A 57,671-nucleotide genomic window follows, 5' to 3' on the forward strand; every position below is an offset into this window, starting at 1 on the left:
AAGCGGGTGTAGTTTAGTGGTAAAACTACAGCCTTCCAAGCTGTTGTCGCGAGTTCGATTCTCGTCACCCGCTTTGAACATTTGTTCATTACCAAGTTTTTAACTTGGGCGCGTAGCTCAGGTGGTTAGAGCGCACGCCTGATAAGCGTGAGGTCGGTGGTTCGAGTCCACTCGTGCCCATTTTGGAGAATTACTCAAGAGGCTGAAGAGGACGGTTTGCTAAATCGTTAGGTCGGGTAACTGGCGCGGGGGTTCGAATCCCCCATTCTCCGTAGAGAATCAAGTTAGCTTTCTAGCTAACTTTTTTGTTACTTTGATACATCAATAGAAATAAAAATGTAACAAAGGCGTAACATAAAATCTTTCATTTTCTGTTATACTAGTTAGTGTCTTATATGAAGGAGTCTTTTATTTTATGAAGAAAAAATTATTAACGACTATTTTACTTAGTACAGTTGCTTTATCACAAGTAGGTACAGTTATTTCCGTAGGAGCTGATTCTACTGATGATAAAATCGCTGCACAAGATAGTAAGATTGCTGATTTGAGTTCAAAAGAACAAAGCGCACAAGCAGAAGTTGATCAAATTCAATCTCAAGTTTCTGAAATCAAAAAACAACAAGAAACTCTTAAAGCTGAAAATGATCGTTTGAACGAAGAGTCTGCTAAACTTTCAGCAGAGATTGAAGAGCTTTCAAAAAATATTGTTGCTCGTCAAGAATCATTGGCGAACCAAGCACGTAGTGCTCAAACAACAGGAACTGCTACAAGTTACATTAACGCCATTGTAAGTTCTGGTTCTTTGACTGAAGCTATTTCTCGTGTTTCTGCAATGAATGAAATTGCTAGTGCCAACAACAAAATGCTTGAAGAGCAAAAACGCGATAAAGAAGCAATTGACGCTAAGCAAAAAGAAAACAATGAAGCAATCAACACTGTTATTGCCAACCAACAAAAATTAGATGATGATGCGCAAGCGTTGACAACTAAAGAAGCTGAGTTGAAGGTTGCACAATTGAATTTGGCAGCTGAAAAATCAACTGCAGAAAACGAAAAGAATGCTTTGCTTGCGGAAAAAGCAGCAGCTGAGAAAGCGGCAGCTGAAGCAGCAGCAGCTGAAGCAGCTTACCGTGCACAACAAGAAGAACAACGTAAGGCTGTAGAAGCATCTGCTAATACTAACTTGCAAGCACAAGTGCAAGCTGCTACTCAAACACCAGCAGCTGAAGCAGCACAACCTCAAGCAACAGTTTCAACTCCTGCTGTAGCACCAGCAGTTCAAACTCAAACAGTTGCTACACCTGCTGCAACTAGTCGTCCAACATACAGCTCGTCTGCAAGTTCATACCCTGTAGGTGAATGTACTTGGGGTGCGAAAGTATTGGCACCTTGGGCTGGTGATTACTGGGGTAATGGAGCACAGTGGGCTGCAAGTGCCGCAGCAGCTGGATTCCGTACTGGTAGCCAACCACAAGTTGGAGCTATTGCATGTTGGAATGACGGTGGATATGGACACGTGGCAGTGGTTACAGCTGTTCAATCTACTACAAGTATCCAAGTATCTGAATCTAACTACTTAGGTATCCGTAGCATTGGGAACTACCGTGGATGGTTTAACCCAGTGAATGCACAAGGATCACTTACTTATATCTATCCAAACTAAGAATTCAAAACACCCACTAAAAGTGGGTGTTTTTTACTATAGTTACTATTTTAATTTTTGATGGATTATGGATTGAAAAATCATGTAAAAAGCGTTACAATGGGTAAAGAGAAGATTTGTACAATTTGTACATTGTGGTTAAATTTATGTGGAGGAAATCATGTCGTTTTCGGATTTAATGCTGTTTGCTTTATCTTCTAACCAAGATTTGGCTGAACGTGTCTCTAAGGAGATGGGATTGCCACTTGGTAAGTCGACCGTACGTCAATTTTCAGATGGGGAAATCCAGGTTAATATTGAGGAGTCTATTCGTGGTAAAGAGGTGTATATTCTTCAATCTACGAGCTCTCCTGTCAATGATAATTTAATGGAAATTTTGATCATGGTAGATGCTTTAAAACGTGCCAGTGCTCAAACCATTAACGTAGTGATGCCTTATTATGGTTATGCTCGTCAAGACCGTAAAGCTCGTGCTCGTGAGCCAATTACATCCAAATTGGTTGCCAATATGTTAGAGATTGCTGGTGTGGATCGTCTCTTAACCATTGATTTGCATGCTGCTCAGATTCAAGGGTTCTTTGATATTCCAGTGGATCATTTGATGGGGGCTCCATTGATTGCAGACTACTTTGAACGTCGTGGCATGGTTGGCTCTGACTATGTGGTAGTCAGTCCGGACCACGGTGGTGTGACTCGTGCTCGTAAGCTAGCTGAATTTTTGAAAACTCCAATTGCCATCATTGATAAACGTCGGAGTGTCGATAAAATGAACACCAGTGAAGTCATGAACATCATTGGGAACGTCGAAGGGAAAACTTGTATCCTGATCGATGATATGATTGATACTGCGGGAACAATTTGCCACGCTGCAGATGCACTTGCTGAAGCAGGAGCTGTAGAAGTTTATGCAAGTTGTACGCACCCTGTATTGTCAGGTCCAGCCATGGACAATATTCAGAAATCAGCAATTAAGAAGTTGGTGGTGTTGGATACCATTTACCTACCTGAAGAGCGCTTAATCGATAAAATTGAACAAATCTCCATCGCAAAACTATTGGCAGAAGCGATTATCCGCATCCATGAAAAACGTCCTCTGTCTCCACTATTTGAAATTGGAAATGCGAAAAAATCTTAAAAATGTAAAAAAGAGGTTGTAGAGAGCCTCTTTTTTAAGAAAGGAAAGATATGTTTTTCAACTGGTTAAAAAAAGAAAGTAAGATAAAAAATCAGAGGGAGGAGTTGCTGAAAGAAGCACAAAAAAATGAGGATAGAATGGATCCTTGTCTACCAAAAAAGACCTTGCCAAAAAGTGGTGCAATCAAATAAAAGAAGTAAAACACTCACAAAATAAAAGATTTCTACTTTAAAAGTCAAATCTTCTCTTACCTAAAAAAATATAAAATTAATTTAAAAAATAGGTCAGATTTTATTGACAAATAAAATATATCGTAGTAAACTAGTAATAGTTACGAAGTAACGAATTATTTTTTAAAATGAAAAAAGGAGATAAAACAATGAAAAAAGTTTTATTATCATCAGTAGCAGCTCTTGCACTTTTTGCAGCAGCAGCACCAGCATTTGCAAATGACAACCCTTCAGTAAATGGTGGAGCTAACCTTCCAGGTGCTTACGATTCACGTGAAGCTTACGAAAACCAATCTGAATTTGAAAGTGCTCGTACAGTTGAAGAATACCTTAACGGTCACATGGGAGAAATCCAAGCTGAAGCAGCGGCTGATCCAGAAGTAGTAGCAGCTAAAGCAGCTTTGGATGCAGTTGAAGGTGGAGACCACAAGTATGGTGAAATTAAAGCAGCATACGATGCAGCATATAACAAAGCATTCTTAAACGTACGTAACGTATATGTACAAAAATTCCAAACTATTCAAAACACAGCTAAGAAAGCTGAAGGCAAGTACTATATCTTGAATGAAACTCCAGAGCAAAAAAATGCTCGTTACTTGAAAGAACATGGAATCAATCCAGAACAAGCTAAAGCTGAACAAGAAAAAGCTAAAGAAGAAGCAGCTAAATCAGAAGAAGCAGCTAAAGCAGCAGCAGCTGGTAAAGCTGGATCTAAACAAGCTGACAAAGCTCTTCCAAAAACAAGCGCAGTTAAATAATTTTTATTAATTAGCTCTTAAATTAAATATCACTGAGCCTTCGGGCTCGGTGTTATTTTTTAGAGTAAACGGTATGTAGGGGATTTTATTTTTATGAATCGTACAGATAAACATTCTAGTTCTAAAAGAAAGGGCATTTCGCTTATTCTTGCTTTGCTTGCTCTTATAGCCCTTGTAGGTGGTTTTGTCCTCTTTAATCCATTTGGGAAACAGACCTCATCTGTTAAAAAGGACACGAGCTCATCATCTAGTGCAAGTAGCAAAGAGGTCAAGTATGAGCCAAGTCAAGAAGAAAAAGAGTATTTAGCCAACCGCTTTGCTCAATTAACTTCTGTCAATCCAGAAGCGATTGCCTATGTTTATGCTCCAGGAACTGAGTTAGATGAGCCTGTTGTTCAAACAGGGGACAATGCTACTTATTTGGATAAGACGTTTGAGGGTGGAAACCAACCTTTAATGGGAACTGTTTTCATGGATACTGATAATAAAAAAGACTTTAGTGATCGTTTGACCTGGTTATTCGGTCATGCTCGCGGGAGCCAGGTTGAAGATCATCGGATGTTTAACGATGTTAACTTCTATGATAACCAGGAGTACTTTAATCAGCATCCTTACGTAGTTATTGAAACACCTGAGCGTAAGTATTATTATGAAGCAATGGGCTTGGTCATTGTTCCTGAAACCACTGCTTTCTATCGTACAAGTTTCACAGATGATGAAGATTTCACTACCCAGTTGAAAAATATCTATGAGTCAGCTCGTACCAAGAATCCAAATATCAAAATCAATGCTTCTGATAAGTACCTAGTCTTGTCTACTTGTCGTGAAGAAGATGATACTATTCGTTCCAATCTCTACCTTCGTCAAATTCCGGATTCGGAAATGAAGGATTTCTTGGCGAAACATGGTGATCAGTTGAATTATGTTGCAACACGTGGTCAAGAATAGAAAAGATTTGGTAAAATTTATTCAATGAGAGGATTTAGCATGTGCTAAGTCCTTTTTTGATGAGAAAGGCCATTATTGTATCATTTTAGTTGGGACTAGCCCCTTTTTTGCGATGCTTTTCCATTTATAGTATAATGGTGATAGAACTTTTTTTGGAGGTGGCTATGGATTTAACAAAACGGTTTAATCAAAATTTGAATCGAATCGAGATTTCTTTGATTCGTCAGTTTGACCAAGCCATTTCTTCTATTCCAGGTGTTTTACGCTTAACCTTGGGTGAGCCAGATTTTACGACACCGTATCATGTAAAGGAAGCGGCAAAAGCAGCTATTGATGCCAACCAGAGTCATTATACGGGGATGAGTGGCTTGCTAGCTTTGCGAGAAGCTGCTAGTCAGTTTGTAGCTGAAAAATATAACCTACAGTATCGACCAGAGGATGAAATTTTGGTTACGATTGGGGCAACGGAGGCCCTTTCTGCGACCTTGACCGCTATATTGGAACCGGGAGATGTGGTGCTCTTACCAGCACCTGCTTATCCTGGTTACGAACCTATTATTAAACTGATGGGGGCTAGTGTCGTCGAAATCGATACGACAGACAATCGCTTTATCCTCAGTCCTGAGGCTTTAGAAAAGGCCATAGAAGAGCAAGGAAATCGCGTCAAGGCGGTTATTCTCAACTACCCAGCTAATCCGACTGGTGTCACCTACTCTAAGGAGCAGATGCAGGATTTGGCTAGAGTCTTGAAGAAATATGAAGTCTTTGTCGTTTGTGATGAAGTTTATTCAGAGCTAACCTATACAGGACAGCCTCACGTTTCTTTGGGATCCTATCTACGGGACCAAGCTATTATTATCAATGGTTTATCAAAGTCTCATGCTATGACAGGCTGGAGACTCGGTTTTATCTTTGCGCCGGCTTCCTTGACAGCTCAATTAATCAAGAGTCATCAGTACTTGGTGACTGCAGCGGGGACCATGAACCAGTATGCAGCCATTGAAGCCTTAACAGTTGGTAAAGACGACGCAGAGCCGATGAAACGAGAATACATAGAGCGTCGAGATTATATCATCAAAGAAATGTCTGCCATGGGCTTTGATATTATCCGCCCGGATGGGGCCTTCTATATTTTTGCTAAGATCCCACAAGGATATAACCAAGACTCTTTCGATTTTTTGAAGCTCCTAGCCCAAGAAAAAGCTGTTGCCTTTATCCCAGGAATGGCTTTTGGTCCATACGGCGAAGGATATGTGCGCTTGTCTTATGCAGCAAGTATGGAAGTAATCCAAGAAGCGATGAGTCGGTTGAAGGAGTTTATGAAAGAACATGCTGGAGAGCATTGAGAGTCGTGGCATCGTCCTCTACCATCGGGATTACCGAGAGGACGATAAGCTGGTTAAAATCTTTACAGAGCAGGCTGGCAAGCTCATGTTTTTCGTGAAACATGCCAATCGTTCTCGCTTGAATTCTATGATCCAACCGTTGACTTTAGCGGATATGTATCTGAAAATCAATGATGACGGACTCAGCTATATCGAAGATATTCATGAGGTTCAAAGTTTCCAAGGGATTAATCAAGATCTTTTTCGTCTTTCCTACGCAACCTATATACTGGCCTTGGCAGATGCTAGTATACAGGATCGTCAACCTGATCCAGCTTTATTTGCTTTTTTAGAGCAGACCTTGCAATTGATGGATCGGGGCTTGGATTATGAAATCTTGACCAATATTTTTGAAATGCAGATTTTATCCCGATTTGGTGTTGCCTTAAACGTCCATGAGTGTTGTGTCTGTCATCGAGTGGGGTTGCCTTTTGATTTTTCATTCCGCTTGGGTGGTGTCCTTTGCCCAGATCATTATGATCGTGACGAAAGACGAGCGCACTGGGATCCAAATGCCCTCTATTTGCTGGATCGTTTTCAAGCTGTGAAATTTAGTGAGTTAGAGACGATTTCCATCCATGATGAGATGAAGAAAGAGTTGAGAAAGTGTCTAGACCAACTCTATGATGAATATGTAGGCATTCATTTAAAAGCTAAGAAATTTATTGATTCCCTAGGAAGCTGGGGAGAGATCTTAAAAGATCAGTCTGGAGGTAGGAAATGAAAAAAATTGCAGTTGATGCAATGGGTGGAGATCATGCTCCACAGGCCCTGGTAGAAGGGGTCAATCAAGCCATACAAGAATTTAAGGATATTGAAGTCATTTTGTATGGGGATGAGGCTAAAATTAAGCAATATCTGACAGCAACTGAACGGGTATCCATCGTCCATACGGATGAGAAAATCAACTCAGATGATGAGCCAACTCGTGCCATTCGTCGGAAAAAGCAAGCTAGCATGGTCTTGGCAGCGCATGCAGTTAAGAATGGGGAAGCGGATGCGATGCTTTCTGCAGGAAATACAGGAGCTCTTCTTGCCTCTGGTTACTTCATCGTCGGTCGGATCAAGGTCATCGATCGTCCAGGTTTGATGTCGACTCTTCCTACCCTTGATGGGAAGGGCTATGATATGTTGGATCTGGGGGCAAATGCTGAAAATACGCCAACTCACTTGCACCAATATGCGATTATGGGCGCCTATTATGCAGAGAATGTCCGTGGCATTAAGCGACCTCGTATCGGTCTCTTAAATAACGGAACAGAGGAAAGCAAAGGGGATCCCCTACGCAAGGAGACCTATCAATTATTAGCAGCAGATCCTTCTCTTAATTTTGTAGGAAATGTGGAAGCGCGTGATTTGATGGATGGAGTTGCTGACGTCATTGTCACAGATGGATTTACAGGAAATGCTGTCCTTAAGACTATGGAAGGAACTGCTCTGGGCCTTTTTAAACAGTTGAAAACGGTCCTTAGTGGTGGTGGCTTGAAAGCTAAGATTGGAGCCTTTCTCTTGAAGAATGATCTACGAGGTTTGAAAAAGACCTTGGATTATTCAGATGTTGGAGGTGCGGTCTTGTTTGGTTTACAAGCCCCTGTCGTGAAAACCCATGGTTCTAGTGATGCCAAGGCAGTCTATAGCACGATTCGCCAGATCCGGACCATGTTAGAAACAGATGTTATCCGTAAATCTGTGGTTGAATTATCAGAATTGGAGGAAGAGAAATGAGTCGTCATCAAGAAATTTTTAAACTAGTTGAAGGGTTGATTAAAGATCATAAGGGATCTGAGTATGAGGTTACTTTGGATTTGGACTTACGAAAGGACTTGGAAGTAGATTCCGTTGATCTCATGGAATACATTATTTATTTGGAAGAAGCCTACCAAATTGATATCCCAGATAAAGACATTGATGCCATGGCAACTGTTGGAGATATGGTAGACTACGTTTTGAAGAAAACAAGCAAATAAAGTTCGGTTTTTACGAACGAATAAGCATCTAAAAATAAGAGGTTGAATCTTTTTGATTCAATCTCTTATTATTTTTGTATTACAAGCGAACAAGATACGGATTTAACTTGAAAAAACAACATCTCTGTGATACACTGAAAGGGATAAAAGATGAAAGGCGAACAAGAAGATGTCCGATCAATTAATTTATACGGGGAAAGCAAAAGATATTTATAGTACAGAAGACGAACATGTGATTAAGTCCGTTTATAAGGACCAGGCCACCATGCTGAATGGAGCTCGCAAAGAGACCATTGAGGGGAAAGGTGTGCTGAATAATCAGATTTCGTCTCTTATTTTTGAAAAATTGAATGCTGCGGGTGTAGCAACTCACTTTATCGAGCGTATTTCTGATACCGAACAATTGAACAAGAAGGTTACCATCATTCCTTTGGAGGTTGTACTTCGTAATGTGACTGCGGGTTCTTTTTCTAAACGCTTTGGTGTTGAAGAAGGTTTAGACTTGAAAACTCCAATCGTTGAATTTTACTACAAGAACGATGAGTTGGATGACCCGTTTATCAATGATGAACACGTCAAGTTTTTGGATATTGCCAATGATGAGCAAATTGCTTATATCAAGGAAGAAACGCGTCGAATCAATGAATTGCTAAAAGATTGGTTTGCACAAATTGGTCTTCGCTTGATTGACTTCAAATTGGAATTTGGTTTTGATAAGGATGGCAAGATTATCTTGGCAGATGAATTCTCACCAGACAACTGCCGCCTTTGGGATGCGGAAGGGCACCATATGGACAAGGATGTTTTCCGTAGAGATTTGGGCAGTTTAACGGATGTTTACAAGGTCGTTTTAGAAAAATTGCAGGGCTTGAAGTAACTTGTTTGAAAGGGAAAACCTTCGTCTTTCAAGTAAAAGGACTCAGGCTGAAAAGGTCTACTAGACCTTTTCACTCCGTAGGGACTTGGGCAGCCTGACAGATGTGTACAAAGTTGTGTTGGAGAAATTACAGGGCTTGATGTAACCTGTTTGAAAGGAAAAACCTTCGTCTTCGATAACTTATTTGAATAGAAATAAAGGAACTAAAATGGATAAACGTATTTTCGTTGAGAAAAAAGCTGATTTTCGTGTGAAATCGGACTCTTTAGTAAAAGAATTACAGCATAATCTTCAGTTGAAAACCTTGAAGGATCTTCGGATTGTTCAGGTTTACGATGTCTTTAATTTGGCAGAGGATTTGTTTGCGCGTGCGGAAAAACACATCTTTTCTGAGCAGGTGACCGATACTGTTTTGGATGAAGCTGCGGTTCAGGCTGATCTTGAGAAGCATGCTTTCTTTGCCATTGAAAGCTTGCCTGGTCAATTTGACCAACGGGCGGCATCTTCACAAGAAGCTTTGCTTTTGCTTGGTAGTTCAAATGATGTAACAGTGAATACAGCACAACTCTACTTGGTTAACAAGGATATTGATGCGAATGAGTTGGAAGCTGTCAAAAACTACCTCTTGAACCCAGTGGATTCTCGTTTCAAAGATATCACTGTTGGCATCGCGAAACAGGATTTCTCTGAGTCTGACAAGACCATTCCAAGCTTGGCTTTCTTTGAAAGCTATACGGCAGAAGATTTTGCACAGTATAAGGCTGAGCAAGGATTGGCAATGGAAGTGGATGACCTTCTCTTCATTCAAGATTACTTCAAATCTATTGGACGTGTACCAACTGAGACTGAACTTAAGGTTTTGGATACTTACTGGTCTGATCACTGCCGTCACACGACTTTCGAAACTGAGTTGAAAAATATCGACTTCTCGGCTTCTAAATTTGAAAAACAATTGCAAGCGACTTATGACAAGTATGTTGCCATGCGTGATGAGTTGGGACGTACAGAAAAACCTCAAACCTTGATGGATATGGCGACTATTTTTGGCCGTTATGAGCGTGCTAATGGTCGGTTGGATGACATGGAAGTGTCTGATGAAATCAATGCCTGCTCAGTTGAAATTGAAGTGGATGTCAATGGTGTCAAAGAACCATGGCTTCTCATGTTCAAGAATGAAACTCACAACCACCCAACGGAAATTGAACCATTTGGTGGAGCGGCTACTTGTATCGGTGGTGCCATTCGTGACCCATTGTCAGGGCGTTCATACGTTTACCAAGCCATGCGTATCTCAGGTGCTGGTGATATTACAGCGCCAATTTCAGAGACTCGCGCTGGTAAATTGCCACAACAAGTGATTTCTAAAACAGCGGCCCACGGTTATTCTTCATACGGGAACCAAATTGGTCTTGCAACAACTTATGTTCGTGAATACTTCCATCCAGGTTTCGTTGCCAAGCGTATGGAGCTAGGTGCTGTTGTCGGTGCAGCTCCTAAGGAAAATGTTGTTCGTGAAAAACCTGAAGCAGGTGATGTGATTATCCTCCTCGGTGGGAAGACTGGACGTGACGGTGTCGGTGGTGCGACAGGTTCTTCTAAAGTTCAAACGGTTGAATCGGTTGAAACAGCTGGTGCTGAGGTTCAAAAAGGGAATGCCATCGAAGAACGGAAGATTCAACGTCTTTTCCGTAATGGGGATGTAACCCGTCTGATCAAGAAATCAAATGACTTTGGTGCTGGTGGTGTCTGTGTGGCTATCGGTGAATTGGCAGATGGTCTTGAAATTGATCTGGATAAAGTACCATTGAAATACCAAGGTTTGAATGGTACAGAAATTGCTATTTCTGAATCTCAAGAACGGATGGCTGTGGTCGTTCGTCCAGAAAATGTAGATGCCTTCGTTGAAGCTTGTAATAAAGAAAATATTGACGCTGTTGTTGTTGCGACAGTGACGGAGAAACCAAATCTTGTCATGCACTGGAATGGTGAAACCATCGTTGATTTGGAACGTCGTTTCCTTGATACAAACGGGGTACGGGTAGTTGTCGATGCCAAGGTGGTTGACAAGGATGTCAAGCTTCCAGAAGAACGCCAAACATCTGCTGAAACCCTTGAAGAAGATACACTTACAGTCTTGGCTGACCTCAATCATGCCAGTCAAAAAGGTTTACAAACCATCTTTGATAGCTCAGTTGGTCGTTCAACAGTCAATCACCCATTGGGTGGTCGCTACCAAGTCACACCAACGGAAGCTTCTGTTCAGAAATTGCCAGTTCAACATGGCGTGACAACGACTGCCTCTGTTATGGCCCAAGGATTTAACCCATACATCGCAGAATGGTCTCCATATCATGGTGCTGCCTATGCAGTGATTGAAGCAACCGCTCGTTTGGTTGCTGCTGGTGCCAACTGGTCTAAGGCTCGTTTCTCTTATCAAGAATACTTCGAGCGGATGGATAAACAAGCAGAGCGTTTTGGTCAACCAGTAGCTGCTCTTCTTGGATCCATCGAAGCTCAGATTCAACTTGGTTTACCATCTATCGGTGGTAAAGACTCGATGTCTGGTACCTTTGAAGAATTAACCGTACCACCAACCTTGGTTGCTTTTGGGGTCACAACTGCAGATAGCCGCAAAGTCCTTTCTCCAGAATTTAAAGCTGCTGGTGAAAATATTTACTACATTCCTGGTCAAGCTTTGGCACAAGAAATTGACTTCGAACTTATCAAATCTAACTTTGCTCAATTTGAAGCCATCCAAGCTGACCACAAAGTGACAGCCGCATCAGCTGTTAAATATGGTGGTGTGGTTGAAGCTCTTGCACTTGCAACATTTGGTAACCATATCGGAGCAAATGTCGAATTAGCTGACCTTGACACTAGCTTGACAGCCCAATTGGGTGGATTCGTCTTCACATCGCCTGAAGAAATTGCAGGTGTTGCCAAGATCGGACAAACAGTAGCAGACTTTACACTAGTTGTCAACGGTGTAACGCTTGATGGACACAAACTTGACAGTGCCTTCCAAGGTAAATTGGAAGAGGTTTACCCAACAGAATTTGCACAAGCAACTGAGTTAGAAGAAGTACCTGCAGTGGCATCAGATGCTGTTATCAAGGCTAAAGAAACAGTTGAGACACCAGTGGTTTACATCCCAGTATTCCCAGGTACCAACTCAGAATATGACTCCGCTAAGGCCTTTGAAAAAGAAGGTGCCAAAGTTAACCTGGTACCATTTGTCACGCTGAATGAAGAGGCAATTGTCAAGTCTGTTGACACTATGGTTGACAATATCGAAAAAGCTAACATTATCTTCTTTGCAGGTGGTTTCTCAGCAGCGGATGAACCAGATGGGTCTGCTAAATTTATCGTTAACATCTTGCTCAATGAAAAAGTACGTGCAGCTATCGATCATTTCATCGAAAGAGGTGGTTTGATTATCGGTATCTGTAATGGATTCCAAGCTCTTGTCAAATCAGGTCTTCTTCCATACGGTAACTTTGAAGATGCAAGTAGCACGAGTCCAACCCTCTTCTACAATGATGCCAACCAACACGTGGCTAAGATGGTAGAAACACGGATTGCCAATACCAACTCACCATGGCTTGCTGGAGTGCAAGTTGGGGACATCCATGCCATCCCAGTATCACACGGTGAAGGGAAGTTTGTCGTGACAGCTGAGGAATTCGCGGAGCTTCGTGACAATGGTCAAATCTTTAGCCAATATGTTGACTTCGAAGGCAACCCAAGCATGGATTCTAAATACAATCCTAACGGATCTGTCCATGCGATCGAAGGAATTACAAGTAAGAACGGTCAAATTATTGGGAAGATGGGTCACTCAGAACGTTTCGAAGCTGGTCTCTTCCAAAATATTCCAGGAAATAAAGATCAACATCTCTTTGCATCAGCAGTTCAATACTTTACTGGAAAATAAAAGGTATACAACATGACATACGAAGTAAAATCTCTTAATGAAGAGTGTGGAGTCTTTGGGATTTGGGGACATCCAGACGCAGCAAAACTCACCTATTTTGGCCTTCACAGTCTCCAACACCGGGGACAAGAAGGGGCAGGAATCCTGGCCAATGACCAAGGAACTTTGAGACGTCATCGGGATACAGGTCTGCTTTCAGAAGTCTTTCGGAATCCTTTAAATTTGGAAAAATTGACAGGATCTTCTGCTATTGGACATGTTCGCTATGCGACAGCGGGGGAAGCGTCTGTGGATAACATCCAACCCTTCCTCTTCCGCTTTCAAGATACGCAGTTTGGTCTGGCCCATAATGGGAATTTGACCAATGCCCAATCGCTTAAATCGGAATTAGAAAAAAATGGAGCCATCTTTAGCTCGACCTCTGACTCAGAAATTCTGGCCCACTTGATCCGTCGGAGCCACAACCCTTCCTTTATGGGGAAAATCAAGGAAGCACTCAATACGGTCAAAGGTGGATTTGCTTATCTGATGTTGTTTGAAGATAAGCTGATCGCAGCTCTAGACCCAAATGGATTCCGTCCTCTTTCCATCGGGAAAATGGCCAATGGTGCCTTGGTTGTTTCTTCGGAAACCTGTGCCTTTGAGGTGATTGGGGCAGAATGGATCCGAGATGTGCATCCTGGTGAGCTCGTGATCTTTGATGAAAATGGCATTACCTATGATCGCTATACGGATGATACTCAACTAGCAATTTGTTCTATGGAGTATATCTATTTTGCTCGTCCTGATTCCAATATCCAAGGGGTCAACGTCCATACAGCTCGCAAGCGGATGGGAGCTCAGTTGGCTAGAGAATTTAAGAACCAGGCAGATATTGTGGTGGGGGTGCCCAACTCTTCTCTCAGTGCGGCCATGGGCTTTGCGGAAGAATCCGGTCTGCCAAATGAAATGGGCTTGATCAAGAATCAGTATGTCCAACGGACCTTTATCCAACCGACTCAGGAATTGCGGGAACAAGGAGTGCGAATGAAGCTCTCTGCCGTATCTGGGGTCGTGAAAGGCAAACGGGTTGTCATGATTGATGATTCCATCGTGCGTGGGACAACCTCTCGTCGGATTGTGAAACTGTTGAAAGAAGCAGGGGCTACCGAAGTCCATGTAGCAATTGCCAGTCCAGCTCTGGCTTATCCATGTTTCTATGGAATTGATATTCAGAGCCGTGAAGAGCTGATCGCAGCCAACCACACAGTAGAGGAAACTTGTGAGATTATTGGTGCGGATAGCTTGACCTACTTGTCCATTGATGGCTTGATTGATTCTATTGGCATTGATACCGATGCACCAAACGGTGGTCTTTGTGTGGCTTACTTTGATGGGAAATACCCAACCCCTTTGTATGACTATGAAGAACGCTATTTGGAAAGCTTGAATGAGCAGACATCCTTTTATTAAGAATGTTTACAAGTGAATCTGATCAATCATCAGTAGGATCTAGGAAAAGAAAAAGTAATAAACAAATGACAAACAAAAATGCTTACGCGCCACGTCTCACTACTGACTAAAAGCTAAAGCATTTATCAGTAGACGCTTTGTCCTATGGGACCAAAGCTAGAGACCTGACTAGTATTTTTAGATAAAATAATTGTTTATCTAAAAATACGTCGCACTCTTTCTCAAAAAAAGAAAAGGATTAAAAAATGACAAATAAGAATGCATACGCTCAATCGGGTGTGGACGTTGAAGCGGGTTATGAAGTTGTTGAACGGATCAAAAAACACGTGGCACGTACGGAACGTGCGGGTGTTATGGGAGCTCTTGGTGGTTTCGGTGGTATGTTTGATCTTTCAAAAACAGGTGTCAAAGAGCCAGTTTTGATTTCAGGGACGGACGGTGTCGGAACCAAGCTCATGCTGGCTATCAAGTATGACAAACACGATACCATTGGCCAAGACTGTGTGGCTATGTGTGTCAATGATATCATCGCTGCAGGTGCGGAGCCCCTCTACTTCTTGGACTACGTCGCAACTGGTAAAAATGAACCAGCTAAATTGGAACAGGTCGTTGCAGGAGTAGCCGAAGGGTGTGTACAAGCTGGTGCAGCCCTCATCGGTGGAGAAACGGCTGAAATGCCTGGTATGTATGGTGAAGACGACTATGACTTGGCTGGTTTTGCTGTTGGTGTTGCAGAAAAATCTCAGATCATCGACGGTTCAAAAGTAGCAGCAGGTGATGTGATTCTTGGACTTGCCTCAAGCGGTATCCACTCAAATGGTTACTCACTCGTTCGTCGTGTCTTTGCGGATTACACAGGTGAAGAAGTATTGCCTGAGTTAGAAGGCAAGAAACTTAAAGACGTTCTTTTGGAACCAACTCGTATCTACGTCAAGGCTGTTTTGCCACTCATCAAAGAAGAATTGGTCAACGGGATTGCCCACATCACAGGTGGTGGTTTCATCGAAAATGTACCACGGATGTTCGCGGATGACTTGGCTGCTGAAATTGACGAAAGCAAAGTTCCAGTTCTTCCGATTTTCAAAGCCCTTGAAAAATATGGCCAAATCAAACACGAAGAAATGTTTGAAATCTTCAACATGGGAATTGGTCTCATGCTTGCGGTCAAACCAGAAAATGTGGAACGTGTCAAAGAACTTCTTGATGAACCTGTTTATGAAATCGGTCGAATTGTGAAGAAAGATGGCGCAAGTGTGGTGATTAAATAATGGCTAAAAGGATTGCTGTTTTTGCTTCCGGGAATGGTTCAAACTTTCAGGTGATTGCGGAACAATTTCCAGTAGAATTTGTTTTTTCAGATCACCGGGATGCCTATGTCATAGAACGTGCCGAAAAGCTAGGGGTATTATCCTACGCTTTCGAACTCAAAGAGTTTGAGAACAAGGCAGACTATGAAGGAGCCATTGTCGAACTTTTGGATGAACATCAGATTGACTTGGTTTGTCTGGCAGGCTATATGAAAATCGTCGGTCCAACCTTGCTAGCAGCTTATGAAGGCCGTATCATTAATATTCACCCAGCCTATCTTCCTGAATTTCCAGGTGCTCATGGTATTGAGGATGCTTGGAATGCAGGCGTTGACCAGTCTGGCGTGACTATTCACTGGGTGGATTCTGGTGTGGACACTGGTAAGGTCATCAAACAAGTCCGTGTGCCACGCCTTGAAGGGGATACCCTTGATACTTTCGAGACGCGCATCCACGAAACAGAGTACAAGCTCTATCCAGAAGTCTTGGAACATTTGGGAGTTGCACGAAAATAAGGAAGCCCTAGAGCTGAAAAAACATTTTTGACTCTAGCAGATGAAGAACTTTTTTAAAAAAGGAAAAGAAAAAAATGACTAAACGCGCACTAATTAGTGTTTCAGACAAAGCGGGCATTGTTGAATTTGCCCAAGAACTCAAGAAACTTGGTTGGGACATTATCTCAACAGGTGGGACTAAAGTTGCCCTTGATAATGCTGGGGTAGACACCATTGCCATCGATGATGTGACTGGTTTCCCAGAAATGATGGACGGTCGTGTGAAGACCCTCCACCCAAATATCCACGGAGGTCTTCTCGCTCGTCGTGATCTTGATAGTCACCTAGAGGCTGCTAAGGATAATCAGATTGAGCTCATCGACCTTGTTGTGGTAAATCTTTACCCATTTAAGGAAACCATCCTTAAACCAGATGTGACTTACGCTGACGCGGTGGAGAACATTGATATCGGTGGACCATCCATGCTTCGTTCAGCAGCGAAAAACCACGCTAGCGTAACGGTTGTGGTAGACCCTGCTGACTACGCTGTTGTGCTTAATGAATTGGCAGCCAACGGCGAAACCTCTTACGAAACTCGCCAACGTTTGGCAGCGAAAGTATTCCGCCACACAGCAGCCTATGATGCTTTGATCGCAGAATACTTCACAGCTCAAGTGGGTGAAAGCAAACCTGAAAAACTCACTTTGACGTATGATCTCAAACAACCAATGCGTTACGGTGAGAACCCTCAACAAGATGCCGATTTCTATCAAAAAGCCTTGCCAACGGATTATTCCATTGCATCAGCGAAACAGCTCAACGGTAAGGAATTGTCCTTTAACAATATCCGTGACGCGGATGCTGCGATTCGGATCATCCGTGACTTCAAAGACCGTCCAACAGTTGTGGCTCTCAAACACATGAACCCATGTGGGATCGGTCAAGCTGATGACATCGAAACTGCTTGGGATTACGCTTATGAGTCTGACCCAGTATCCATCTTCGGTGGAATCGTCGTTCTCAACCGTGAAGTGGACGCTGCGACAGCTGAGAAGATGCACGGTGTCTTCCTTGAAATCATCATTGCACCAAGCTACACAGACGAAGCGCTTGAAATATTGACAACCAAGAAGAAAAACTTGCGCATCCTAGCTTTGCCATTTGATGCTCAAGATGCCAGTGAAGCAGAAGCAGAATACACTGGTGTTGTTGGTGGTCTCCTCGCTCAAGACCAAGACGTGGTCAAAGAAAGTCCAGCTGACTGGCAAGTGGTGACCAAACGTCAACCAACGGAGACAGAAGCGACAGCTCTTGAGTTTGCTTGGAAAGCCATCAAGTACGTCAAATCAAATGGTATCATCGTGACCAACGACCACATGACACTTGGTGTTGGGCCAGGTCAAACCAATCGTGTGGCATCTGTCCGCATCGCTATTGACCAAGCTAAAGACCGCCTTGACGGCGCTGTCCTTGCTTCTGATGCCTTCTTCCCATTTGCGGATAACGTGGAAGAAATCGCTAAGGCAGGAATTAAGGCTATCATCCAACCGGGTGGATCAGTCCGTGACCAAGAGTCAATCGAAGCGGCTGACAAATATGGCTTAACCATGATCTTTACAGGTGTTCGTCACTTCAGACATTAATCTAAAAAGGCACTCATCGATGATTGAGCGCCTTTTGTTCTGGTTAGGAATTCCTTAATTTGGATAGATATAGCTGACTGTTCCCCAGACAACATTCGTGGGGTCAAACCAGCCACGGAAATTGTTGATGGTCCGATTTCCATTGTAATTAGCTTCCTTCACTTGGATCTTTTGATCATGTTCGACCTCCGTCACGACTGCAACGTGGCCATAGCCTCCATTATCCCAACAGGCGATAGCACCGACCTCTGGGGTATTTCCTGTCCGGAAGCCCGCAGCGCGTGCACTAGCTGACCACATGCCACCGTTTCCCCACCAGTTTTGTGACCAAGGAGCCAGCTCTTTGGCTGCCCAGGTACATTCACCGACGGGATAGTAATTATCCGATTGGGTGACCATTGGAGCAGGTTTGGCCCGCTCGACCTGAAATTCAGTGGCAAGTAAACCTTTTAAGTGCCCCTTGTCTTTTTGGTAGACGTGGAGATGAAAGGTTCCTTTCCCTGTATGTTTCTCGGCATTGAAGGATAATTGGTAGCGACCGGGTGCCGTTCTTTTTGCGGGATACCAGATCAAGTCGTCTTGGCCATCTTGTTCAGACCAGATGGGAAAGAAGACCTCCTCCACATCTTCAAAAAGCTGGAGTTGGATCTCAAATAGCTGTGTAGTGCTAGGTCGGACTGTAATCTTGGGTTGGGAAGATGCCAGGTCTTTTTTTTCAACGATTGTCTGTAGAGGAAACAGTCCTTCAATATTTCCGTTAGAATGGATACCGTAGACATGGATATGATAAAGTCCTGCTTGATCCAAATGATTGGTCAGAGGTACTTGCAAATCAAACCCATTTTCTCCTCGTTGGACAGGATACCAAATGAGGTCGTCTTGTCCGTTTTGCTCGGACCAAATGGGGACGCTAACGCTTTGGAAGCGGTCTGGAATGGTCCCGAGGTGGACAACTAATTGTCCCTTTTCCTTGTAGATATAATTGACGTTTTGGTCTGCTCTTGCAACTTGTGAAGCTCCTGCCCAGAAAAGACAAGCTGCCAAGAGTAGTTTCTTTATTCTCTGCATAAAACTCCTTTTTTAAAAAATATTAGAGGTCTCAATTATAATATTCGTAAAAAGGAGCAGAAATTTAAAAAATAATGAAAAAAGTTTGTTTTCTAATGAAAATCATCGGATATTCCTTGAAACATTAGAATAAAACGAACGATTATGATATAATTTAATAAAATAATTCGCAAAAGAGGTTCGAGATGAAACTTTTGGTTGTTGGATCTGGCGGTCGTGAGCATGCGATTGCCAAGAAGTTGTTGGAGTCTACAGACGTTGAGCAGGTTTTTGTGGCTCCTGGTAATGACGGGATGCGATTAGACGGTCTGGATTTGATCAATATCGGAATTTCCGAACATTCTAAGCTGATTGACTTCGCAAAAGTCAATGAGATTGCTTGGACCTTTATCGGTCCAGATGATGCCCTTGCGGCTGGAATCGTGGATGACTTCAATGCGGCAGGACTCAAAGCCTTTGGTCCGACCAAGGCTGCAGCTGAGTTAGAGTGGTCCAAGGATTTTGCCAAGGAAATCATGGTCAAATACGACGTTCCGACAGCAGCCTATGGAACCTTTTCAGATTTCGAGGAAGCCAAGGCCTACATCGAAGAAAAAGGCGCTCCAATCGTCGTCAAGGCAGACGGGCTTGCTCTTGGGAAAGGTGTTGTCGTTGCGGAGACAGTTGAGCAAGCAGTTGAAGCCGCTCACGAGATGCTGTTGGACAATAAATTCGGTGATTCAGGTGCGCGTGTGGTCATCGAGGAATTCCTTGACGGGGAAGAATTCTCTCTCTTTGCCTTTGTCAATGGGGACAAGTTCTACATCATGCCAACGGCTCAGGACCACAAACGTGCCTATGATGGCGACAAGGGCCCTAACACTGGTGGGATGGGTGCCTATGCGCCAGTTCCTCACTTGCCACAGAGCGTGGTTGACACAGCGGTTGACACCATTGTCAAGCCAGTTCTTGAAGGTATGATCAAAGAAGGTCGTCCTTACACTGGAGTCCTTTATGCGGGACTTATCTTGACAGCTGACGGACCTAAAGTCATCGAGTTCAACGCTCGTTTTGGAGATCCTGAAACGCAAATCATCTTGCCTCGTTTGACATCTGACTTTGCACAAAATATCACTGACATTTTGGATGGCAAAGAGCCAACTATCACTTGGACGGACAAGGGTGTGACACTAGGCGTGGTTGTAGCTTCAAACGGCTACCCACTCGCTTATGAGAAGGGTGTCAAGCTTCCAGCCAAGACAGAAGGCGACATCATCACTTACTATGCTGGTGCTAAATTCGCTGAAAACGACCAAGACCTCCTCTCAAACGGAGGACGTGTTTACATGTTGGTCACCACAGCTGATACTGTCAAAGAAGCCCAAGACACCATCTACAAGGAACTCGATAAACAAAACACAGAAGGCCTGTTCTACCGTACGGATATCGGTAGCAAGGCTATAAAGTAAAAGTATAAAAATAACGCGACGAAGTCGCCAAATACGATAATGGTCGCCGTAGTGAAAAGACCAGAACAGTTTCTGTTCTGGTCGGGGGAAACTTTGAGACCTTAGGCTCAAAGTTTAGGAATGAAACCGAAGGTTTGCTTCCGTCCCCACCACCTAAGACCATTATCAAAAAAGAAAAGGATATTATTAACTATGAAACCAGTAATTTCCATCATCATGGGCTCAAAATCCGACTGGGCAACCATGCAAAAAGCTGCTGAAGTCCTTGACAACTTCGGCATCGCTTACGAAAAGAAAGTTGTTTCCGCACACCGTACACCGGACCTCATGTTCAAACATGCCGAAGAAGCACGTAGCCGTGGCATCAAGGTCATCATCGCGGGTGCTGGTGGCGCTGCTCACTTGCCAGGGATGGTTGCTGCTAAAACAACCCTTCCAGTTATCGGGGTACCTGTCAAGTCTCGTGCCCTTAGCGGTGTGGATTCTCTTTATTCTATCGTTCAAATGCCAGGTGGAGTGCCAGTCGCAACCATGGCAATCGGTGAAGCCGGTGCGACTAACGCTGCCCTCTTTGCCCTTCGTCTCCTTTCAGTAGAGGATCAGGCTATTGCGACAGCTTTGGCGGATTTTGCTGAAGAACAAGGAAAAATTGCAGAGGAGTCTACAAATGAGCTCAACTAAAACCATTGGTATCATCGGTGGTGGTCAACTCGGTCAGATGATGGCGATCTCAGCTATCTACATGGGACACAAGGTTATCGCCTTGGACCCAGCAGCTGATTGCCCAGCCTCTCGCGTGGCAGAAATCATCGTAGCTCCTTACGACGATGTGGAAGCCCTTCGTCAGTTGGCAGACCGCTGTGATGTTCTCACTTATGAATTTGAAAATGTCGATGCTGATGGTTTGGATGCTGTTATCAAAGAAGGCCAGCTTCCACAAGGAACAGATCTGCTTCGCATCTCTCAAAATCGAATCTTTGAGAAGGACTTCCTCTCCAACAAGGCCCAAGTGACGGTAGCTCCTTACAAGGTTGTGACCTCAAGACAAGATTTGACAGATATCGATCTGTCGAAAAACTATGTCCTAAAGACGGCGACTGGTGGCTACGATGGCCATGGTCAGAAGGTCATTCGTTCAGAAGCAGATTTGGAAGAGGCCTATGCTTTAGCTGATTCAGCAGACTGCGTTTTAGAAGAGTTCGTCAACTTTGACCTTGAAATTTCGGTCATCGTGTCAGGTAACGGCAAGGACGTGACAGTCTTTCCCGTTCAGGAAAATATCCACCGCAACAACATTCTTTCAAAAACCATTGTGCCCGCTCGCATTTCTGAAAGTCTAGCTGAAAAAGCCAAGGCCATGGCAGTGCGAATTGCAGAACAACTCAACCTTTCTGGAACTCTTTGCGTGGAAATGTTTGCGACAGCTGATGACATTATCGTCAACGAAATCGCGCCTCGCCCACATAATTCAGGTCACTACTCAATTGAAGCCTGTGACTTTTCACAGTTTGACACGCATATCTTGGGCGTTCTCGGAGCACCACTTCCTGCTATTCACCTCCATGCACCAGCTGTTATGCTCAATGTTCTCGGCCAACACGTCGAGGCTGCTGAAACATATGTGACAGAAAATCCAAGCGCTCACCTCCACTTATATGGTAAACTAGAAGCAAAGCACAACCGCAAAATGGGACATGTGACTTTGTTTAGTGATGAACCAGATAATGTGGTTGAGTTTGGGAGAGGGATTGATTTTTAAAATGACAGAAGAATTTGATGATGTATTCGAAGATGATATTACTACTCTAACATTTACTTATGCGGACGATGTAGAGATTCCAGAAATTCCTGATGCAGAAGGGATTCATGTTGTAGAGATAACAAATAATCAATTAGTTATAAAGCATATCCGCGATGATGATGAGGTCTATGATTATATAAAGAGTTTTGGATTAACAAGTCGCCCTATAAAACTTTCGATTGAATTTTGTGTTTACGAAGATTCTGAGGAAGAATAGTATTTAAATTGAATGGGGAGAATATAGGATTCAACTCATCGTCAACTCATTTGTTAAACAAGAGAAGCCAGATAACTACTGAAGGAAAGGAATTGATTTTTTAAGTGAAAATAGCGATTCTAGGACTTGGAGTCATCGGGACTACTTATGCCTACGCCTTTCAAAAAGCAGGCCATCAAGTGGAACACGTACTGAGAAATAGTAAGAAAAACACAGCTCCGAAGGAGTTGTCGGTTGATCTACTAGATGGTCGCTATCATTCCAAAGGTGAAAACAAACACGACACCTATGAGGTTCATGTGGCGGAAGCTGATTCGGAATATGATTTTATTTTTCTAAGTGTACGTCATGGTTTTGTCAAAGAAGCCGTGGAAACCTTGCGAAAAAATAATATCAAAGGCACCCTCGTTTTCTTCTGCAATTTCTGGAATACACGAAAAGATGTCCAAGAGTGGGCAGGGGACTACGACTATATTTTAGGTTTTCCGACAGCTGGAGGTCACATGCAGGAGGACCATTTGGATGGTGTCTTGTTCGACCATTTAATGCTAGAAGGTGAGCAAAAAGCACACATTTCTAACTATGGTGATCTGACGACTTTGCTGACTTCTGCAGATTTGAAGTGGGAAGTGCCTCATGATATGGTCGAGTGGATTTGGATTCACATGGCGATTAATGCGGGTGTTACTTCGACAGCTGCACGTTCAGGGAATCTGGAAAATCCAGAAGAATTGGCTTTGAACTTGATGAATAGTTCTTCGGAATTATCATTAGCCATTAAGGCCATTCGGGAAGCTTTGAAAGTCGTAGAAGCGCGTGGGGTGAATTTGAAGCTTTACAAAGCCGAACTCTTACCTTATAAAATTCCCGCTTGGATTGCCGGAAAAGCCATGAAAGTCATGTTTGCTAAAAATGAGCTGACCCGAAAAATCATGACCTTGCACAATGACAAACAGGATATCTTCTATTGTTGTCAAAGTGTTTATCAAACTGGTCAGGAATTAGGTGTCAAGATGCCTATTCTGGAAGCAAATATGAAGGGCATTTCGATTTAGGAGGTTTTATGATTCAACTCATTGTCAACGCCTTTGTTGAAAAAGAGAAGACAGGGGCAGTCGTCGAAGTCTTGTATGCTAGTAGTGATCACGAAAAAGTGAAAGCTAAGTATGAAGAGCTAATTGCACAATATCCTGAAAACTATTTAGCCATCTATGATGTCCCACTGGATACGGATTTGAATACACTAGATCACTATCCATCTGTGTGGATCGGGAAAGAAGAATTTAAATAAAACGACTGTTGGTTGCTAACTGATGTGAAACATCAAAAGAAAGGAAAATTAAACATGATTGATAGATATAGCCGCCCTGAAATGGCGAACATTTGGACTGAAGAAAATAAATACCGTGCTTGGCTTGAGGTGGAAATCTTGGCTGACGAAGCATGGGCTGAGTTGGGGGAAATTCCTAAGGAAGATGTGGCTTTGATTCGTGAAAAAGCGGACTTTGACATCGACCGTATTTTGGAAATCGAGCAGGAGACGCGTCACGATGTGGTGGCTTTCACACGTGCGGTTTCTGAAACGCTTGGTGAAGAACGTAAGTGGGTTCACTATGGTTTGACTTCTACTGACGTGGTCGATACGGCCTATGGTTACCTCTACAAACAAGCCAACGACATTATCCGCAAGGATCTTGAAAACTTCCTCAACATCATTGCTGACAAAGCGAAAGAACACAAGTTCACCATCATGATGGGTCGTACCCACGGTGTGCACGCTGAGCCGACAACTTTTGGTCTTAAATTAGCAACTTGGTACAGCGAAATGAAACGGAACATCGAGCGTTTCGAGCATGCGGCTGCTGGTGTGGAAGCTGGTAAGATTTCTGGTGCGGTTGGTAACTTTGCCAATATCCCACCATTCGTTGAAAAATACGTCTGCGACAAATTAGGTATCCGTGCTCAAGAAATCTCTACACAAGTGCTTCCTCGTGACCTTCATGCTGAGTACTTTGCAGTTCTTGCTAGCATCGCAACTTCGATTGAGCGGATGGCAACTGAAATCCGTGGTCTTCAAAAATCAGAACAACGTGAAGTGGAAGAGTTCTTTGCCAAAGGTCAAAAAGGATCTTCAGCAATGCCTCACAAACGCAACCCTATCGGTTCTGAAAACATGACAGGTCTTGCGCGTGTGATCCGTGGTCACATGGTCACAGCTTATGAAAACGTAGCCCTTTGGCACGAACGGGATATCTCTCACTCATCAGCTGAGCGTATCATTGCACCAGATACAACCATCTTGATTGACTACATGCTCAACCGTTTCGGAAACATCGTTAAGAACTTGACAGTCTTCCCTGAAAACATGGTTCGCAACATGAACTCTACATTTGGTCTTATCTTCAGCCAACGTGCTATGCTTACTTTGATTGAAAAAGGGATGACACGTGAGCAAGCGTACGACCTTGTTCAACCAAAGACTGCCCAATCATGGGATAACCAAGTCGACTTCAAACCACTTCTTGAAGCAGATCCAGAAGTGACTTCACGCCTCACTCAAGAAGAAATCGATGAAATCTTCAACCCAACTTATTACACCAAACGGGTGGATGAAATCTTCGAACGCATCGGTTTGGGTGACTAAGCCCCTTATAGACTTGATCAAAAAAAGACAAACATCTGAAGATGTTTGTCTTTTTCTTTGCCGATATCAGGTGCTCTAGGCCCTGAATTTATCATAATAAATTTTGACTGATTAAACTATTTATAGGAAGTCTATCACTAATTATAGATTATTCGTTTTACATGTTTTAGGAACTATTATTTCATGCTATAATTTGTATCATAAAAGTCTGAGGCCAGACCCCAGACTTTGAATGATCAATGATCACGATCACAAGAGATAAATTTGATTTTATAGTAGTCGCCACGTTTATAGGTTTCGCTATATTCGAGAATTTGACCGGTCGCTTCCAATTTTGTCGTCTTCACTTGACGGACAGTTGGGAAGTTTTCATCGATATTCAACACAGAAGCGATTTTGCTTGGTGTTGGAAATACAATATCATTGATTTCTTCAAAGTGTTCATCATTCATATGGATATGATAATCTTCTTTAAAGCGATCATAAATCGAACTGTAGTAATCTAAGCTCGGATAATTTGGGTTAATATATTGCTCTGGGACATAAGTCTGGTGGTAGATATAGGTATCTTCACCGATATGACGGGTCCGATCAATCTTATAATAGAATTGAGTCGGAGCGAGCCCTAGTTTATCCAAGATGTTCAGTGCGTTGCCACGCTTGATAGAGAGAACTTTTACAGTCGCTTTTTGGATAGGGAAGGTTTCAACGTCTGAAAACTCAACCAGTTTGTGTTTTCTAGCGCGCGAAACAAAGGTTCCTTTTCCTTGTTGGCGGACGATGTATCCATCGCTAGCCAAATCGTTCAAAGCACGAACAACAGTAATCGAGCTAACATTATAAATCTTAATCAGCTCGGCTTCTGTGTAAAATTTATCTCCATTTTCGAATTTGCCTGAGATAATTTGTTGCTTCAAATCATCTTTGATGTGTTGGTATTTTGGGATTGCCATGTACTTCACCTCTTCTTTCGGATATCCCTTGTTAATATTATTTTAACATATTTTTTTAAAAGTTGTTGACATTTTTTTATTAATATATTATATTAATAAATGAAAAGGGTTTCTTAGAAGGAGGTTCTCAGTATGGGGGCATTTGAAATCCGTGAAGATTTTTATTTAAATGATCAACCTTTTAAGATTTTATCTGGTGCAATTCATTATTTTCGGATCGATCGTGAGGATTGGTATCATTCCTTATATAACCTAAAAGCTCTAGGTTTTAATACTGTTGAAACCTATGTTCCATGGAATGCTCATGAGCCACAAAGAGGCCACTTTCACTTTGAAGGGAATTTGGATCTGGAGCACTTTATCCAAGTAGCTCAAGAGTTGGATCTGTATGTGATCCTCCGTCCATCGCCGTTTATTTGTTCGGAGTGGGAATTTGGGGGCTTGCCAGCCTGGTTAATCGAAGAAGACCTTCGCATTCGCTCATCGAATCCGGCCTTTCTCAAGGAAGTGGCTCGCTATTACGACGAACTCCTGCCACGTGTAGCCAAGTACCAATTGGATCGTGGGGGCAATATCCTCATGATGCAGGTCGAGAACGAATACGGCTCTTACGGCGAAGACAAAGCCTATCTTCGGGCGATCAGAGATCTAATGATTGAGCGGGATATTACTTGTCCACTCTTTACTTCTGATGGACCTTGGAGGGCGACTCTTCGAGCAGGGACTTTGATTGAGGATGGACTCTTTGTAACCGGTAATTTTGGTTCGCGAGCCAATTACAACTTCTCTCAGATGAAAGAGTTCTTTGCGGAGCATGACAAAAAGTGGCCACTCATGTGTATGGAATTTTGGGATGGCTGGTTCAATCGTTGGAAAGAACCCATCATCAAGCGAGATCCAGAAGAGTTGGCAGAAGCAGTCCATGAGGTCTTACAGGAAGGCTCAATCAATCTCTACATGTTTCATGGTGGGACCAACTTCGGATTTATGAACGGTTGCTCAGCACGAGGGACCGTGGATCTCCCACAGGTGACATCCTACGACTATGACGCTCTCTTAGATGAGCAGGGTAACCCGACTCCTAAGTACGATGCAGTCAAGCAGATGATGGCGACCTACTATCCAGAGTATCCACAGATGGATCCTCTTGTGAAGTCGAGTTTATCTGAACGAACATTGGAGTTGACCAAAAAGACTAGTTTGTTTGGCAATTTAAACAAGATTGCTCAGGTCACCGAAAGTCTTTACCCACAGACCATGGAAGAAATTGCTCATCCTTTAGGCTATCTGCTCTATGAGACAGAAGTTGAAATGGATGCGGAAGAAGAGCGCTTGCGTATCATCGATGCGCGTGATCGGGTACAGGTTTATGCCAATGATCAGCTGATTGCCACTCAATACCAAGAAGAAATCGGTCAAGATCTTTTTTTAAACGGAAAAAAGAAAACGATTACAAACTTAAAACTCTTGATCGAAAACATGGGAAGAGTCAATTATGGGCACAAACTCTTAGCGGACACCCAACGAAAAGGAATCCGAACTGGGGTTTGTATCGATCTTCATTTCAAGCTTCATTGGAAACAATATGCGCTTGATTTTAGCCAGCTGGACCGCTTGGATTTTTCGAAAGAATGGCAAGAAGGTCAACCAGCTTTTTATCAATTTGCTTTTCATCTAGATCAGGTTGAGGATACCTTCCTTGATATGACTGGATTTGGAAAAGGGATCGTTCTTGTAAATGGCCACCATATCGGTCGTTTCTGGGAAGTCGGTCCAACACTCTCCCTCTACATCCCTCATGGTTTTCTCAAAGATGGGGAAAATGAGATCCTCGTCTTTGAGACAGAGGGCACTTGGAAGGAGACCTTAAAACTTGTTTCACAACCTACATTCAAAGAAGTAAAGGGGGAAAACTTATGACTATTGTAGGATGCCGTATCGATGGACGTTTGATCCACGGGCAGGTAGCCAACCTTTGGACTACCAAACTTAATGTTTCACGTATCATGGTGATCGATGATGAAGTCGCTCAAAATGATATCGAAAAAAGTGGCTTGAAATTAGCGACACCACCTGGTGTTAAGCTTAGTATCTTGCCAGTGGCAAAGGCTGCAGAAAATATCTTGGCTGGAAAATATGACAGCCAACGTCTCTTCATCGTAGCCCGCAAGCCAGACCGCTTCCTTGGTTTGGTAGAAGCAGGTGTACCACTTGAAACCTTAAACGTAGGGAACATGTCTCAATCAGATGAGACTCGTCCGATTACTCGTTCGATCAACGTAGTGGATGCCGATGTGGAAGCTTTCCACAAGCTAGCTGAAAAAGGAGTTAAGTTAACTGCTCAAATGGTTCCAAATGATCCAGTTGAAGACTTCTTGAAGTTGCTCAAATAGTTTATAAATAAAAAAGAAAAATTTTAGGAGGAAATTGTCATGATACAATGGTGGCAAATTTTACTACTTACTTTGTACTCAGCTTATCAAATCTGTGATGAGTTGACGATCGTTTCATCAGCAGGATCACCAGTCTTTGCTGGTTTCATTACAGGACTTGTCATGGGAGATTTAAAGACAGGTCTATTTATCGGAGCTTCTCTTCAATTGACAGTGCTCGGTGTTGGTACTTTCGGTGGAGCTTCTCGTATTGACGCCACTTCTGGTGCCGTTCTTGCGACTGCCTTCTCAGTAGCACAAGGAATCAAACCAGAAATTGCGATTTCAACCATTGCCGTTCCGGTAGCAGGTCTCTTGACTTATGCAGATATCCTTGGTCGGATGAGTACAACTGCCTTTGCACACCGTATTGATGCGGCGATTGAACGCTTTGACTACAAAGGAATTGAACGCAACTACCTTCTCGGTGCTCTTCCTTGGGCTCTTTCTCGTGCCCTTCCAGTCTTCTTAGCTCTTAAGTTCGGTGGGGCTTATGTTCAATCTATTGTAGACTTTGTTGAACAATATAAATGGATTGCGAATGGTTTGACACTTGCAGGACGTATGCTTCCAGGTCTTGGATTTGCGATCTTGCTTCGTTACCTTCCTGTTCGTCGTAACCTTCACTACTTAGCACTTGGATTTGGCTTAACAGCAATGTTGACAGTGCTTTATAGCAACGTTCAAAGCCTTGGTGCTGCAGTGTCTAGCATTGTTGGTTCTGAAGTGTTCGCTAAACTTCCAAAAGAACAAGCTATTACTTTTGTTAACAACTTCAAGAGTGTATCTATGATTGGTATTGCCATTATCGGTATCTTCCTTGCAGTACAACACTTCAAAAACAGTCAACGTACAGTCGTAGCTGCTCCAGTAACTGAATCAGAAAGCGGGGAAATTGAAGATGACGAATTCTAATTACAAACTAACAAAAGAAGATTTTAAACAAATCAACAAACGTAGCCTCTTCACCTTCCAATTGGGTTGGAACTACGAACGGATGCAGGCTTCTGGTTACCTTTATATGCTTCTTCCACAATTGCGGAAAATGTATGGTGATGGCACTCCAGAATTGAAAGAAATGATGAAATTGCATACGCAATTCTTCAATACTTCACCATTCTTCCACACCATTATCACTGGTTTTGACCTTGCTTTGGAAGAAAAAGATGGTGTCAAATCAAAAGATGCGGTGAACGGGATCAAGACAGGTCTCATGGGACCATTCGCTCCTCTTGGGGACTCAATCTTTGGATCATTGGTACCAGCTATTATGGGTTCAATCGCAGCAACTTTGGCTGTTGCAGGAAACCCAGCCGGTATCTTATTGTGGATCGCTGTGGCAGTTGCTTATGACATTTTCCGTTGGAAACAGTTGGAATTTGCCTATAAAGAAGGGGTTAACCTCATCAACAACATGCAAAGTACCTTGACAGCTTTAATCGACGCAGCTTCTGTTCTTGGTATCTTCATGGTCGGTGCCTTGATCGCGTCTATGATCAATGTGGATGTCTCATGGATGCCACACATCGGGGATAAAGCTATTGATATCCAAGACATGCTTAATTTGATCTTCCCACGCTTGGTACCAGCTATCATCACAGGAGTGATCTACTGGTTGCTTGGACGTAAAGGTATGAACTCAACCAAGGCTATCTTGTTGATTATCGTCGCAGCTATTTCCTTCTCTGCCTTTGGACATTTCTTCTTTGGAATGGAATAATGGAGTAAGGTATGGCAAAACACCTAGTATTGGTCAGTCATGGTCGCTTCTGTGAAGAGCTCAAAGCCAGTACAGAAATGATTATGGGACCACAAGACAACATTCATGCCGTGGCCCTCTTGCCAGAGGAAGGTCCTGAGGAGTTTACAGCCAAGTTTGAAGCCTGTGTTGCAGACTTCGATGACTATATCGTCTTTGCGGATCTTTTGGGAGGCACTCCTTGTAATACGGTTAGTCGTCTGATTCTTGAAGGGCGCGCCATTGACCTCTATGCAGGGATGAACTTGCCAATGGTAATTGAATTTATTAATAACAGCCTGGTCGGAGGAGAAGAGGCTTATCCAGCGCGTGCACAAGAAAGCATCGTGAAGGTTAATGATCTCTTATCCAGCTTTGATGACGACGAGGATGAGTAAAATACGATAGCGAAAACCGCTTGAACATTCGGAATGGGGCTGGGACAATTGTCTCGGCCTCTTACCGCTTATAAGGCGAGTAGAAAAGAGGAGAAGCATGCTAGATTATACAAAAGAAGAACTGCTGGAACTGGGGGCTGAGATTACGACACGCGAAATTTACCAGCAACCAACAGTTTGGAAAGAAACCTATCGTCTCTATCAAGAGAAAGCAAAAGAAATCCAAGAGTTTTTAGAGGCTATTGGGAAGCGTCATGGCTACATCAAGGTCATCTTGACAGGGGCAGGGACATCAGCCTATGTGGGGGACACCTTGGTTCCGTATTTGCAGGAAGTGCACGATGAGCGCCATTGGAATTTCCAATCCATTGCGACGACCGATATCGTGGCGCATCCACAAATCTATCTCAAAAAAGAAGTGGCGACTGTCTTGGTTTCCTTCGCACGAAGTGGCAACTCTCCAGAGAGTGTCGCAACTGTGCAACTGGCCCAAGACTTGGTTGATGAACTTTATCAGATCACCATTACTTGTGCAGCAGAAGGAAAACTGGCCCAGCAAGCCCACGGAGATGAGCGCAATCTCTTGCTCTTACAGCCGAAAGAAACCAACGACGCCGGCTTTGCCATGACCTCCAGCTTTACCTCTATGCTCTTGACAGCCCTCTTGGTCTTTGATCCAAGTGAGGAAGAAATCAAGGAAAAACGAGTAGAAGAACTGATTCGTCTGTCAGAGCAAGTCTTGGAGGAAGACCGTGAGGTCAAGGAAGTTGTAGATTTAGATTTCGAACGCGTCATCTATCTGGGGGCAGGACCTTTCTTTGGGCTAGCTCACGAAGCTCAGCTCAAGATTTTGGAATTGACTGCCGGTAAAATCGCGACCATGTACGAGAGTCCTGTCGGCTTCCGTCACGGACCGAAATCCCTTATCAATGACCAAACTCTAGTTTTGGTATTTGGCTCCATTGATCCTTATACGCGTCAGTATGATCTAGATTTGGTTGGAGAAGTAGCAGGGGATCAGATTGCCCGTCAGGTCGTCCTCTTGACGGACCAAGCTGCAGGTATTGAGCAGGTACGAGAAGTGTTAGTAGAAGCTTCTGCAGACTCACTAGATATCTACCGTGCCTTCCCTTACATTATCTACGGTCAATTGATTTCTCTCTTGACTTCGCTCAAGGTTCAAAACCGCCCAGACACGCCATCACCAACTGGAACAGTCAACCGTGTTGTACAAGGAGTGGTGATTCACCCTTTTCACTAGAATGAATGATCTTGGAGGAGACAACTTGTGAAACACTATCAAAAATATCTATTTGGTCAACTGGACGGCCAAGACGTAGAAGCTTATCGCCTCGAAAATGACCTGGGTTATCAATTGTCTGTCATGACCTATGGGGCGACGATCTTAGAGTATGTGACGCCTGACAAACAGGATCAATTCGCCAATATTGTGTTGGGCTTTGACAATTTTGATGCCTATGTCGGCAATAGCCCCAAGTATGGAGCCAGCATTGGTCCAGTTGCTGGTCGGATCGCAGGGGCCAGCTTTGAGCTCAATGGTCAAACCTATCACTTAGAAGCCAATAATGGTGCCAACTGCAACCACAGTGGATCGACTGGCTGGGACAGCGCCTTGTTTAGCGTGGAATCCGTGACAGACCAAGAAATCACCCTGTACACAGAGCGTGCAGATGGTACCGGTGGTTTCCCTGGAAATCTCAAGATCTGGGTGACTTATGGCTTGACGGAAGCAGGGGAGTTGGAAATCAGCTATCGAGTAGAAACGGACCAAGATACTCTAGTTAATCCGACCAACCACAGCTATTTCAACCTATCAGGCAACTTCACACAGCCGATTAATGATCATGTCTTTCAGATCAACCATCAAGGGCTTTACCCTATCCATCCCGACGGTGTCCCTCTTCACACTGTGGACAAAGAAAGTCCGATCGTTCAGCATCTCTACCAAGCTATGCTCTTAGAGGATCTCTTTAAGGATTCGGATCCGCAAATCCGCCTGGTAGAAGGCTTGGACCATCCTTTCACTCTGCCAGAAGGGCATGAGAATGCAGGCTTTCTTTACCATCAGCCATCTGGACGTTTCTTGACCTTCAAGTCAGAAGCTCCCGTCTTGGTGGTGTATTCAGCTAACTTTGTGGATGATACTGTTTATCTGGAAGGGCAACCAATGGTTCAACACAATGGCCTGGCCTTGGAATTCCAAATCGTACCAGACGCCATTCATAGTGACCAAGCTGAAAAGGTTATCTTGAAAGCAGGTCAAGTCTTCACCAGCAAGACTAGCTACCATGCCATCGCTAAGAAATAGATAAGAAAGAGAGGGCGACAAACAAGGATGTGAAAACCTTGCTTGGAACCTCTCTTTTTTAGAAAAAATTTTTTAAAAAGACTATAAGGAAACTTTAAGCTTCCCGTCGTATACTAATACCATCATCAAAGACCTCCTAACTTTGAATGATAAAACTCCTAAAACTTTTTCATAATAATCTCCCTATAAGAGCCACCAAAACCGGTGGCTTTTTTTCTGGGAGTGAGACAGAACAATTTTTTAAAATTGCTTCGCTTCCTTATTTTTTGTCTCAGGTTGAAAAGGTTCCCCAAACCTTTTCAATTGTCTCACCCCCGCACAGGTCAAACAGTCTGGGAGACTGTTTGAGGTTTGCGGATATAGGAAACATCGTTTCCTCATTAGTAGGTAATCTTTGGAGCTATAAGAGCGAACAAAGATACCAATCAACCACTGCGTTATGTAATTATTACTAAACCTATTTCATCTAACCAAGCCTGATAGGGACGTAGACGAGTTTAGGTACATTGACGCAGTTCGAACGCTAGTGAGAACTACGATCCTTATTTCTTAACAAACGTTAGTGAGCTTAGGTACGTTGATGCAGTTTGAGCGGAGCGAAAACTACGTTCCTTATTCTTTACGAGTATCAGCGAGCTTAGGTACATTGACGCAGTTCGAACAACAGAGAGGACTACATTCCTTAAAAAGAAACAAGGTAGTTTAAGAGGGGAATCGATTCCCAATACCTAACAATCAATAATTAGTGAAATATTTGATAGAATATGATTTTAAATCATCAGAGGCATCATTTTTTGCTATAATAGACTGTATGAGTAGAATTTTAGACAATGAAATCATGGGCGATGAAGAGGCTGTTGAACGGACGCTGCGCCCACAATATTTGCATGAATATATTGGTCAAGATAAGGTTAAAGACCAGCTAAAAATCTTTATTGAGGCAGCCAAGCTTCGGGATGAAGCGCTGGATCATGTCCTTCTTTTTGGCCCTCCAGGGCTTGGGAAAACCACCATGGCTTTTGTCATTGCCAATGAACTGGGTGTCAATCTCAAGCAGACTTCCGGTCCTGTCATTGAAAAGGCTGGTGACTTAGTAGCCATCCTTAATGACTTAGAGCCGGGCGATGTCCTCTTTATCGATGAGATCCACCGTCTGCCTATGTCAGTCGAAGAAGTGCTATACAGCGCCATGGAAGATTTTTACATCGACATTATGATTGGTGCTGGCGAGACTAGCCGGAGTGTCCACCTGGATCTTCCTCCTTTCACTCTGATTGGGGCGACGACTCGAGCTGGGATGCTGTCCAATCCCTTGCGCGCTCGCTTTGGGATTACCGGACACATGGAATACTATGAGCAAGATGATTTGACAGAGATTGTCGAGCGGACCGCCGAGATCTTTGAGATGGAGATTACCCACGAGGCTGCCGAAGAGCTTTCTCTTCGTAGTCGGGGGACTCCTCGGATTGCCAACCGTTTGCTGAAGCGGGTGCGTGATTTTGCCCAGATTATGGGCGACGGCTTGATTGACGTCACCATTACAGACAAGGCCCTCTCTATGCTGGATGTGGACCATGAAGGACTGGACTATGTCGATCAAAAGATCCTGCGGACCATGATTGAGATGTACGGTGGCGGCCCGGTTGGCCTTGGGACCCTATCGGTCAATATTGCTGAAGAGCGAGAGACCGTAGAAGATATGTATGAGCCTTACTTGATTCAAAAAGGCTTTATCATGCGGACCCGGACAGGGCGCGTGGCGACCCGCAAAGCTTATGAACACCTGGGTTATCCCTACAATGGAGACTAGAAGAAGATGCTGACGGAAGAAGCGATAGTAGAGCAAATCCAAGCGGATCAAGAGATGATGACAGTCTTGGCTATTATTCGAGATCTCAACCTGGCAGATGCCTGGTTAGCAGCGGGTGCTGTGCGCAATTTTATCTGGAACCAGCTTTCTGGCAGATCAGGGTTTGACGCGTCGACAGATCTGGATCTGGTCTTTTATGACCCTACGATTAGCTATGAGGAGACTCTCCAGATCGAGCAGGAATTAAAGAAGACCTATCCCCAGTACGCTTGGGAAGTCAAAAATCAAGTCTACATGCACCAGCATAGTCCGGGGACAGCTCCTTATCGCAATGCCAGTGATGCGGTTTCCAAATACCCCGAGCAGTGTACGGCCCTTGCGGTTTGCTTAAGGAAAGATGGTCAGCTAGAGCTCTTTCTCCCCTATGGGGCAAGGGATATCGAAGATTTCGTCGTTCAGCCAACTCCACATTTTTTAGCTAGTCCCGAGCGTTTGGCGGTTTATACAGAGCGTATGCGGAAGAAAGATTGGAAACGCAAATGGCCAGCCCTTCAGATCATCCTGCCTGAATAAAAAAAGAAAGTCAGCCCACCTCAACGGTGGACAGGCTTTTTTCATCTTGCCTCAAAATTATAATTTTAGCAGATTATATTTTTCTCACATTCTGTTATAATAGAAAGGAGGTGCTGTCATGAAAAAAATTGTATTTGTGTGTTTAGGAAATATTTGTCGGAGCCCCATGGCAGAGTTTGTCATGAAGGATTTGACCAACCAGTATGAGATTGAAAGTCGTGCTACATCTAACTGGGAGCACGGGAACCCTATTCACCAAGGGACTCAAAAGATTTTTCGCAGTCATGGCGTGCCCTATGATGCGTCTAAAACATCTCTTCAAATCAGTGACCAAGATTTTCATACCTTTGATCTGATCTTAGGAATGGATGAGAACAATGTGGCTGACCTCAAACGAATGGCACCGCCTGGAACAGAGCACAAGATTCATCTCTTTGCAGGAGAAAGTGTCCCAGATCCATGGTACACAGGAGATTTCGAAGAGACCTATCGCCGTGTCCTAGCTGGTTGTCAAGAGTGGTTGGAACGAATAGAAGATTAGTTTCAGACATACTCCTTAAATGAGTAACCGGTTGAATAGAAACAGAATGAACAGAATATGGAAAAAATAAAAGAACTATATGAGACCTATAAGGTCTATGTTACGAGAGAGAATATTGAACGATTGTCCTTGGGGATTATTGTTCTGTCTGCTTTGTGGGTTTTTCTTTCCTCCATTCCTTTCGGAGGTGTTTTGACCCTCGATAAGGGAGCTATTCGCTACGACGGCAGTATCGTCCGTGGCAAGATGAATGGCCAAGGGACGGTGACTTTTGAGAACGGGGACACCTACAAGGGCAATTTTGTCAATGGGACCTTTAGTGGTTATGGAACCTTTACAGCCAAGGCTGGCTGGAAATATGAAGGTGAATTTGTCAATGGCCAACCAGAAGGCCAGGGAACCTTGACGACAGAACAAAATGTCGTTTATAAGGGAACGTTTAAACAAGGAATTTATCAAAATGCGAATTAAATGGTTTTCATTGGTACGGATAACGGGACTTCTTCTCGTTCTTCTCTACCATTTCTTTCAAAAAGTTTTTCCTGGTGGATTTATTGGAGTCGACATCTTCTTTACTTTCTCAGGATTTTTGATCACGGCTCTGCTGATTGATGAGTTTGCCCGTCATCAAAAAATTGATCTCAAGGGCTTCCTTCGACGACGCTTCTACCGGATTGTCCCTCCTTTAGTCTTTATGGTCTTGCTGGTCATGCCTTTTACCTTCTTGGTCAGACGAGACTTTATTGCTGGGATTGGGACGCAGATTGCAGCCGTCTTTGGTTTTGTGACCAACTTCTATGAGATGTTAAGTGGCGGAAGTTACGAAAGTCAGTTCATCCCCCATCTGTTCATTCATACTTGGAGTTTGGCTCTTGAAGTTCATTACTATGTCCTCTGGGCGCTCTTGGCTTGGTTTTTGGGTAAAAAAGCTAAATCAGTTGGCCAATATAGAGGCTATATCTTCCTATCTTCGACAGGTCTCTTTTTGGTGACTTTCCTGACCTTCTTTGTCGGAGCGCTGGTCACCAAGAATTTGTCCAATGTCTACTTTTCTAGTATCGCTCACGTCTTTCCTTTCTTTGTGGGGAGTGCTTTAGCGACAGTGACAGGGATTACAACGACCAGCCCAAATCTTACTCAATTAGTGAAGAAGCTATCTCTACAGAAGACGTTAGCGATTTTAGCGGGTGCTTTTCTAGTTTTATTGGTCTTGACCTTTATCCTTCCCTTTGATAGTGTTTGGACCTATTTATTTGGCTTTTTAGTAGCAACTCTTGCTGCATCTGTGATGATTGTGATGACGCGTGTCCTTCATGAAAAGACACCGAATCAGAAAGAACCAGCAGTAATTACCTTTATAGCAGATACCAGTTATGGGGTTTATCTCTTCCACTGGCCATTTTACATCATCTTTTCTCAATTAATGACCAATGGCTGGGCTTCTCTATTAACAGCGCTTGTATCCTTTAGTCTTGCTGCCTTGAGTTTCTATATTATTGAACCAACCTTGGCTGGACGTGAACCGAAGATTTTTGGGATCTCGATGGATCTCAGAAGTTTCACGAAACCACTCTTTTACAGCGCGATTCCCTTGACCTTGCTCATGTTTGGGATTGCACTCTTTGCGCCACGCGTCGGAGCCTTTGATGAAAACCTGATTACCGAAGGGCTTCGTCAATCCGACAGCAAGATGCAGATCACGCGTGCCCAAGTTGACAATGCTTCAGCGACTTCCTACAATGTATCAGATGGCGTGACCATGATCGGGGATTCTGTAAACCTCCGGGCATCAGATTATCTGAAACAAGTACTGCCAGATATCCAATTAGATGCTTTGGTGAGCCGCAATCTGGACTCGGGCTTAAAAGTATATGAAACAGATATTGCCAATAGAGTCTTACTCAAGAACGTGGTAATCGCACTTGGAACCAACTCTTCTAATAATTATCAAGAATTGTTGGATAAGTTTGTTCAAGAATTACCAAAAGGACATCGCTTAATCTTTGTGACCCCATATGATGGGCGTGAAGCCAATGATAGCAATAGCGTTACCGTTCAGACTCGACAGTATCAGCTGGAATTGGCTAAAAAATATGACTATGTCTATGTAGCAGACTGGTACCAAGTGGCTGTCGATAATCCAGAGATTTGGGCTGGAACGGATAATGTCCACTTTGGTTTAGAATCAGATGGTTCCATCGATGTTGGAGGAAACTTGTATGCCAACGTCGTGAAAGAAGCAGTTGATCAAGCCAATCAGGGGCCGGTTAAACCCTAAAATTTACTATATAATTTAAGCAATTTTCACTTGAAGAAAATTGCTTTTTTTAGTAAAATTAAGAAAACGCTTACAAAAATTGCGTGAAAATATTTGTTTGTGAAATTGAAGTGTGTTCTCAAAAAAATCCTTCAATTTTTTCTTGAAAATACTCCTGTATAGAAGGAGAAGGAGGGTTCATGGAAAAAAGTTAAAAAAATCTTTGTGAAACTATTTACAAATTTTCTAAAATAGAGTACAATAATATTGTGAAAAAATTAACAAATCGAAATTTCTTACACTATTCTTGAAAGTTTCTGAAAACAAGAAAAAGTTCCGGAAAAGGATAAGGGTTTCAAACATTGGAGGAAAGCATCAAATGGCTGATAAAAAAACTCTCTCACCTGAAGAAAAGAAACTCGCTGCTGAAAAACACGTAGACGAGTTGGTGCAAAAAGCACTCGTAGCGCTTGAAGAAATGCGCAAATTGGATCAGGAGCAAGTAGACTACATTGTGGCGAAAGCATCTGTAGCAGCTCTTGACGCACACGGTGAGCTTGCTCTTCACGCCTATGAAGAAACTGGTCGTGGAGTCTTTGAAGACAAGGCGACTAAGAACTTGTTCGCTTGTGAACACGTAGTAAATAACATGCGTCATACGAAAACAGTTGGTGTCATTTCAGAAGATGACGTCACTGGTTTGACCCTTATTGCTGAGCCTGTCGGAGTTGTCTGCGGGATTACTCCTACAACCAACCCAACTTCAACAGCAATCTTTAAAGCATTGATTTCCTTGAAGACACGGAACCCTATCGTCTTTGCCTTCCACCCATCCGCTCAAGAATCATCTGCTCATGCGGCACAAATCGTCCGCGATGCAGCGATTAAAGCAGGAGCTCCTGAAAACTGTGTGCAATGGATCACGCAACCATCTATGGAAGCAACCAGTGCCCTTATGAACCACGAAGGAGTTGCGACTATCCTTGCGACCGGTGGGAATGCCATGGTTAAAGCGGCATACTCATGTGGGAAGCCAGCTCTTGGGGTAGGTGCCGGAAACGTTCCTGCCTATGTTGAAAAATCAGCTAACATCCGCCAAGCAGCACATGATATCGTTATGTCTAAATCATTTGACAATGGTATGGTTTGTGCGTCTGAACAAGCGGTTATCATCGATAAAGAAATCTACGATGAGTTTGTTGAAGAATTCAAATCTTACCACACTTACTTCGTTAACAAAAAAGAAAAAGCCCTTCTTGAAGAGTTCTGCTTTGGTGTGAAAGCTAACAGCAAAAACTGTGCGGGTGCGAAATTGAATGCGGATATCGTTGGGAAACCAGCGGCATGGATCGCAGAACAAGCTGGCTTCTCAGTTCCAGAAGGAACCAATATCCTTGCGGCAGAATGTAAAGAAGTTGGTGAAAAAGAGCCTTTGACTCGTGAAAAATTGTCACCAGTCATCGCAGTCTTGAAATCTGAAAGCCGTGAAGACGGAATTAACAAAGCACGCCAAATGGTCGAATTCAATGGTCTTGGTCACTCAGCTGCTATCCATACAGCAGACGAAGAATTGACCAAAGAATTTGGTAAAGCAGTCAAAGCCATTCGTGTGATCTGCAACTCTCCTTCGACTTTCGGTGGTATTGGGGATGTTTACAATGCCTTCTTGCCATCATTAACACTTGGATGTGGTTCTTACGGACGCAACTCTGTTGGGGACAACGTTAGTGCCATCAACCTCTTGAATATCAAAAAAGTCGGACGCCGGAGAAATAACATGCAATGGATGAAACTACCTTCAAAAACATACTTTGAACGTGATTCAATTGAATACCTACAAAAATGTCGTGACGTTGAACGTGTCATGATCGTTACAGACCACGCTATGGTAGAGCTTGGTTTCCTTGATCGCATCATTGAACAGCTTGACCTTCGTCGCAATAAGGTAGTTTACCAAATCTTTGCAGACGTAGAACCAGATCCAGATATTACAACCGTTGAACGTGGTACAGAGATCATGCGTGCCTTCAAACCAGATACCATCGTCGCTCTCGGTGGTGGATCTCCAATGGATGCGGCTAAAGTAATGTGGCTCTTCTACGAACAACCAGAAGTGGACTTCCGTGACTTGGTTCAAAAATTCATGGATATCCGTAAACGTGCCTTCAAGTTCCCATTGCTTGGTAAGAAGACCAAATTCATTGCCATCCCAACAACATCTGGTACAGGATCTGAAGTAACACCATTTGCCGTTATCTCTGATAAAGCAAACAACCGTAAATACCCAATCGCTGACTACTCATTGACACCAACCGTTGCCATCGTAGACCCTGCTTTGGTATTGACTGTTCCAGGATCTGTTGCAGCAGACACTGGTATGGACGTTTTGACTCACGCGACTGAAGCTTACGTATCACAAATGGCTAGCGACTACACTGATGGTCTTGCTCTTCAAGCCATCAAACTTGTCTTCGAAAACTTGGAAAGCTCAGTGAAGAACGCGGACTTCCATTCACGCGAAAAGATGCACAATGCGTCAACTATCGCAGGTATGGCCTTCGCCAATGCCTTCCTCGGTATTTCTCACTCAATGGCCCACAAGATTGGTGCGCAATTCCACACAATTCACGGACGCACCAATGCGATCTTGCTTCCATACGTTATCCGTTACAACGGTACACGTCCGGCTAAGACAGCGACATGGCCTAAGTACAACTACTACCGTGCAGATGAGAAGTATCAAGATATCGCTCGTATGTTAGGACTTCCATGCTCTACACCAGAAGAAGCAGTAGAGGCTTATGCAAAAGCTGTTTACGAACTTGGTGAACGCGTAGGAATCCAAATGAACTTTAAAGCGCAAGGAATCGATGAAAAAGAATGGAAGAAACATTCTCGCGAATTGGCCTTCCTTGCTTACGAAGATCAATGTTCACCGGCTAACCCACGTCTTCCAATGGTAGACCATATGCAAGAAATCATCGAAGATGCATACTATGGTTACAAAGAACGTCCAGGACGTCGTAAATAAGGCGCTAGAGAACAACTGATGTTTATCAGCTATCCCTCGCTCAAAAGAGCGGGGGATTTTTCTTCATTTTAATGATAGAAATTTATTTTTGTGATCTGAAAATTGTCTTTTAAAAAAATCTAATAAATATGTTGCAAGCGCTTACCTTTATATGTTATAATATTCACAAAGTAAAGCTACAATAAAATGGTTTGATAAAACCAATAAAAAGGAGTCGCTTATGAAAGCAGCAACATATGTATCCGCAGGAAATCTTCAGTTGATTGATCAACCAAAACCAGTCATCAAGAAACCGACTGATGCAATTGTGCGTTTGGTAAAAACGACCATTTGTGGAACAGACCTCCATATTTTGGGTGGTGATGTTCCAGCCTGTAAAGAAGGAACCATCCTCGGTCACGAAGGAATTGGTATTGTCGAAGAAGTCGGTGATGCAGTCACGAACTTTAAGGTTGGAGATAAGGTCATTATTTCTTGTGTAACGGCTTGTAATACTTGCTACTACTGTAAACGTGGCTTGCCATCTCACTGTGAAGATGGAGGATGGATTCTTGGTCACTTAATTAACGGAACTCAAGCAGAGTATGTCCATATCCCTCACGCAGACGGCAGTCTCTATCATGCGCCAGCTTCTGTAGATGATGAAGCCTTGGTTATGCTCTCAGATATTCTCCCAACTTCTTATGAAATTGGGGTGCTCCCATCTCATGTGAAACCAGGAGACAACGTTTGTATTGTTGGTGCGGGCCCAATCGGCTTGGCAGCTCTCTTAACTGTACAATTCTTCTCACCAGCTACCATTATCATGGTAGACTTGTCTGAATCTCGTCTAGAAGCTTCTAAGAAGTTTGGTGCTACCCATACCATTTGTTCAAGTGATATTGATGAAATCAAGGCCTTTATCAATGAAGTGACCGATGGTCGTGGTGTTGATATCTCTATGGAATGTGTGGGCTATCCAGCAACCTTTGATGTCTGCCAAAATATTATCTCTGTCGGCGGTCATATTGCCAACGTCGGAGTGCATGGGAAGCCAGTTAGCTTCAATCTTGATGACCTTTGGATTAAGAACATCACGCTCAATACCGGTTTGGTCAATGCCAATACAACTGAAATGCTTCTTAATGTCTTGAAATCTGGTAAGATTGATGCGACGAAGTTGGTGACCCACCACTTCAAACTTTCAGAAGCAGAAAAGGCATACGAAATCTTCAAACATGCTGGCGAAAACAATGCCTTGAAAGTCATTATTGATAACGACCTCAGCTAAGAAGTTGGATAGATCCATCACCTAAATAAGATAGAAAAATGAGAGTGGGACAGAAATCGGTAATTCGTTAGAATTCGATTTCGTCGTCCCACCTCCGCACAGTTGAGTAGGGCTGTAAAAGCTGATGAAATCAGCGTAGTAGAGCCCACTCAACCACTGCGTCTTGCTCGACAATCAAAAAATAATTGAGAGGCTAGGACTTTTGTCCCAGCCTCATTTTTTTGCTTAAAAAGATCGTTTAAACAATAGAACATCCCAGCTATAGAATGATAGCTGGGATGTTCTATTGTTAAGTGAGATGATAAAGAAGTGTTACTATTTGCCTCGTTTGCGAGCGTATTCGTCAAAGGCGCCAGCGAAGGTTCCCATGAGTAGGGGAGTTGCGATTAGTCCAACAGTGATCCAGACGGATCCACCATCTACATGGCTGAGTTCCTGCTCGGATAAGCTTCTAAAACGTGATTCTTCGAGTTTCATGCTTGCTCCTTTCTAGTGCATGATGCCATTGATGATACTACGGCCAAAATCACGTCCAGAATTGTATAAAATATTCCATGTTTGAACGATGAATTTTGCCGAGTCAAAAACGGAGGCTCCTCCATCAATGGTCGCTAGTTCAGCTTCCGTTAGGCAAGTATAATGGATGCTTGTATCCATAGGTGTCCTCCTTAATGTAAGATCGTGTACAGTAAATCAATTGCCTCGTTCAGAATGGTGAAAGTGACCATGAAGGCAATAGCAAATTTAGGAAAGTACCCTTCTACCTGTTTGGGTGCTTTTTTATCAAGAATGCAGTATCCTGTCAAAAGGATGAGGGTGATAAATACCAGACTCATAGGTCTCCTCCTTTACCATTTCCGTGTCATATTACTATGAAATGCATCGATCAGTTTTGTTGTCCCGATATAAGCAGAAGAAAAACCGTAAGCGAAAACTAACAGAAAAGGGAGTCCCCCACCATTAATATCACTTAATTCTTCATGCGTGAGATCTTTAAATTGTACTTGGTCTATCATTGCTTTTCTCCTTCAAATTAATTATTTAAATGCTCCCCAAATGGCAGTTCCGACAGCTGTTACACCACCAGCAATAGAGCCAGATAGATAGGGATGAGCAATGATCCAAGCGATCAATGGGATAGCTCCCCCATCGACTTGTGTCAATTCTTCTTCTGCTAAGGGTGTGAATTTTTGTGTGAATTCTGTTGTCATTTAATTTTCCTTTTTCTTTCTTGTTTGTCGCCATCTAGCATCAACTGCTAGATAGATTGTAGCCGCAATGGCTAAATTAATCTGTGGTTGAAATGCAATCAGGTGTGCATCATGTAAAACAGTTAATGCGATGATGATTGCAAAGATTATAGTGTGGATAGGCCATCTCATATTTTAATAATCCTAATTTTTATTGAGAAGCAAAGCTAGGGTAATTTTCCAATAGAGCTAGCTTGTATGGGTAGCCTTTTATTCATCTTGTGTCAGCTAAGCTGATTAGATGAAGCAAGGATAAGGTCAATAGCCAATGCTGTGTTTTTCTTACGTTTCAAGGTTTTAGTTTAAAACAACATCAATGAAAGCAAGATTAATAGAACAAAAGCTTTGGTATTCTTTTTCATGTTCGGTATTCCCTTTCCTTATTTATTTGCGGAAGAAGTAATACAAAAACCATGGGATGATAATGGGAGTATAGTACATCTGTGGTCCTCCTTTCTTTTTGTTTGGTCACTTATACTATTCGTATAAAAATCTGGAAATGGTAAAAATTTCTTAAAAAATTTTAGAATGTTAGAATCTCTGAAACTAGTTTCAGAGGAATGGAAGAATAGTTTAAAATATGAAACTATTATCAAAATGGCTCGACAATATTGTAAGCGCTTTAAAAATACTATATAATAACTTTACAAGTACTCGAGTTGACGTAATAAACAAAGGAGATGGAATGTATGTCCAAGATCACAAAAGAAGAATTAATTCAACAGATCAAAGACGGCATTATCGTTTCTTGTCAGGCGCTTCCTCATGAACCTCTCTACACAGAGGCAGGAGGTGTGATTCCTCTCTTGGTCAAAGCAGCTGAGCAAGGAGGGGCGGTTGGAATCCGGGCGAATAGTGTCCGCGATATCAAAGAGATCAAGGAAGTGACAAAGCTTCCGATTATCGGAATCATCAAGAGAGATTATCCTCCTGAAGAACCATTCATTACTGCTACCATGAAAGAAGTAGATGAATTGGCCGAATTAGATATCGCAGTGATTGCCCTGGATTGTACCAAACGTCCGCGTCATGACGGTCTATCGATTGTCGACTTTATCCAGCAAGTGAAGGAGAAATATCCTGATCAACTCTTGATGGCAGATATCAGCACCTTTGAAGAAGGCTTAACAGCTGTCGAAGCAGGGGTTGACTTTGTCGGAACAACCTTATCGGGCTACACAGATTACAGCCCGAAAGTAGACGGACCGGACATTGACTTGATTCGCCAACTTTGCCAAGCGGGTGTCGATGTAATTGCGGAAGGTAAGATCCACTATCCTGCACAAGCCAAAGAAATTCATGACCTGGGTGTCAGAGGGCTTGTGGTAGGGGGAGCTATTACGCGACCTAAAGAAATTACAGAACGCTTCGTTGCGGCTTTAAAATAGAAAAAAGAACAGTAAAAAGAGACAAGGAGGAAGCCAGGAAGAGAGAAATCATCCAGTAGAAATGAGAATATTTAATAATCACCGTCCTCAGTGAGGATATACTAAGTAAGAGAAATCTTACCGCAAACGTGAGGAGAAATCACATGAAAATGAAAAAAGTACTGTGCTCGTTGGTAGCTGGTGCAGCGGTGCTAGCACTTGCAGCTTGTGGATCTGGAGGAGGATCTAAGTCTGAATCTTCAAGCGATAACTCTGGTAAAACAGAAATCACTTGGTGGGCCTTCCCAGTCTTTACTCAAGAGAAAGCTGATGATGGTGTAGGAACCTACGAAAAATCAATTATCGAAGCCTTCGAAAAAGCCAATCCAGATATCAAAGTCAAACTAGAAACCATCGACTTCAAATCTGGTCCTGAAAAGATTACGACAGCTATCGAAGCTGGAACTGCTCCAGACGTGCTCTTTGACGCACCAGGCCGGATTATTCAATACGGTAAAAATGGTAAATTGGCTGACTTGAACGACCTCTTTACAGAAGATTTTGTAAAAGATGTCAACAACGACAATATCATCCAAGCTAGTAAAGCTGGCGACACTGCCTACATGTACCCAATCAGTTCAGCACCATTCTACATGGCGATGAACAAGAAGATGTTGGAAGATGCAGGAGTTCTAGACCTTGTCAAAGAAGGCTGGACAACAGACGACTTTGAAAAAGTCTTGAAAGCTTTGAAAGACAAAGGTTACACACCAGGATCACTCTTCAGTAACGGTCAAGGTGGAGACCAAGGTACTCGTGCCTTTATCGCTAACCTTTACGGTGGTTCTGTAACAGATGAAAAAGTAACCAAGTATACAACAGATGATCCAAAATTTGTCAAAGGTTTAGAAAAAGCTTCTAAATGGATTGAAGATGGTTTGATGATGAACGGTTCTCAATTTGATGGTGGAGCAGACATCCAAAACTTCGCTAACGGTCAAACTTCTTACACCATCTTGTGGGCACCTTCACAAAACGGTATCCAAGCTAAATTGTTGGATGCAAGTAAAGTTGAAGTAGTCGAAGTACCATTCCCATCTGATACAGGCAAACCAAAATTGGAATACCTTGTCAATGGTTTTGCAGTCTTCAACAACAAGGATGAAAAGAAAGTAGCAGCAGCTAAGAAATTTGTTCAATTCATCGCGGATGACAAAGAATGGGGCCCTAAGAACGTTGTTCGTACAGGTGCCTTCCCAGTTCGTAGTTCATTTGGTAAATTGTATGATGACAAACGGATGGAAACCATCAGTACTTGGACTCAATACTACTCACCATACTACAACACAATCGACGGCTTTGCAGAAATGCGTACACTTTGGTTCCCAATGTTGCAATCTGTTTCAAACGGGGATGAAAAAGCAGAACCAGCTTTGAAGACCTTTACTGAAAAAGCAAACGAAACGATCAAGAAAAAATAGATCATCTATGAAACTCAAATGATCCTTTCATAGAAATAAGAAAGCATAGGCCCCCTCGATTTCTTATCTCCATGTGTAGATTGAAAGAGGGGGCCTTCGTGTTTTCGCTCTCCTAATTATCATATGTAGGAAAGGGCAGCGCTATCCGTTCCACATAGGAATCAAGGAAAAAATAGAAAAAGAACATCAGGAGGTGCCTTATTGTGAAGGTAAACAAAATCCGAATGAGGGAGACGCTGGTTTCCTACGCATTCTTAGCACCCATTTTAATCTTCTTTATTGTCTTTGTATTAGCACCAATGATTATGGGGTTTGTCACTAGTTTCTTCAACTACTCGATGACCTCCTTCAAATTTGTTGGTCTTGAAAATTATTCCCGCATGTTTGCGGATAAGGTCTTTATCAAGTCCTTGATCAATACTGTCATCATCGTTATCGGATCCGTTCCAATCGTAGTATTGTTCTCCTTGTTTGTGGCTTCTCAGACCTACCATCAAAATGCGATTGCGCGTTCCTTCTATCGTTTCGTCTTCTTCCTTCCAGTTGTTACAGGGAGTGTAGCGGTAACGGTTGTGTGGAAATGGATCTATGATCCGCTATCAGGGATTTTGAACTTTGTATTGAAATCTGGACATGTCATCAACCAAAACATTTCTTGGTTGGGGGACAAGCACTGGGCTTTGATGGCCATCATTATCATCTTGTTGACCACCTCTGTTGGTCAACCAATCATCCTCTACATTGCGGCTATGGGGAATATTGATAATTCTCTCGTCGAAGCAGCGCGTGTCGATGGTGCGACAGAACTTCAAGTTTTCTGGAAGATCAAATGGCCAAGCTTGTTGCCAACAACTCTTTATATTGCGATCATTACGACCATTAACTCTTTCCAATGTTTCGCCTTGATCCAATTGTTGACATCCGGTGGTCCAAACTACTCAACGAGTACCCTCATGTACTACTTATATGAAAAAGCCTTTAAGCTCTCTGAATACGGTTATGCCAACACCATGGGTGTCTTCCTTGCGGTGATGATTGCCATTATTAGTTTTGCGCAATTCAAGATCCTCGGAAACGACGTAGAATACTAAAGAAAGGAGCCTCAGATGAAACCAACACAAAAGAAACCCATCACTGCCTTTACAGTGATTTCAACGATCATTTTGCTCCTTTTGACAGTCTTGTTCATTTTCCCATTTTATTGGATTTTGACAGGGGCCTTTAAGTCTCAGCCAGATACCATTATGATCCCACCTCAATGGTGGCCAAAGACACCAACCATGGAAAATTTCCAACAGTTGATGGTACAAAACCCAGCCCTGCAATGGTTGTGGAACAGTGTCTTCATCTCTCTAGCAACCATGCTTTTGGTATGTATGACCTCTTCCTTGGCAGGATATGTCTTGGCTAAGAAACGCTTCTATGGGCAACGAATTCTCTTTGCTACCTTTATCGCAGCCATGGCCCTTCCAAAACAAGTTGTCTTGGTTCCATTGGTACGCATTATCAACTTTATGGGAATCCACGATACTCTTGCAGCGGTGATCTTGCCACTGGTCGGATGGCCATTCGGGGTCTTCTTGATGAAACAATTTAGTGAAAACATCCCAACAGAACTCTTAGAATCTGCTAAGATCGATGGTTGTGGAGAGTTGCGGACTTTCTGGAGCGTTGCCTTCCCAATTGTCAAGCCGGGATTTGCAGCCCTTGCCATCTTTACCTTTATCAACACCTGGAACGACTACTTTATGCAATTGGTAATGCTGACCTCTCGTCAAAACCTGACTATTTCACTAGGGGTTGCGACCATGCAGGCTGAAATGGCCACCAACTATGGCTTGATCATGGCTGGAGCAGCTTTGGCTGCGGTGCCAATCGTTACGGTCTTCCTGGTCTTCCAAAAATCCTTCACTCAAGGGATTACCATGGGAGCGGTCAAGGGATAAGCCGTCTGCTTGGACAAACGATAGTAGTGTACAGATACTTTTTTCTAGGCTGAGAGGTGTAGGGCTCTTGCAGGTTCTACACTTCATCGGTGTCCTAGAAGGGGCTAGGGAAGAAATCACTTGTTTTCTTTTCTCGTCCTAAGAAGTGTCGAAAGGAAAAGTGTATGATATTTGATGATTTAAAAAACATCACCTTTTACAAAGGGATCCATCCCAATCTAGATCAGGCCATTGATTTTCTCTATGAGCATCGGAAGGATTCTTTTGAATTAGGGAGATACGACATTGATGGGGATAAGGTCTTTCTCGTCGTTCAAGAAAACACCCTCAATAAAGAAGAAAGCAATCGCTTTGAGCACCACAAAAGATATGCCGATTTGCATCTTTTGGTAGAAGGACATGAGTTTTCGAGTTATGGATCTCGTGTGACAGGTGAGGCGCTCGCCTTTGATGAAGCATCGGACATCGGTTTTGTCCATTGCCAGGAGTCTTATCCACTTCATCTGGGTTATCATAATTTTGCGATTTTCTTCCCAGGGGAACCTCATCAGCCCAATGGTTATGCGGGTCAAGAAGAAGTCGTTCGAAAACAGTTAGTGAAAATTTTAATCGATTAAGAGAGTCAGAAAGGAGACGGTATGTCACAAAGAGAAACAGGATTGATCAAAACAGTTTTTAATACTGACAATCTGGTGATGCGAATCAGCGAGAAAATAGCGGACTTAGTCACAGTCAATCTTCTTTTTGTGCTGAGCTGTCTGCCGATTGTCACAATCGGGATCGCAAAGATTAGTTTGTATCAAACGGTTTTTGCCATCAAACACCAGCGTCGCTTACCAGTCATTCGGACTTATATCAACGCCTTTCGCGAAAATTGGAAGTTGGGCCTTCAGCTCGGAGGGATAGAGTTGCTCATTTCAGGAATCTGTCTCTTTGACTTGTTCCTCTTTTGGAGCCAGACAGCCTTGCCAATGCAGGTGTTAAAAGCTACGTGTTTAGGGCTCTTTATCTTCCTAGTTCTGGTCATGCTAGCGGCCTATCCAATTGCGGCGCGTTATCGATTGACTTGGACAGAGTGTCTACAAAAAGCTCTGATTGTATCTGGTTTGTATTTCCCATGGTTCTTCGTTATGGGGGCTCTCTTGTTGCTAGTAGCTATGGTATTTGTGACTTCTGTCTTAAGCTTTCTACTAGGACTCATGGTCTTCTTCTTGATTGGTTTTTCTAGCCTGACCTTCCTACAGGTTGGATTGATGGAAAAGATATTTGCTCGTTTTAAAGAATAAAAAAGAAAAATAGGATTTGGTAAACATTCGTGAAAGGAGAAAAGAATGTCAGATTTAAAAAAATATGAAGGAGTCATCCCGGCTTTTTATGCCTGTTATGATGACCAAGGAGAAATTAGCCCGGAGCGGGTACGTGCGCTGGTAGAATATTTTATCGCGAAAGGTGTGCAGGGCTTGTATGTCAACGGATCTTCCGGCGAATGTATCTACCAGAGCGTAGCCGATCGCAAGCTGGTCTTAGAAGAAGTCATGGCAGTGGCTAAAGGAAAATTGACCATCATCGCTCACGTGGCCTGCAACAATACCAAGGACAGCGTGGAATTGGCACGACATGCAGAAGAGCTAGGAGTAGATGCCATTGCGGCCATTCCGCCAATTTATTTCCGCTTGCCAGAATACAGTGTTGCCCACTACTGGAATGAAATCAGCGCAGCAGCACCAAACACAGACTTTGTCATCTACAATATCCCGCAATTGGCAGGGGTAGCTTTGACACCGAGTCTGTATAAAGAAATGTTGAAAAATCCACGGGTGATTGGGGTGAAGAATTCCTCTATGCCTGTTCAGGATATCCAGACCTTTGCTTCTTTGGGAGGCGATGACCATATCGTCTTTAATGGTCCAGATGAACAATTCTTAGGTGGCCGCCTTATGGGAGCAGGAGCAGGTATTGGAGGCACCTATGGTGCTATGCCGGAACTCTTCTTGAAACTCAATCAGCTGATTGCTGAGAAAGACTTGGAAACTGCGCGTGCCTTGCAGTTTGCCATCAATGGCATTATTGGAGTCTTGACGTCTGCTCATGGCAACATGTATGGCGTCATTAAAGAAGTCTTGCAGATCAATGAAGGTCTAGAACTGGGATCTGTTCGGAGTCCATTAAGTCCAGTAACTGAAGCGGACCAGGAAGTGGTTCAAAAAGCTGCTAGCTTAATCCGTGAAGTCAAGGAACGTTTCCTTTAAAAAAGAGTGTAAATCGGAAAGGAGAGGTGTATGGCCTATTACCTAGCGATTGATATCGGTGGGACCAATATCAAATATGGTCTGATTGATGAAGCAGAGAATTTGATTGAGTCGCATGAAATGCCGACAGAAGCTGAAAAAGGGGGACCTGGGATTCTAGGGAAAACCAAAGCTTTAGTAGAATCTTACCTCGAAGAAAATACCATCCTTGGAGTCTGTATTTCGTCAGCTGGGATGGTTGATCCCGATAAGGGGGAAATCTTTTATGCAGGCCCTCAGATTCCTAATTATGCAGGAACTCAGTTCAAAAAAGAAATTGAAGAGACCTATCATATCCCCTGCGAAATTGAAAATGACGTCAACTGTGCTGGTTTAGCAGAAGTCATGTCAGGGAATGGCCAGGGTGCTCAAGTTGCCGTCTGTTTAACGGTCGGTACTGGCATTGGTGGTTGTCTCTTGATCAATGGGGAGATTTTCCATGGTTTTAGCAATTCTGCCTGCGAGGTAGGTTACCTTCATCTTCAAGATGGCGCCTTCCAAGATTTGGCCTCGACGACAGCTTTGGTTGAATATGTTGCCAAGCAGCATGGAGATCCTGTTGAACAATGGAGTGGTCGTCGCATTTTTAAGGAGGCGACCCAGGGGAATACCATCTGTATGGCAGGAATCGATCGCATGGTTGACTACCTGGGCAAGGGACTTGCCAATATCTGTTATGTTGTCAACCCTCAAGTGGTTATTCTTGGTGGTGGAGTTATGGGACAGGAAGCTATTTTGAAACCAAAGATTTCAGCAGCCCTCAAAGACTCCCTCGTTCCAAGCCTAGCAGACAAGACGCAATTGGAGTTTGCGCATCATCAAAATACGGCAGGGATGATAGGAGCTTACTACCATTTCAAACAACAACAAGCCAGACGCAATTAAATCAAAAATGCTCACCACTTAGGTGAGCATTTTTTGAATGTAGACAAACTATTGTTTTACATAAAACAGCTAGATAATTTTCAAAAAAGGACTTATATCTATAGTCATTTAAGAAGATTAAAAACTTTCCGCGGTGAGAAAAGTTCCTGAAACACAAGTGTTTCAGGAACTCGGGAGTTTTGGGAGTAAAACAGTTCGGGGAACTGTTTTAGCCTGAGCCTAAAAATTAAAAAGCGAAGAGACTCAAAACGAATTGAACACGGGCTACGGATTGTGTCAAAAAGATAAGTTTTCCTAGAATCAAAAGATTCTGCGTCAAACTTCCTATTTTGACTATATCCGCAGACGCCCTTTGTATCTTGATTTAGTCATGGAACTTCTTCGAAGTTCGCTGACGTCCGTACTCACCTAAGGAAAGTTTTTTTAGAAGACTTTATTTCAATCTGAAACGCTCACCTAAGCAGTAAGCATTTTCTATTGAAAAGAAAAACCAGGTTGCAGAGAAAAGGATTCTCAGCTCCTGGTGATAAATCAGAAGACTAGCGTCTACGTGAATCGTAGCCATTGAGTTTTTTGTTTTCCCAATAGCTATTGAAAATTCTTTCTTTACGTTCCCGATCCATTTCGAGGAAGTGAGCATAGATTAAATCAATCATGGTTAAGAAGGGAAGGGTTGCCGTAATACGGTCGATATAGGTGCTTCCAGGTAGAGGAGCAACTGGTAAAATTTCCGTAAAGTCATCTTTGATAGCGTCTGGTTGAGCAGTAAGAAGAACGGTTTTTGCTCCCATTTCTTTAGCATCCAGAAGGCTATGGATAATCGAGCGGGTAGTTCCTGATAGAGAGAAGGCAATGACCAGGCAGGATTTATCCAAGATACTGGTCGTCCATGCAAAGCCGTCTTGATCGGTTAAGGCTTCGCAAACAACGCCCAGTCGAAGGAAGCGAAGTTTCATCTCAGAAGCCACCAATCCTGAGCTTCCTTTTCCAAAGAAGTAGACCCGATCTGCTTGAGTAATTAAGTTAGCGACTTCTTTGATTTGCTCATCTTTTGCTAGGGTTTCTGTAGCCTGAAGGACCTGCTGGTAGCGACGCAAGACATCCTGTGTTAATTCGCCGTGCGGGGATTGTTGCTTTTGAGATTTGGTTTCTTCGTTAAAGTGATATATAAATTCCCGGTAGCCTGTGAAGCCACACTTTTGGGAAAAACGGGTCAAAGCAGCTTTTGATACATGCAAAAGTTCCGTCACTCTAGACGAGGAAAGAGAGTGTTGCTGCGCTTCAGGAGATAAAAAATAGCGGGCAATGTCTAGCTCTAGCTCCGTCATTTCTTCTTGATGGCTCTTAATAATGCTTCGGAGATCACGATCTTGTTTCACAGCAGTCCTCCTTTCAACCGAGGTTACACCCGGAGAAAATCCTATAATATATTTCACAGTATAACATAAAAAACCGGGATATACAAGGAATACGACCAGCGAACGACTGAAAGAAGGAACAGAATCCGTATCTTTTTTGAATCACCTTTGTTAAAAAAATAACCTCTAGAAACAAAGGAAAGACGCTGAAAAAAGTTGATGAAATATGTTATAATTTACACAAGAATTTGTTCCTTCTCATAAAGGAAGAGGTAAGGAGGTGGAGTGATGGCCAACGCAACTCTCGAAATGATGCAAGAGATTGAAATGGCGGCAGAAGCCGTTGTCGCAAGTTACGAGGATCAGGTCCAAGATTTGCGCCAACAGCTAGGTGATCACCTACAGGAGGTAGCAGCATCCTACGACAAAGAAACTGCTAAGCTGGTCGCAGAGCGGGAAGAGTCCTCGAAAGCGACGATTGCTAGCTTGGAAGCAGACCTGGCAGTGACCAGTCAACGCAATGACGAAAAGGTGCAGCAAGCTATGACAGATAAGCGCTCAGCTTTGGTAGACGAAATTGTAGAAAAGGTGGTAGCAACCTATGGCAATTAGTCCAATGCAACACCTTTCTCTGGTTTTGCCCACAAATCTAATGGACGAGCTTCTCTTGTCGCTCCAGTCAGAGGAATCCGTCCAAATCTATGATTTGAGCGAGCAAGAGGATTGGCAAGTTGCCTTTCAGACGAGTGATGGGTCCAAAGGATCAGCTCTAAGAATGGATGAACTAAGACGTCGGGAAGAGCAGTTAGAAAAGGCTATTCAGGCCCTGGAGCCTTTTATTCCTCAGAAGAAGGGATTAGAAAAACTAAAAGAAGCTCCCTTGTCCTTGTCTTTTCACGATTTAGAGTCTCATGGGGTCATCCGTGATGAGCAACGTCTTTTACAGTCCGTACAAAAACAATTGGCTGTCTTAGCAAAGGCTCGGGATCGCATCCAGCAAGCCCAAGAGGAAATCGCCTCTTTAGAAAAATGGGCTGCCTTGACGACAACACCTGACCAGCTCAAGCGTTTCCGTTATGTTCGTGGTTTAATCGGTACCATTCCGAATAGTGAACAGGATCAGGCGCGACAAGCCTTGCTGGCTCATCCAGATGTAGAGGTCGATGTGGTCTTTAGCTCGGAAACGGAGCATGGGGTGGTAGTCTTGTATAAGTCTGGGGATTTAACAGACCTTCAAGATACGCTGACCAGTTCGCATTTCAAAGAGTTTGATTACCAAGGAGAAACGCTACCAAAAGAACGTTTGGAGCAACTCAAGAGAGAAATCAAAGAACAAGGTGCTGTCGAAGCAGCTACGTTGGAAACGCTCAGTCAAGCCAAGGAAGACCTCAACCAGCTCAAGTATCAACTCGATTATGTCTTGAGTCTAGGAGCCCGGGAAGAGGCCAAAGGCTCTCTTGCCAGTACAGCCCATTTGGTTGCATTAGAAGGATGGATTGAAACTACTCAACTAGAAGCTTTAAAAGCCAAACTTCAAAAGGAGTTTGGGAACCAAGTCGTCTTGCAGACACGTGAAGTCGCTCAAGAAGAATGGGACCAGGTGCCCATCAAGCTGAAAAACAATGCCTTGGTGGAGCCCTTCGAGTTAGTGACAGAGATGTATGCCTTGCCCAAGTATTACGAGAAAGATCCGACCCCAATCGTCTCCCTCTTCTACTTTGTTTTCTTCGGCATGATGGTAGCAGATATCGGCTATGGTCTCTTGTTGACATTGGCAACTGGCTTTGCTCTAAAAGCTTTCCAGCTTCAGCCGAGCGCAGCAAAAAACCTTCGATTTTTCTGCCTCTTAGGAATCTCGGTAGCCCTTTGGGGAGTCGTCTACGGTTCCTTCTTCGGCTTTGAGATGCCCTTTGCTTTGATCAGTACGACGACCAATGCCATGACTATCTTGATCCTATCGGTTGTCTTTGGTTTCATCACCGTTTTGGTCGGTCTCTTCCTAGGTGGAATGAAAAACGTTCGCCTGAAAGACTATACGGAAGCCTACAACGCAGGCTTTGCCTGGGTCTTGATCTTGTTAGGCTTGATGCTCTTAGCAGTCGGAAACATCCTACCAGGTTTATCCTATCTAGTCCCCATTGGCCAGTGGCTAGCCATTCTCAATGCGATTGGCATTTTGGTCGTGTCCATTGTCAGTGCAAAGAAATTATCAGGACTTGCAGCAGGTCTCTTTAATCTTTACAACGTCAGTGGCTATGTCGGAGACTTGGTCAGCTTTACTCGTTTGATGGCGCTTGGTTTATCAGGGGCCAGCATCGGTTCAGCCTTTAACCTGATTGTCAATCTCTTCCCAACCCTGGGACGATTCACCGTCGGCCTTGTCCTCTTTGTCCTCCTCCATGCCATCAACATGTTTCTGTCCTTTTTATCAGGCTATGTGCATGGAGCACGTTTGATCTTTGTCGAGTTCTTTGGCAAGTTCTACGAGGGTGGTGGCAAGCCCTTCCGACCTCTAAAACCGTCGGAACGCTATGTCAAAACAAAAAAATAATTCAGTAAATCAATCATAAAAAAATTTTATAGGAGTATATTCATGGAATCTTTAGCTTCATATTTCTCAACCCATGGGGGTGCCTTCTTTGCGGCACTTGGTGTAGCCATTGCAGTGGCTCTTAGTGGAATGGGTTCAGCCCTCGGTGTTGGTAAGACCGGTCAAGCAGCTGCCGCACTATTGAAAGAACAGCCAGAAAAATTTGCCCAAGCCTTGATCTTGCAATTGTTGCCAGGTACACAAGGTTTGTACGGTTTCGTTATCGGGATCTTGATCTGGTTGCAAATTAAGCCAGATATGGCTCTTGAAACAGGAGTTGCTTACTTCTTCACAGCCCTTCCAGTAGCGATTGTCGGCTATTTCTCAGCGAAACACCAAGGAAATGTCGCAACTGCTGGGATGCAAATCTTGGCAAAACGTCCAGAAGACATGATGAAAGGGGTTATCCTTGCGGCCATGGTTGAAACCTATGCCATCTTGGCCTTCGTTGTGTCCTTCCTTTTGACTCTTCGCGTCGGCTAATCTAGACACACCTCAGTCAAAGAAGAGGAATGTTCTCTTCGTCTATTATCGGTGGTGAAGAACTCCAAAGGAGGAAATAAAAACAATGACGGATTATTCCCAATTAAAGGATTCCATCCTTGAACAGGCCCATGAAAAAGGCCGGAAATTAGTGGCAGAAGCGACGGCCAAGGTTCAAGCAGAGTCCCAGTTGCAGGAAGCTCGTTTGGTAGAAGAAAAGTTACACCAACGGGCGGTTCAATTGCAGACCATTGAGCGCCGCTTGCAACGTGAAAGCCAACAAATCGAAAATCAAAAGCGCCAATCGACATTGGTCACCAAGCAACGGGTCTTAAAAGAGTTGTTTGCGGATGCCTACCAGAAAATGGCGACTTGGTCACGCCAAGAAGAGCTCGCATTTCTGCATCGCATTCTTCCTCGCTATGCAGATCAAGCAATGGTCTTAACGTTTGGTGCTGTGACGGCAGAAAAATTGACAGATCAAGATCGTCAGGATTTGATAGAGGCCTATCCACAGCTTCAATTAGTGAAAGAAACACTTGCCCAAGAGGCTGGTTTTGTCCTTTCCTTTGGCAAAGTGGATGCCAGCTACCTCTACCGTGATTTGGTTGATGCTGTGCGGGAGGAGCAGAGCTTCCATATGGCAGCCAGCATTTTTAAAGAAGAGAAAAACTAGGAGGGGCTATGAGTGAACGGACGTATTCTCAAGTAAATACCGGGATTAGTGTACGTGAAGCTAGTTTTTTGAGCCCGGCTCAGTTTGATGCCCTTCTGAACAGCTCCGATGCAGAAGCGCGTGCTAATCTCTTGCAAGGGACGGCCTATGCCTTGGAGGCAGATCAACTGCGTCAAGTCCAAGTGGTCGAGCAAGCCTTGATGAAGCACCTTCTAGCAGAGTACGATTGGGCTTATCAGGCAGCTCCGAACCCTGCGGTAGTCGACCTCTTTGCCCTCAAGTACACCTATCACAATCTCAAGGTCTTCTTGAAAGAGCGAGCAACGGGGCGGGATTTGAACTTCCTATTATTGGATGCAGGTCCCTATTCCTTAGCAGTTCTTGAACAAGTAGCCAAGACCTTTTCTTCAGAGAACTGCCCAGAGTTTATGGCTCAAGAAGTCGCAGCAACCTGGCAGGAATATGTCGACTATCAGGATATTCGGGTTCTGGAGATCGGCATGGATTTGGCTTACTTTGATCATCTCAAACGCTTGGCGAAAGATCTGGACCATCCACTTTTAGAATCGCTGGTCACCTTGACCATTGATTGTTACAATGTCATCACAGTTGAACGAGCCCTCAGTTTGAAAAAGCCGAACAGCTTTATGAAGCAACTCTTGTCCGATGCAGGGACCCTCTCAGCAAGAGAAGTCATCCAGTGCGTCGAACAGGGAAACCTCATCAGTTGGTTCCAACAAGTCAATCCCTTGCCTTATGATGTGGAATTGACACAGTATGAGGAGCAGATGCGAGCAGGCAGAGTAACTGCTGAGACAGTGGAATACCTGGAGCATGTGCTTAAGTACCGAATATTGGAACAAGCTTCCTTTGAGATAGACGGGCCCTTGCCTTTAGCTCGCTATCTCTTTGGAAAAGAGCTGGAGGTGAAGAACCTTCGTTTGGTCTTGACGGGTCTGGATAATCAGCTCCCGATTGACAAAATAAAAGAAAGGATGAGACCAATCTATGGCCAGTAAAACGCAAAAAATTGCCGTTGTGGGA

General features: G+C 43.4%; 58 protein-coding genes and 3 tRNA genes (1 of these 61 running past the window's edge). 53 read left to right on the forward strand and 8 right to left on the reverse strand.

Annotation, left to right across the window (positions count from 1 at the left end; genetic code table 11):
- The first annotated feature begins 2 nt into the window (after positions 1–2).
- The 18 genes from ADH27_RS07300 to purH all read left to right on the forward strand — a co-directional run bounded on the left by ADH27_RS07300 (position 3) and on the right by purH (position 17,793).
- A tRNA-Gly gene (locus ADH27_RS07300) sits at positions 3–73 on the forward strand.
- A 33-nt stretch (positions 74–106) separates the two neighbouring features.
- Positions 107–180 (forward strand) — tRNA-Ile (locus ADH27_RS07305).
- Between the two features lie 4 nt (positions 181–184).
- Positions 185–272: transfer RNA gene (locus ADH27_RS07310), tRNA-Ser, on the forward strand.
- Positions 273–415: 143 nt separating this feature from the next.
- Positions 416–1,663, forward strand: coding sequence for a peptidoglycan hydrolase PcsB (pcsB, locus tag ADH27_RS07315; RefSeq protein WP_048717043.1), 1,248 nt, complete (start codon positions 416–418; stop codon positions 1,661–1,663).
- A 160-nt stretch (positions 1,664–1,823) separates the two neighbouring features.
- The gene (locus ADH27_RS07320; protein ID WP_048717045.1) at positions 1,824–2,798 is read left to right on the forward strand and encodes a ribose-phosphate diphosphokinase; all 975 of its coding nucleotides are present in this window, start codon (positions 1,824–1,826) and stop codon (positions 2,796–2,798) included.
- A 50-nt stretch (positions 2,799–2,848) separates the two neighbouring features.
- Positions 2,849–2,989, forward strand: a complete 141-nt coding sequence (locus ADH27_RS07325; RefSeq protein WP_023027442.1) for a hypothetical protein — start codon at positions 2,849–2,851, stop codon at positions 2,987–2,989.
- Positions 2,990–3,177: 188 nt separating this feature from the next.
- The gene (gene abpA / locus ADH27_RS07330; RefSeq protein ID WP_048717048.1) at positions 3,178–3,786 is read left to right on the forward strand and encodes an amylase-binding adhesin AbpA; all 609 of its coding nucleotides are present in this window, start codon (positions 3,178–3,180) and stop codon (positions 3,784–3,786) included.
- Between the two features lie 93 nt (positions 3,787–3,879).
- Complete coding sequence (gene srtB / locus ADH27_RS07335) at positions 3,880–4,734, forward strand: class B sortase, LPKTxAVK-specific (protein WP_048717050.1); 855 nt, start codon at positions 3,880–3,882, stop codon at positions 4,732–4,734.
- 164 nt (positions 4,735–4,898) lie between these two features.
- Positions 4,899–6,080 (forward strand): pyridoxal phosphate-dependent aminotransferase, encoded by a 1,182-nt coding sequence (locus ADH27_RS07340; RefSeq protein WP_048717052.1) that lies wholly within the window; start codon positions 4,899–4,901, stop codon positions 6,078–6,080.
- A complete protein-coding gene (gene recO / locus ADH27_RS07345; RefSeq protein ID WP_048717054.1) occupies positions 6,064–6,843 on the forward strand; it encodes a DNA repair protein RecO in 780 nt (259 codons plus the stop codon). Before ADH27_RS07340 ends, recO begins: the two co-directional genes overlap by 17 nt.
- Positions 6,840–7,844 carry a phosphate acyltransferase PlsX gene (gene plsX, locus ADH27_RS07350; RefSeq protein ID WP_048687892.1) on the forward strand — a complete coding sequence of 335 codons (1,005 nt, stop codon included), beginning with the start codon at positions 6,840–6,842 and terminating at the stop codon, positions 7,842–7,844. The genes recO and plsX overlap by 4 nt, the downstream gene beginning before the upstream one ends.
- Positions 7,841–8,086 carry an acyl carrier protein gene (locus tag ADH27_RS07355; protein WP_006595305.1) on the forward strand — a complete coding sequence of 82 codons (246 nt, stop codon included), beginning with the start codon at positions 7,841–7,843 and terminating at the stop codon, positions 8,084–8,086. The genes plsX and ADH27_RS07355 overlap by 4 nt, the downstream gene beginning before the upstream one ends.
- Positions 8,087–8,255: 169 nt before the next feature.
- Entirely contained in the window at positions 8,256–8,963 is a 708-nt protein-coding gene (gene purC / locus ADH27_RS07360) for a phosphoribosylaminoimidazolesuccinocarboxamide synthase (protein ID WP_048717056.1), read from the forward strand.
- 208 nt (positions 8,964–9,171) lie between these two features.
- Positions 9,172–12,897 carry a phosphoribosylformylglycinamidine synthase gene (locus ADH27_RS07365; protein WP_048717058.1) on the forward strand — a complete coding sequence of 1,242 codons (3,726 nt, stop codon included), beginning with the start codon at positions 9,172–9,174 and terminating at the stop codon, positions 12,895–12,897.
- Between the two features lie 12 nt (positions 12,898–12,909).
- The gene (gene purF / locus ADH27_RS07370) at positions 12,910–14,349 is read left to right on the forward strand and encodes an amidophosphoribosyltransferase (protein ID WP_048717059.1); all 1,440 of its coding nucleotides are present in this window, start codon (positions 12,910–12,912) and stop codon (positions 14,347–14,349) included.
- Between the two features lie 245 nt (positions 14,350–14,594).
- Entirely contained in the window at positions 14,595–15,617 is a 1,023-nt protein-coding gene (purM, locus tag ADH27_RS07375) for a phosphoribosylformylglycinamidine cyclo-ligase (protein ID WP_048717061.1), read from the forward strand.
- Positions 15,617–16,171: a phosphoribosylglycinamide formyltransferase gene (gene purN, locus ADH27_RS07380; RefSeq protein ID WP_048717063.1), complete on the forward strand. Its 555-nt coding sequence runs from the start codon at positions 15,617–15,619 to the stop codon at positions 16,169–16,171. The genes purM and purN overlap by 1 nt, the downstream gene beginning before the upstream one ends.
- 74 nt (positions 16,172–16,245) lie before the next feature.
- Positions 16,246–17,793 (forward strand): bifunctional phosphoribosylaminoimidazolecarboxamide formyltransferase/IMP cyclohydrolase, encoded by a 1,548-nt coding sequence (gene purH / locus ADH27_RS07385; protein WP_048717065.1) that lies wholly within the window; start codon positions 16,246–16,248, stop codon positions 17,791–17,793.
- 54 nt (positions 17,794–17,847) lie between these two features.
- Here the strand turns inward: purH and ADH27_RS07390 are convergent, their stop codons facing one another.
- The gene (locus tag ADH27_RS07390) at positions 17,848–18,861 is read right to left on the reverse strand and encodes a GBS Bsp-like repeat-containing protein (RefSeq protein ID WP_048717067.1); all 1,014 of its coding nucleotides are present in this window, start codon (positions 18,859–18,861) and stop codon (positions 17,848–17,850) included.
- Between the two features lie 185 nt (positions 18,862–19,046).
- Here ADH27_RS07390 and purD point away from each other — a divergent pair, with 185 nt between their 5' ends.
- The 7 genes from purD (at position 19,047) to purB (ending at position 24,971) form a co-directional block, all read left to right on the forward strand.
- Positions 19,047–20,309 (forward strand): phosphoribosylamine--glycine ligase, encoded by a 1,263-nt coding sequence (gene purD, locus ADH27_RS07395; RefSeq protein ID WP_048717069.1) that lies wholly within the window; start codon positions 19,047–19,049, stop codon positions 20,307–20,309.
- Positions 20,310–20,501: 192 nt separating this feature from the next.
- Positions 20,502–20,990, forward strand: a complete 489-nt coding sequence (gene purE / locus ADH27_RS07400) for a 5-(carboxyamino)imidazole ribonucleotide mutase (RefSeq protein ID WP_048717071.1) — start codon at positions 20,502–20,504, stop codon at positions 20,988–20,990.
- Positions 20,977–22,068: a 5-(carboxyamino)imidazole ribonucleotide synthase gene (gene purK / locus ADH27_RS07405; protein ID WP_048717073.1), complete on the forward strand. Its 1,092-nt coding sequence runs from the start codon at positions 20,977–20,979 to the stop codon at positions 22,066–22,068. The genes purE and purK overlap by 14 nt, the downstream gene beginning before the upstream one ends.
- 1 nt (position 22,069) lies before the next feature.
- Entirely contained in the window at positions 22,070–22,327 is a 258-nt protein-coding gene (locus ADH27_RS07410; RefSeq protein ID WP_152904106.1) for a hypothetical protein, read from the forward strand.
- Between the two features lie 104 nt (positions 22,328–22,431).
- Positions 22,432–23,382, forward strand: coding sequence for a ketopantoate reductase family protein (locus tag ADH27_RS07415; protein ID WP_048717075.1), 951 nt, complete (start codon positions 22,432–22,434; stop codon positions 23,380–23,382).
- Positions 23,383–23,390: 8 nt separating this feature from the next.
- Positions 23,391–23,618, forward strand: coding sequence for a hypothetical protein (locus ADH27_RS07420; RefSeq protein ID WP_048717076.1), 228 nt, complete (start codon positions 23,391–23,393; stop codon positions 23,616–23,618).
- Positions 23,619–23,672: 54 nt separating this feature from the next.
- Positions 23,673–24,971 carry an adenylosuccinate lyase gene (gene purB, locus ADH27_RS07425; RefSeq protein WP_048717078.1) on the forward strand — a complete coding sequence of 433 codons (1,299 nt, stop codon included), beginning with the start codon at positions 23,673–23,675 and terminating at the stop codon, positions 24,969–24,971.
- Positions 24,972–25,207: 236 nt separating this feature from the next.
- Here the strand turns inward: purB and ADH27_RS07430 are convergent, their stop codons facing one another.
- Positions 25,208–25,924 (reverse strand): GntR family transcriptional regulator, encoded by a 717-nt coding sequence (locus tag ADH27_RS07430; protein ID WP_006595289.1) that lies wholly within the window; start codon positions 25,922–25,924, stop codon positions 25,208–25,210.
- A gap of 132 nt (positions 25,925–26,056) precedes the next feature.
- Here ADH27_RS07430 and ADH27_RS07435 point away from each other — a divergent pair, with 132 nt between their 5' ends.
- From ADH27_RS07435 to ADH27_RS07500, 14 genes are all read left to right on the forward strand, one after another.
- Positions 26,057–27,844, forward strand: a complete 1,788-nt coding sequence (locus ADH27_RS07435) for a glycoside hydrolase family 35 protein (RefSeq protein WP_048717080.1) — start codon at positions 26,057–26,059, stop codon at positions 27,842–27,844.
- Positions 27,841–28,317: a PTS system mannose/fructose/N-acetylgalactosamine-transporter subunit IIB gene (locus ADH27_RS07440; RefSeq protein ID WP_023027469.1), complete on the forward strand. Its 477-nt coding sequence runs from the start codon at positions 27,841–27,843 to the stop codon at positions 28,315–28,317. The genes ADH27_RS07435 and ADH27_RS07440 overlap by 4 nt, the downstream gene beginning before the upstream one ends.
- Before the next feature lie 39 nt (positions 28,318–28,356).
- Positions 28,357–29,271, forward strand: a complete 915-nt coding sequence (locus ADH27_RS07445; protein ID WP_048717082.1) for a PTS mannose/fructose/sorbose/N-acetylgalactosamine transporter subunit IIC — start codon at positions 28,357–28,359, stop codon at positions 29,269–29,271.
- Positions 29,258–30,076 carry a PTS system mannose/fructose/sorbose family transporter subunit IID gene (locus ADH27_RS07450; RefSeq protein WP_048717083.1) on the forward strand — a complete coding sequence of 273 codons (819 nt, stop codon included), beginning with the start codon at positions 29,258–29,260 and terminating at the stop codon, positions 30,074–30,076. The genes ADH27_RS07445 and ADH27_RS07450 overlap by 14 nt, the downstream gene beginning before the upstream one ends.
- A gap of 11 nt (positions 30,077–30,087) precedes the next feature.
- Positions 30,088–30,492, forward strand: coding sequence for a PTS sugar transporter subunit IIA (locus tag ADH27_RS07455; RefSeq protein WP_048717085.1), 405 nt, complete (start codon positions 30,088–30,090; stop codon positions 30,490–30,492).
- A gap of 97 nt (positions 30,493–30,589) precedes the next feature.
- Positions 30,590–31,753, forward strand: coding sequence for an SIS domain-containing protein (locus tag ADH27_RS07460; protein ID WP_048717087.1), 1,164 nt, complete (start codon positions 30,590–30,592; stop codon positions 31,751–31,753).
- Between the two features lie 27 nt (positions 31,754–31,780).
- Positions 31,781–32,821, forward strand: coding sequence for an aldose epimerase family protein (locus tag ADH27_RS07465; protein WP_048717089.1), 1,041 nt, complete (start codon positions 31,781–31,783; stop codon positions 32,819–32,821).
- An 811-nt stretch (positions 32,822–33,632) separates the two neighbouring features.
- Positions 33,633–34,631, forward strand: a complete 999-nt coding sequence (gene ruvB, locus ADH27_RS07470) for a Holliday junction branch migration DNA helicase RuvB (RefSeq protein WP_048717090.1) — start codon at positions 33,633–33,635, stop codon at positions 34,629–34,631.
- Between the two features lie 6 nt (positions 34,632–34,637).
- The gene (locus ADH27_RS07475; RefSeq protein ID WP_048717091.1) at positions 34,638–35,204 is read left to right on the forward strand and encodes a nucleotidyltransferase family protein; all 567 of its coding nucleotides are present in this window, start codon (positions 34,638–34,640) and stop codon (positions 35,202–35,204) included.
- Positions 35,205–35,322: 118 nt separating this feature from the next.
- Positions 35,323–35,745: a low molecular weight protein-tyrosine-phosphatase gene (locus ADH27_RS07480; protein WP_048717092.1), complete on the forward strand. Its 423-nt coding sequence runs from the start codon at positions 35,323–35,325 to the stop codon at positions 35,743–35,745.
- Positions 35,746–35,802: 57 nt separating this feature from the next.
- Positions 35,803–36,216: a membrane protein gene (locus ADH27_RS07485; protein WP_048717094.1), complete on the forward strand. Its 414-nt coding sequence runs from the start codon at positions 35,803–35,805 to the stop codon at positions 36,214–36,216.
- Positions 36,206–38,023, forward strand: coding sequence for an acyltransferase family protein (locus ADH27_RS07490; protein WP_048717095.1), 1,818 nt, complete (start codon positions 36,206–36,208; stop codon positions 38,021–38,023). The genes ADH27_RS07485 and ADH27_RS07490 overlap by 11 nt, the downstream gene beginning before the upstream one ends.
- Positions 38,024–38,381: 358 nt before the next feature.
- Positions 38,382–41,033, forward strand: a complete 2,652-nt coding sequence (gene adhE, locus ADH27_RS07495; RefSeq protein WP_048717097.1) for a bifunctional acetaldehyde-CoA/alcohol dehydrogenase — start codon at positions 38,382–38,384, stop codon at positions 41,031–41,033.
- A 220-nt stretch (positions 41,034–41,253) separates the two neighbouring features.
- On the forward strand, positions 41,254–42,303 hold the full coding sequence (locus tag ADH27_RS07500) for a zinc-dependent alcohol dehydrogenase family protein (protein WP_023027479.1): 1,050 nt from the start codon (positions 41,254–41,256) through the stop codon (positions 42,301–42,303).
- Between the two features lie 315 nt (positions 42,304–42,618).
- Here ADH27_RS07500 and ADH27_RS10335 read toward each other — a convergent pair whose 3' ends face one another.
- Genes ADH27_RS10335 through ADH27_RS07515 form a run of 5 tightly spaced genes read right to left on the reverse strand, consistent with a single transcriptional unit; the run spans position 42,619 to position 43,514 of the window.
- Positions 42,619–42,780 (reverse strand): hypothetical protein, encoded by a 162-nt coding sequence (locus ADH27_RS10335; protein WP_181971108.1) that lies wholly within the window; start codon positions 42,778–42,780, stop codon positions 42,619–42,621.
- A 12-nt stretch (positions 42,781–42,792) separates the two neighbouring features.
- Positions 42,793–42,960 carry a hypothetical protein gene (locus ADH27_RS07505; protein WP_023024913.1) on the reverse strand — a complete coding sequence of 56 codons (168 nt, stop codon included), beginning with the start codon at positions 42,958–42,960 and terminating at the stop codon, positions 42,793–42,795.
- An 11-nt stretch (positions 42,961–42,971) separates the two neighbouring features.
- Entirely contained in the window at positions 42,972–43,139 is a 168-nt protein-coding gene (locus ADH27_RS10340) for a hypothetical protein (protein WP_006595270.1), read from the reverse strand.
- Between the two features lie 12 nt (positions 43,140–43,151).
- Positions 43,152–43,319 carry a class IIb bacteriocin, lactobin A/cerein 7B family gene (locus ADH27_RS07510; protein WP_006595269.1) on the reverse strand — a complete coding sequence of 56 codons (168 nt, stop codon included), beginning with the start codon at positions 43,317–43,319 and terminating at the stop codon, positions 43,152–43,154.
- Between the two features lie 21 nt (positions 43,320–43,340).
- The gene (locus ADH27_RS07515) at positions 43,341–43,514 is read right to left on the reverse strand and encodes a Blp family class II bacteriocin (protein ID WP_048717099.1); all 174 of its coding nucleotides are present in this window, start codon (positions 43,512–43,514) and stop codon (positions 43,341–43,343) included.
- A 728-nt stretch (positions 43,515–44,242) separates the two neighbouring features.
- Between ADH27_RS07515 and ADH27_RS07520 the strand changes: the two genes are divergently transcribed.
- The 8 genes from ADH27_RS07520 to ADH27_RS07555 all read left to right on the forward strand — a co-directional run bounded on the left by ADH27_RS07520 (position 44,243) and on the right by ADH27_RS07555 (position 51,520).
- Complete coding sequence (locus ADH27_RS07520; protein WP_048717101.1) at positions 44,243–44,941, forward strand: N-acetylmannosamine-6-phosphate 2-epimerase; 699 nt, start codon at positions 44,243–44,245, stop codon at positions 44,939–44,941.
- 143 nt (positions 44,942–45,084) lie between these two features.
- Entirely contained in the window at positions 45,085–46,401 is a 1,317-nt protein-coding gene (locus ADH27_RS07525; RefSeq protein WP_048717102.1) for an extracellular solute-binding protein, read from the forward strand.
- 203 nt (positions 46,402–46,604) lie between these two features.
- Positions 46,605–47,492: a carbohydrate ABC transporter permease gene (locus ADH27_RS07530; protein ID WP_048717104.1), complete on the forward strand. Its 888-nt coding sequence runs from the start codon at positions 46,605–46,607 to the stop codon at positions 47,490–47,492.
- Positions 47,493–47,507: 15 nt separating this feature from the next.
- The gene (locus tag ADH27_RS07535; RefSeq protein ID WP_048717106.1) at positions 47,508–48,347 is read left to right on the forward strand and encodes a carbohydrate ABC transporter permease; all 840 of its coding nucleotides are present in this window, start codon (positions 47,508–47,510) and stop codon (positions 48,345–48,347) included.
- A gap of 164 nt (positions 48,348–48,511) precedes the next feature.
- Positions 48,512–48,964: a YhcH/YjgK/YiaL family protein gene (locus tag ADH27_RS07540; RefSeq protein ID WP_048717108.1), complete on the forward strand. Its 453-nt coding sequence runs from the start codon at positions 48,512–48,514 to the stop codon at positions 48,962–48,964.
- A 21-nt stretch (positions 48,965–48,985) separates the two neighbouring features.
- Complete coding sequence (locus tag ADH27_RS07545) at positions 48,986–49,633, forward strand: YesL family protein (protein ID WP_048717110.1); 648 nt, start codon at positions 48,986–48,988, stop codon at positions 49,631–49,633.
- A gap of 45 nt (positions 49,634–49,678) precedes the next feature.
- Positions 49,679–50,596, forward strand: a complete 918-nt coding sequence (locus ADH27_RS07550) for a dihydrodipicolinate synthase family protein (protein WP_048717112.1) — start codon at positions 49,679–49,681, stop codon at positions 50,594–50,596.
- 30 nt (positions 50,597–50,626) lie between these two features.
- On the forward strand, positions 50,627–51,520 hold the full coding sequence (locus ADH27_RS07555) for an ROK family protein (protein ID WP_048717113.1): 894 nt from the start codon (positions 50,627–50,629) through the stop codon (positions 51,518–51,520).
- A 539-nt stretch (positions 51,521–52,059) separates the two neighbouring features.
- Here the strand turns inward: ADH27_RS07555 and ADH27_RS07560 are convergent.
- Complete coding sequence (locus ADH27_RS07560; RefSeq protein ID WP_048717114.1) at positions 52,060–52,899, reverse strand: MurR/RpiR family transcriptional regulator; 840 nt, start codon at positions 52,897–52,899, stop codon at positions 52,060–52,062.
- A 267-nt stretch (positions 52,900–53,166) separates the two neighbouring features.
- Between ADH27_RS07560 and ADH27_RS07565 the strand changes: the two genes are divergently transcribed.
- The 6 genes from ADH27_RS07565 to ADH27_RS07590 form a co-directional block, all read left to right on the forward strand.
- Complete coding sequence (locus ADH27_RS07565) at positions 53,167–53,490, forward strand: hypothetical protein (protein ID WP_048717115.1); 324 nt, start codon at positions 53,167–53,169, stop codon at positions 53,488–53,490.
- Positions 53,480–55,429: a V-type ATP synthase subunit I gene (locus ADH27_RS07570; RefSeq protein WP_048717117.1), complete on the forward strand. Its 1,950-nt coding sequence runs from the start codon at positions 53,480–53,482 to the stop codon at positions 55,427–55,429. The genes ADH27_RS07565 and ADH27_RS07570 overlap by 11 nt, the downstream gene beginning before the upstream one ends.
- Before the next feature lie 42 nt (positions 55,430–55,471).
- Entirely contained in the window at positions 55,472–55,951 is a 480-nt protein-coding gene (locus ADH27_RS07575; protein ID WP_023024938.1) for a V-type ATP synthase subunit K, read from the forward strand.
- Between the two features lie 85 nt (positions 55,952–56,036).
- Positions 56,037–56,627, forward strand: coding sequence for a hypothetical protein (locus ADH27_RS07580; RefSeq protein WP_048717119.1), 591 nt, complete (start codon positions 56,037–56,039; stop codon positions 56,625–56,627).
- 8 nt (positions 56,628–56,635) lie between these two features.
- Complete coding sequence (locus tag ADH27_RS07585) at positions 56,636–57,646, forward strand: V-type ATPase subunit (protein WP_048717120.1); 1,011 nt, start codon at positions 56,636–56,638, stop codon at positions 57,644–57,646.
- On the forward strand, positions 57,636–57,671 hold the 5' end (the start) of the coding sequence (locus tag ADH27_RS07590) for a V-type ATP synthase subunit F (RefSeq protein WP_048717121.1). 285 nt of this gene lie beyond the right edge of the window; only the first 36 of its 321 coding nucleotides appear in the window; it begins with the start codon at positions 57,636–57,638; its stop codon lies beyond the right edge, outside the window. Before ADH27_RS07585 ends, ADH27_RS07590 begins: the two co-directional genes overlap by 11 nt.

The organism is Streptococcus sp. 343_SSPC (assembly GCF_001072385.1).
Lineage (GTDB): Bacteria > Bacillota > Bacilli > Lactobacillales > Streptococcaceae > Streptococcus.

Coding starts and splice junctions, on each gene's coding strand:
- pcsB (WP_048717043.1), top strand. CDS start 416: ATGAAGAAAAAATTATTAACGACTATTTTACTTAGTACAGTTGCTTTA.
- ADH27_RS07320 (WP_048717045.1), top strand. CDS start 1,824: ATGTCGTTTTCGGATTTAATGCTGTTTGCTTTATCTTCTAACCAAGAT.
- ADH27_RS07325 (WP_023027442.1), top strand. CDS start 2,849: ATGTTTTTCAACTGGTTAAAAAAAGAAAGTAAGATAAAAAATCAGAGG.
- abpA (WP_048717048.1), top strand. CDS start 3,178: ATGAAAAAAGTTTTATTATCATCAGTAGCAGCTCTTGCACTTTTTGCA.
- srtB (WP_048717050.1), top strand. CDS start 3,880: ATGAATCGTACAGATAAACATTCTAGTTCTAAAAGAAAGGGCATTTCG.
- ADH27_RS07340 (WP_048717052.1), top strand. CDS start 4,899: ATGGATTTAACAAAACGGTTTAATCAAAATTTGAATCGAATCGAGATT.
- recO (WP_048717054.1), top strand. CDS start 6,064: ATGCTGGAGAGCATTGAGAGTCGTGGCATCGTCCTCTACCATCGGGAT.
- plsX (WP_048687892.1), top strand. CDS start 6,840: ATGAAAAAAATTGCAGTTGATGCAATGGGTGGAGATCATGCTCCACAG.
- ADH27_RS07355 (WP_006595305.1), top strand. CDS start 7,841: ATGAGTCGTCATCAAGAAATTTTTAAACTAGTTGAAGGGTTGATTAAA.
- purC (WP_048717056.1), top strand. CDS start 8,256: ATGTCCGATCAATTAATTTATACGGGGAAAGCAAAAGATATTTATAGT.
- ADH27_RS07365 (WP_048717058.1), top strand. CDS start 9,172: ATGGATAAACGTATTTTCGTTGAGAAAAAAGCTGATTTTCGTGTGAAA.
- purF (WP_048717059.1), top strand. CDS start 12,910: ATGACATACGAAGTAAAATCTCTTAATGAAGAGTGTGGAGTCTTTGGG.
- purM (WP_048717061.1), top strand. CDS start 14,595: ATGACAAATAAGAATGCATACGCTCAATCGGGTGTGGACGTTGAAGCG.
- purN (WP_048717063.1), top strand. CDS start 15,617: ATGGCTAAAAGGATTGCTGTTTTTGCTTCCGGGAATGGTTCAAACTTT.
- purH (WP_048717065.1), top strand. CDS start 16,246: ATGACTAAACGCGCACTAATTAGTGTTTCAGACAAAGCGGGCATTGTT.
- ADH27_RS07390 (WP_048717067.1), bottom strand. CDS start 18,861: ATGCAGAGAATAAAGAAACTACTCTTGGCAGCTTGTCTTTTCTGGGCA.
- purD (WP_048717069.1), top strand. CDS start 19,047: ATGAAACTTTTGGTTGTTGGATCTGGCGGTCGTGAGCATGCGATTGCC.
- purE (WP_048717071.1), top strand. CDS start 20,502: ATGAAACCAGTAATTTCCATCATCATGGGCTCAAAATCCGACTGGGCA.
- purK (WP_048717073.1), top strand. CDS start 20,977: ATGAGCTCAACTAAAACCATTGGTATCATCGGTGGTGGTCAACTCGGT.
- ADH27_RS07410 (WP_152904106.1), top strand. CDS start 22,070: ATGACAGAAGAATTTGATGATGTATTCGAAGATGATATTACTACTCTA.
- ADH27_RS07420 (WP_048717076.1), top strand. CDS start 23,391: ATGATTCAACTCATTGTCAACGCCTTTGTTGAAAAAGAGAAGACAGGG.
- purB (WP_048717078.1), top strand. CDS start 23,673: ATGATTGATAGATATAGCCGCCCTGAAATGGCGAACATTTGGACTGAA.
- ADH27_RS07430 (WP_006595289.1), bottom strand. CDS start 25,924: ATGGCAATCCCAAAATACCAACACATCAAAGATGATTTGAAGCAACAA.
- ADH27_RS07435 (WP_048717080.1), top strand. CDS start 26,057: ATGGGGGCATTTGAAATCCGTGAAGATTTTTATTTAAATGATCAACCT.
- ADH27_RS07440 (WP_023027469.1), top strand. CDS start 27,841: ATGACTATTGTAGGATGCCGTATCGATGGACGTTTGATCCACGGGCAG.
- ADH27_RS07445 (WP_048717082.1), top strand. CDS start 28,357: ATGATACAATGGTGGCAAATTTTACTACTTACTTTGTACTCAGCTTAT.
- ADH27_RS07450 (WP_048717083.1), top strand. CDS start 29,258: ATGACGAATTCTAATTACAAACTAACAAAAGAAGATTTTAAACAAATC.
- ADH27_RS07455 (WP_048717085.1), top strand. CDS start 30,088: ATGGCAAAACACCTAGTATTGGTCAGTCATGGTCGCTTCTGTGAAGAG.
- ADH27_RS07460 (WP_048717087.1), top strand. CDS start 30,590: ATGCTAGATTATACAAAAGAAGAACTGCTGGAACTGGGGGCTGAGATT.
- ruvB (WP_048717090.1), top strand. CDS start 33,633: ATGAGTAGAATTTTAGACAATGAAATCATGGGCGATGAAGAGGCTGTT.
- ADH27_RS07475 (WP_048717091.1), top strand. CDS start 34,638: ATGCTGACGGAAGAAGCGATAGTAGAGCAAATCCAAGCGGATCAAGAG.
- ADH27_RS07480 (WP_048717092.1), top strand. CDS start 35,323: ATGAAAAAAATTGTATTTGTGTGTTTAGGAAATATTTGTCGGAGCCCC.
- ADH27_RS07485 (WP_048717094.1), top strand. CDS start 35,803: ATGGAAAAAATAAAAGAACTATATGAGACCTATAAGGTCTATGTTACG.
- ADH27_RS07490 (WP_048717095.1), top strand. CDS start 36,206: ATGCGAATTAAATGGTTTTCATTGGTACGGATAACGGGACTTCTTCTC.
- adhE (WP_048717097.1), top strand. CDS start 38,382: ATGGCTGATAAAAAAACTCTCTCACCTGAAGAAAAGAAACTCGCTGCT.
- ADH27_RS07500 (WP_023027479.1), top strand. CDS start 41,254: ATGAAAGCAGCAACATATGTATCCGCAGGAAATCTTCAGTTGATTGAT.
- ADH27_RS10335 (WP_181971108.1), bottom strand. CDS start 42,780: ATGAAACTCGAAGAATCACGTTTTAGAAGCTTATCCGAGCAGGAACTC.
- ADH27_RS07505 (WP_023024913.1), bottom strand. CDS start 42,960: ATGGATACAAGCATCCATTATACTTGCCTAACGGAAGCTGAACTAGCG.
- ADH27_RS10340 (WP_006595270.1), bottom strand. CDS start 43,139: ATGAGTCTGGTATTTATCACCCTCATCCTTTTGACAGGATACTGCATT.
- ADH27_RS07510 (WP_006595269.1), bottom strand. CDS start 43,319: ATGATAGACCAAGTACAATTTAAAGATCTCACGCATGAAGAATTAAGT.
- ADH27_RS07515 (WP_048717099.1), bottom strand. CDS start 43,514: ATGACAACAGAATTCACACAAAAATTCACACCCTTAGCAGAAGAAGAA.
- ADH27_RS07520 (WP_048717101.1), top strand. CDS start 44,243: ATGTCCAAGATCACAAAAGAAGAATTAATTCAACAGATCAAAGACGGC.
- ADH27_RS07525 (WP_048717102.1), top strand. CDS start 45,085: ATGAAAATGAAAAAAGTACTGTGCTCGTTGGTAGCTGGTGCAGCGGTG.
- ADH27_RS07535 (WP_048717106.1), top strand. CDS start 47,508: ATGAAACCAACACAAAAGAAACCCATCACTGCCTTTACAGTGATTTCA.
- ADH27_RS07540 (WP_048717108.1), top strand. CDS start 48,512: ATGATATTTGATGATTTAAAAAACATCACCTTTTACAAAGGGATCCAT.
- ADH27_RS07545 (WP_048717110.1), top strand. CDS start 48,986: ATGTCACAAAGAGAAACAGGATTGATCAAAACAGTTTTTAATACTGAC.
- ADH27_RS07550 (WP_048717112.1), top strand. CDS start 49,679: ATGTCAGATTTAAAAAAATATGAAGGAGTCATCCCGGCTTTTTATGCC.
- ADH27_RS07555 (WP_048717113.1), top strand. CDS start 50,627: ATGGCCTATTACCTAGCGATTGATATCGGTGGGACCAATATCAAATAT.
- ADH27_RS07565 (WP_048717115.1), top strand. CDS start 53,167: ATGGCCAACGCAACTCTCGAAATGATGCAAGAGATTGAAATGGCGGCA.
- ADH27_RS07570 (WP_048717117.1), top strand. CDS start 53,480: ATGGCAATTAGTCCAATGCAACACCTTTCTCTGGTTTTGCCCACAAAT.
- ADH27_RS07575 (WP_023024938.1), top strand. CDS start 55,472: ATGGAATCTTTAGCTTCATATTTCTCAACCCATGGGGGTGCCTTCTTT.
- ADH27_RS07580 (WP_048717119.1), top strand. CDS start 56,037: ATGACGGATTATTCCCAATTAAAGGATTCCATCCTTGAACAGGCCCAT.
- ADH27_RS07585 (WP_048717120.1), top strand. CDS start 56,636: ATGAGTGAACGGACGTATTCTCAAGTAAATACCGGGATTAGTGTACGT.